Origin of the sequence: Polaribacter ponticola, from assembly GCF_026191475.2 — a bacterium.
Lineage (GTDB): Bacteria > Bacteroidota > Bacteroidia > Flavobacteriales > Flavobacteriaceae > Polaribacter > Polaribacter ponticola.
In genome coordinates, this window is the sequence record NZ_JAOSLC020000003.1 from 230,686 (window position 1) to 288,356 (window position 57,671).

Consider the following 57,671-nt stretch of genomic DNA (forward strand, 5'->3'; position numbering starts at 1 on the left):
TACACTCTGGTTGTATTATTGGTTCTGATGGATTTGGTTTTGCTCCAAATGAAAAAGGAGAATACAAAGCGATACCACAAATTGGTAATGTTATTATAGAAGATTATGTAGACATTGGTTCTGCCTCAACAATAGATAGAGCTACTTTAGGATCTACTATTATAAGGAAAGGTGTAAAATTAGATAATCAAATACAAATAGCACATAATGTAGAAGTAGGTAAAAACACCGTTATAGCAGCACAATCAGGTGTTGCAGGATCTACAAAAATTGGTGAAAATTGTATGATTGGTGGGCAAGTAGGTTTAGCGGGGCATTTAATAATTGGCAATAATGTTAAAATTCAAGGTCAATCAGGAATTACGAAAAGTCTAAAAGATGGAGAAAAAGTACAAGGAACTCCAGCTATAAATTACTCAGATTATAATAAATCATATGTATATTTTAGGAATTTGCCTAAAATAATGGCATCAATAGATAAAATGAAAAAAGACATTAATACTCAAAAAGTATAAAGATGAGTAAGAAACAAAAAACTATAAAATCAGAAATTACATTATCAGGTGTAGGTTTGCACACTGGTATTAATGTATCAATGACATTAAAACCTGCTCCCGTAAATCATGGATTTGCTTTTAGTAGAGTAGATTTAGAAGGTTCTCCTACAATAGAAGCAAAAGCTGAATACGTAGTAACTACACAAAGAGGTACAAATCTTGAAAAAAATGGGGTTCAAATTCAAACTTCAGAGCATGTATTAGCTGCAGCAGTAGGTTTAGATATCGATAATTTATTAATTGAAATTGATGCTTCAGAACCTCCAATTATGGATGGTTCTTCTAAGTATTTTGTTGAAGCTATAGAAAAAGCGGGTATACAAGAACAAGAAGCTTTAATTGAAGAGTATGTAGTAAAAGAAATTATTTCTTATAGAGATGAAATTACTGGTAGTGAAATAATTTTAATGCCTTCAGATGAGTATCAAATAACTACAATGGTAGATTTTGGTACTAAAATTTTAGGAACTCAAAATGCTACATTAGATCATATTTTAGATTTTAAAGAAGAAATTGCAGATGCAAGAACTTTCAGCTTTTTACATGAAATTGAAATGTTATTAGAAAACGACCTTATTAAAGGTGGTGATTTAAATAATGCAATTGTATATGTAGATAAAGAATTATCTGAAAGTACAATGCAGAAACTTAAAAAAGCTTTTAAGAAAGATGATATAGCTGTAAAGCCAAATGGAATTTTAGACAATTTAACTTTGCATTGGGCAAATGAGGCGGCACGTCATAAGTTACTTGATGTTATTGGAGATTTAGCACTTACAGGAATCCGTATAAAAGGAAAAGTGATTGCTAATAAACCAGGGCACCTTATTAATACTCAGTTTGCTAAAAAACTAGCTAAGATTATAAAAACTGAAAAGAGAAATAATGTTCCTCAATATGATTTAAATTTAGCTCCTTTAATGGATATTCATCAAATTATGGATATTCTTCCTCACAGACCTCCTTTTTTATTGGTTGATAGGGTTATTGAGTTATCTGATAAGCATGTTGTTGGTATGAAAAATGTTACAATGAATGAAAATTTCTTTGTAGGTCATTTTCCAGGGTCACCAGTTTTGCCAGGTGTTTTACAAGTTGAAGCTATGGCACAATGTGGAGGGATTTTAGTATTAAGTACGGTTCCAGATCCAGAAAATTATTTAACTTATTTTATGAAAATGGATAAGGTTAAGTTTAAACAAAAAGTTTTACCAGGAGATACTTTAATTTTTAAGTGTGAATTGATAACTCCAATTAGAAGAGGAATTTGTCATATGCAAGCATATGCTTATGCGAATGGTAAATTGGTTGCAGAAGCTGAATTAATGGCACAAATTGCTAGAAAAAAATAAAATATGAATCAACCATTAGCATATGTTCATCCTCAGGCTAAAATTGCAAGAAATGTTGTAATTGAACCTTTTACAACTATTCATAATAATGTAGTAATTGGTTCTGGTACTTGGATTGGCTCTAACGTTACTATAATGGAGGGCGCAAGAATTGGTAAAAATTGTAGAATTTTTCCTGGAGCTGTTATTTCTGCTATTCCGCAAGATCTAAAATTCGAAGATGAAGAAACTACAGTAGAAATAGGTGATAACGTTACTATAAGAGAATGTGTAACCATTAATAGAGGAACAAAAGATAGAATGAAAACAATTATTGGAGATAATTGTTTAATTATGGCTTATTGTCATATTGCTCATGATAGTTTTGTTGGAGATAATTGTATTTTTTCTAATAATACAACTTTAGCAGGTCATGTTACAATTGGAGATAATGTAGTTTTAGCAGGTATGGTGGCTGTACATCAGTTTGCATCGGTAGGTAAACATGCTTTTGTAACTGGTGGATCTTTAGTAAGAAAAGATGTACCTCCATATGTTAAAGCAGCAAGAGAGCCATTATCTTATGTTGGTATCAATTCTGTAGGGTTAAGAAGAAGAGGATACTCAACTGAAAAAATTAGAGAAATTCAGAATATATATAGAATATTATTTCAAAAAAATTATAACTATACGCAAGCTATAGATATTATTGAAGCAGAAATGGAAGCAACTCCTGAGCGTGATGAAATTATACAGTTTATAAAAGACTCACATAGAGGGATAATGAAAGGTTATTTTAATGTCAATTAAAAGATATTAATAAATAGAAATTTAAATTAAATAGTCTAACGTAAAAAAGCAAAAGACATAAAGTATTATATAACATGGCAACAACATCAGATATTAGAAACGGATTGTGTATTAAATACAATAACGATATTTATAAAATAGTTGAATTTTTACACGTAAAACCGGGTAAAGGACCAGCTTTTGTTAGAACAAAATTAAAAAGTGTTACAAACGGAAAAGTGGTAGATAATACTTTTCCTGCAGGGAGAAAAATTGAAGATATTAGAGTAGAAACACATAAATTTCAATACTTATATAGTGAAGGAGATACATATCACTTTATGAACGAAAAAGATTACTCTCAAATTCAATTACAAAAAAGCGCCTTGGATGCTCCAGATTTAATGAAAGAAGGAGAAATTGTAACTATTATTATTAATTCTGAAGATGATATGCCATTGTCTGTAGATTTACCAGCAAGTGTAGTTTTAGAAGTTACACATACAGAACCAGGTGTAAAAGGTAACACTGCTACAAATGCAACTAAACCTGCAACTGTAGAAAGCGGAGCAATTGTAAATGTACCTTTATTTATAAATGAAGGAGACAAAATAAAAGTTGAAACTACAAAAGGAACATACCAAGAGCGTATTAAAGAATAATTTTATTTTAAGTATTTAATATCATAAATTGGATTTTAAAAAAACACATACTTTAACTGATATAGCACAAATTTTAAATTGCGAATTTATTGGTGATGCTTCTTCTTTGGTTAAAGGAATGAATGAAATTCATGTTGTAGAAAAAGGTGATATTGTTTTTGTAGATCATCCAAAGTATTATGATAAAGCATTAAATTCTGCCGCTACTACTATTTTAATCAATAAAAGAGTAGAATGCCCAGAAGGAAAATCACTTTTAATATCAGATGATCCTTTTCGTGATTTTAATAAGCTAACAAAACATTTTAATCCATTTATTTCTTCACCTAAGAGTATTTCAGATTCTGCAATTGTTGGATTGGGTACTGTTATACAGCCCAATGTATTTATAGGTAACAATGTAATAATTGGTAAAAACAGTGTAATTCATCCTAATGTAGTAATTTATGATAATACTATTGTTGGAAATAATGTAGTTATACATGCCAATACTGTTTTAGGAGCAGATGCTTTTTATTACAAAAATAGAACAGAAGGGTATGATCAATTAATTTCTGGTGGTAGAGTTGTTTTAGAAGATAATGTACATTTAGGAGCTTCTTGTACTATTGATAAAGGTGTAACAGGAGATACCACAATAAAAAAAGGTTCTAAATTAGATAATCAGGTTCATGTAGGACACGATACTGTAATTGGAGAAAAATGCTTAATTGCCTCGCAAACCGGTATTGCTGGTTGTGTTATAATAGAAGATGAAGTAACTATTTGGGGGCAAGTTGGTACTAATAGCGGAATTACCATTGGAAAAGGTGCTGTAGTTCTAGGTCAATCTGGTGTTACAAAATCAATTGCTGGAGATAAAACTTATTTTGGAACTCCAATTTCAGAATCAAGAGAAAAATTAAAAGAATTAGCACAAATAAAAAGTTTTTTAAAAGAAAGAAAAAAATGTAAATAAATCATTTATTTTCTTTTTTAAAATCAATCAATAAACTATTTTTGCGTAACAAATTAAAATAACAAACCATGAGTGTTTTAGTAAATAAGGAATCAAAAATTATTGTACAAGGTTTTACTGGTAGTGAAGGAACTTTTCACGCAGGTCAAATGATAGACTACGGAACTAACGTTGTAGGTGGTGTTACTCCTGGAAAAGGAGGGCAAGAACACTTAGGTAAACCTGTTTTTAATACAGTTGTTGAAGCTGTTGAAAAAGTAGGAGCAGATACTTCAATTATTTTTGTACCACCAGCATTTGCTGCAGACGCTATTATGGAATCTGCAGATGCAGGAATTAAAGTAATCATTTGTATTACAGAAGGAATTCCTACTGCAGACATGGTAAAAGTAAAAGCATATATTGATAATAAAGATTGTAGATTAGTTGGTCCTAACTGCCCAGGAGTAATTACTCCAGATGAAGCTAAAGTTGGTATTATGCCAGGATTTATCTTTAAAAAAGGTAGAGTAGGTATTGTATCTAAATCTGGTACTTTAACTTATGAAGCTGCAGATCAGGTTGTAAAACAAGGTTTTGGTATAACTACAGCAATTGGTATTGGAGGAGATCCAATTATTGGAACTACTACTAAAGAAGCTGTTGAATTATTAATGAATGATCCAGAAACTGAAGCAATTGTTATGATTGGTGAAATAGGTGGTAATTTAGAAGCTGAAGCAGCACAATGGATTAAAGCAGATGGAAATAGAAAACCAGTAGTTGGTTTTATTGCAGGACAAACTGCACCAGCGGGTAGAACAATGGGACATGCTGGAGCAATTGTTGGTGGAGCTGATGATACTGCACAAGCAAAAATGAAAATTTTAGCAGAAAACGGTGTTCACGTTGTGAGTTCTCCTGCAAAAATTGGAGAAATGGTTGCGAATGTTTTAAAATAAATTTAAAAACATTAAATAACTGTTAAAGTTTTAAAATAAATCTTATATAAATCCGTTGAATTCGTAAATTCGACGGATTTTTTTATTCAACTCAACTCAAATAATTATGAAACATTTTAAATTACTTGCTTTAAGCTTGTTAGTAGTTTCAGCTATTAGTTGTACAACTAATACTGAAAAAAGTTATGAGGTAGCATCACAAAAAGATGCAAATGGAATTACTTATGAAACAGTAGAAAACGACCCAACAGGTTTGCGTTTATATACTTTAGATAACGGTTTAAAAGTTTACTTAAGTAAAAATTCTGATGAACCTAAAATTCAAACTTTTATAGCTGTTAGAGCTGGTTCTAATTATGACCCAAAAGAATCTACTGGTTTAGCTCATTATTTAGAGCATATGGTGTTTAAAGGAACTCATAAGATAGGTACTGCAGATTGGGAAAAAGAAAAAGTTTATTTAGATAAGATTTCTAAATTATATGAACAACATAGAGCAGAAAAAGATACAGCTAAAAAATTAGCTTTGTATAAAGAAATTGATAAAATATCTTTAGAAGCTTCTAATTTTTCTATAGCAAATGAATATGATAAAATGACTGCTTCTTTAGGTGCAACTGGTACAAATGCTCATACTTGGTTTGAAGAAACTGTTTATAAGAATAAAATTCCTGCAAATGAATTAAATAAATGGTTATCTGTAGAATCAGAACGTTTTAGTACTTTAGTATTACGTTTATTTCATACTGAATTAGAAGCTGTTTTTGAAGAGTTTAATAGAGGACAGGATAATGATTTTAGAAAACGATATGCTGCAATGTTAAAAGGTTTATTTCCTAAACATCCTTATGGTCAGCAATCTACTATTGGAACTGCAGAACATCTTAAAAACCCTTCTATGGTAGATATTCATAATTATTTTAATAAATATTATGTACCAAATAATATGGCGGTAGTTTTGGTTGGAGATTTTGAATTTGATACAACTATAAAACAAGTTAATGAAGCTTTCGGTAAGTTTAAGAGAAAAGAATTAACTCATCCTGTTTTACCAAAGGAAGAAGTAATTACTGCTCCAATAATAAATGAGGTTTTTGGACCAACTTCAGAAAGTATTTCAATCGCGTACCGTTCTGGTGGTGTTAATACTGTAGATGAAAAATTTGTTACTCTAGTAGATATGATTATGGCTAATGGTAATGCTGGTTTAATTGATTTAAATTTAAATCAAAAACAAGTAGTACAAAGAGCAAGTTGCTCTCCAACATTTTTAAATGACTATGGATATCATACATTTACAGGAAACCCAAAAACTGGTCAATCTTTAGATGAAGTAAAAGATTTGTTATTAGAACAAGTAGAAAAATTAAAAAAAGGTGAATTTGATGAATGGATGATAGAAGCTGTTGTAAATGATTTAAAATTAAGTCGAACTCGTCAATATGAAAACAACACTGCTTTAGCAAGTGCTTATTTTAATGCTTTTATTCACCATGAAAACTGGAATAATAAAGTTAAGTTTTTAGATGATTTAAAGAAAATTACGAAACAAGAATTAGCAGATTTTGCAAATGGATTTTATAAAGAAAACTACGTAATAACTTATAAAAGAAAAGGAGAAGATAAAAATATAGTTAAAGTGTCTAATCCAGGTATTACACCAGTAAACTTAAATAGAGGTAAAAGTTCTGATTTTATTACTGAATTTAATAAAATTGAGTCTGAGCCATTACAGCCTAAATTTGTAGATTATAAAACAGCTATTAAAGAAACTAAAACTAAAAATGGTATTAAAGTTTCTTATGTTTTAAATGAAAATAATGATTTGTTTGATATGAACATTATTTTTGATATGGGAAGTGATAATGATAAAAAATTATCTTTAGCTGCAGGTTATCTAGAATACATTGGTACAGAAAAATATACTAATGAAGCACTTAAAAAAGAATTTTATAAGTTAGGAATTTCTTATTATGTAAGTGCAGGTACAGATAAAACTTACTTTGGTTTAAATGGTTTAAAAGAAAATTTACCTAAAGGATTAGAATTATTAGAGCAACTTTGGGATAATGCAAAAGCAGATCAAGAAGCTTATGATAAATATGTAGAAAAAATTTATAAAGGTCGTCAGGATGGAAAACTTCAAAAAGGAAACATCCTTTTTACAGGTTTAATGAATTATGGTAAATATGGAGAGAATTCACGATTAAGAGACATCATGCAAATTGATGAACTTAAAGCCATTAATCCTGAAGAGTTAGTAGCTCTAATAAAGGATATGAAAAATTACAAGCACAGAATATTTTATTACGGTAAAGATGTTGAGAAGGCTGTTGCAGCTTTAGATGTAAATCATAAAGTTTATGGAGAATTAAAAGAATATCCAGTTGCAAAAGAATATAAAGAAACTGAAACAGGTGGGAATGTGTTTTTTACAGACTACGATATGGTTCAAACTGAGATGATGTTTTTAGCTAAAGGAGATCCTTTTAAAGCAGAAAATATGGCAGCGTCAACTTTATTTAACACTTATTTTGGAAGTGGTTTATCTTCAATTGTATTTCAAGAAATTAGAGAGTCTAAATCTTTAGCTTATTCTGCATTTGCTTCATATAGTAATGCAAATAAAAAAGATTCGCCTAATTATGTTATGGCTTATGTAGGTACACAAGCAAATAAATTAGAGCAAGCGGTAGATGCTATGATGGATTTAATGAATAATATGCCAGAAGCTGATAAGCAATTTCAGGCAGCAAAAGAATCTACATTAAAAAAATTAGCAGCACAAAGAATTACAAAATCTAGTATTTTCTGGAATTATGAAAGATTACAAGATTTAGGGATAGATAATGACAATAGAGAAGAAATGTACAATACTATTAAAAATATGACAATGAAAGATTTAAAGTCATTTTTTGATAAAAATGTTAAAGGTGAATCTTACAATGTTATGGTAATAGGAAATAAAAAAGATTTAAATGTAAAATCACTTAAAAAACTTGGTAAAATTAAAGAGTTAGAAGTAGATTATTTATTTAATTATATAGATAAAAAACCTGTAAAACAATAGAAATCAATACTATTAATTTAAAGAAACTCGTAAAGCTATAATTACTTTACGAGTTTTTTTATTTTAGTATCTTTGAAGCTTTAAAAAAAACAACTAAAAAATGAAATTATTAGAAAATAAATCAGCTATTATAACTGGTGCTACAAGAGGTATTGGACGTGGTATTGCAATAGAATTTGCAAAACAAGGAGCTAATATTGCATTTACATATAGCTCTTCTGTTGATGCCGCAAACGCTTTAGAAGCAGAGCTAAAAGCTTTTGGTGTTTCTGCTAAAGGATATCAATCTAATGCTGCAGATTTTGATGCTGCACAAGAGTTGGCTAAAGAAGTTTTAAAAGAATTTGGTTCTATAGATGTATTAATAAATAATGCAGGTATTACTAAAGATAATTTACTTATGCGAATATCTGAAGATGATTTCGATAAAGTAATAGAAGTTAATTTAAAGTCGGTTTTTAATTTAACAAAAGCTGTTATTAGACCTATGATGAAACAAAGAGCTGGTTCTATTATTAATATGAGTTCTGTAGTTGGATTAAAAGGTAATGCTGGTCAAACAAATTATGCAGCTTCAAAAGCTGGTATTGTTGGTTTTTCTAAATCTGTTGCTTTAGAATTGGGTTCAAGAAATATTAGATCTAACGTAGTTGCTCCAGGTTTTATAGAAACTGAAATGACAGCAAAATTAGACGAAAAAGTTGTTGAAGGATGGCGTAATGACATTCCTTTAAAACGAGGTGGAACTCCAGAAGATATTGCAAATGCTTGTGTGTTTTTAGCTTCAGATATGAGTGCATATATTACAGGGCAAACTCTATCTGTAGATGGAGGAATGTTAACTTAATAAATAACAGATTATTGTAGTTTAATATAGGTAGTTTTTATTCATCTGTACTTTTTTGTAAATCATCTAAAGCAAATTATTACTTGTCTAAAATTATATTTCTTCATTATATTGATCACTATTTTTGTAGTGTTAAATAGAAATATTATGGAAACTATACATTTATCTACAATGCAAAAAAAGTTTTAAAAGCAATAAATGAAGAGCATTTAACTAGCTTTCAAATTTTTAATAGAATTACAAGTGCTTCTTTAATAATTGCTGTTTATATTGTTATTGATGAACTTAAAAATATGGGTTTCTTAGATAGTTATATAAAAAAAGGACTTATGTATCATTTTGTAGTAAAAAAATGATATTCTAAAAATAAATAAATAAATAAATAAAACCTGCAATTTTAACGTTGCAGGTTTTTTGTTTAAATCTCTTTATTAAATAAAAAAATATAATCGATAATTTTACTTTTAGAGAACATTAATACTTTATTTTATGCTATTCTAAATGTAACAAACATTATTATATTAAAATAAAATAGCTTTTAATGCTTTATATTTTGTTCTACCAACTGGTAGAATTTCTCCACTCAGTAACTCAACTGCATATTGACTGCCTGTTTTTACAATTATTTCTTTAATTTTAATTGTTTTAACTAAATATGATTTATGAATACGTTCAAAAGATTTTGGCAATAATTGTGAAAGTTTTTCAAGCGATTTATCGTGCAATTCTTTTTGACCGTTATTTAAATAAAGTTCTGTATAAACTCCAGCTCCTTTTATATACTGTACATCATCAATATTTACTAGTTTAATTCCTCCACGTTTTTTAACCGCTAAAAATTGTAAATTTTCATTGCTTACTTCTTCTTTTTTTACAACTCTATTAAAAGCAATTTCAATACGTTCTTTATTAAAAGGTTTTGGTACAAAATCTAAAACTCCAAATTCAAATGCTTTTAGAGCTTCTTCTTTATTTGCAGAAATAATTATAGTGTGAAAAGAACCTGAAACAGTTTCACTAAGAACATCAAACCCATTTTCACCATTTAGATTTAAGTCTAATAGAACTAAATCTAATGCATTTTTTTATAAATTCCAACCCTTCAGATAAAGACTGTACTGAAGTAATGCTTTGTAAAGTGTTTAAAAAAACTCTTTGGTCATTCTTTCTACACGTTTTGCAATTCTAATCTCGTCTTCTATTATTAATATTTTCATATTTATTTCTGAATTGTAATTGTATTTTTCCAACCATAATTAGCCGTTTCTGAGGTAAAAGCCCAATTTTTGCCATAACTTTCTGTTAAACGAGCTTTTATATATTTAAAACCTGTTCCGTCTGATGTGTTTTTTTGTTTATTTCTAATTTTTCCAAAGGTTAAAAATGTATATTCTTGTTTTTCTTTTGTAGTATTGGCAATGAGTTTAAAACGAAGTATATTTTTATACGAAGGCAAACAATGTGTAATACTATTTTCTAGTAAAGTGTGAATAACTGCTGGCGGAATAACTTGTTTTACATTTTTATCAATCCCTTCATCTTCCCAAACATAATCGATTTCTTTTCTGTATTTCATAATACTAATATGGCTTTTGCATAATTCAATTTCTTGGGAAATCGGAATTAAAGTTTCATTTTCAAATTGATTTAACAAATCAAACTCAATCGCCAAAGCTTCAATAAAAAGAACGCCTTTATCTGGTGCTTCTTCAACCCAATCAATTAAAGAAGTTAATGTGTTCATTAAAAAATGTGGTTGAATGCTTTTTTTAAGAAGTTCTAATTTTAATCGAGTTGATTGAACTAAAGAATTTTCATAAGCAATTCGCTGTTCTTTTGTGCGTAAAGAAAGTATATAAAACATTCCTAAAAGAATAAAACTAAACCCAATGTGTATACTAATATCAAAGTTTATGTATTGATGAAAATACATACTTATAAGTAATGAAATTAATACAATTTTTGCTCCATTCATTTTTTTATCACACCAAAAATTACATTTGCTAAAGAAACAGACCACATAAATACGATCATGTTGTAAGCAGTAGAGTCATGGTTTTCGTGCTCTCTTATAAAAATAAAAGTAAGTATTGCTAAATATAAGAATAAGATCTTGGTTCTTTTTGGAAACTTAAATTGTAATGAAAAATAGACCGGTGTCAATATTGAAATTAAAAAAGTAATAATCCCGATAATTTCAAGTCTTGTATGATGATAACTGTAATGAATGTTAATATATGATCTCATATACTCAAATAGAATTAGTAGAAAGAATAAAAAACAGTTGACACTGAAAATTAAAGTTGCATAATTTTTACGATTACTTATAAAAAGTAAAAATAAATACAGAGCTGCCATTAAAAATGCACCAGCAAAAATGTGAATAAAAACCATTTCTTTAATTTCTCCTTGTAGAATTTGATCATAATTTGAAATATAGTAGTAAAAATGGAGATTGAAATCTAAGTGAAAATGAATGCTTTTTCTGATCACTAATTTATGATTTCCTTTAGTTGATAAAGTTCTTGGAATCATAAATGCGGAAACCATTCCACTTTTTTTATCTGAATTTAAGGAGTTTTTAGGATCTCCATTTTTACCAATCAATACACCATCCCAAAAAACTTCGTATTCACCATGTTGATTTATAACAATTCCATATAAACTTAATTCCTCTGGTTCTTTAAGAATTTCCACATCTGTTCTAGACCAAAAGATTTGATCTTCAATTATTTCAACTTCATCTTTCCACAAAGAATCATTTATTGTAGCATTTTTCCAAGACAGATTATCACCTAATCGATACATTGTTTTTCCTCGCTTAAATGAATTAGACTTTTCACCATTATCAAAATAGTTTCTTTCTGAACAAGAAATGAATAGAATACTAGCTAAAAAGACAATAAGTATTTGCGTGTGTATTGTTTTCATGTTGTAAAATTGATTTATAACAAAACTAAGATAAAATTAAGACAACAATGAGCAGTTCATAAAAGCATAGAGTCGTTCACATATAAAATAATTAACAAAGGATATATTTATTAGAGATTTGTTTCAAATTAAAATATATAATATGAAATCAATAATTGTTTATTTTGGAAGCTTGTTATTAAGCATCTCTGCTTTTTCTCAAAATTCACAAAAAATAGGAACTATACAAGGGAAAGTTGTAAGTTCAACTAATGAAACACTTCCTTTTGCGTCAGTAATTTTAAAAGATAGCAATCAAAAACTAGTTGAAGGTCTAGTAACAGATGAAAATGGAGCTTTTGTATTTTCTAAAGTTGCTATTGGATCTTACAATTTAGAAATCCAATATATTGGTTTTGTTTCTGACTTTAGAAAAGTATCAATTAGTAAAGTAAATAGAAAAATAAACTTAAATTCAATTCAATTAAAAGAAGATGCAACAGCTTTAGATGAAGTTGTAATTCAAGCAGAAAAATCTGAAGTAACTTTAAAATTAGGAAAAAAGGTATTTAATGTTGGTAAAGATTTAAGTTCACAGAATGGTTCTGCTATAGATGTTTTAGGAAATGTTCCTTCAGTAAATGTAAGTCCAACTGGTGTTATTAGTTTAAGAGGAAACTCTAATGTACAAGTTATGATAAACGGACGAAGATCTGCCTTAACACAATCGCAAGCTTTAGATCAAATTTCTTCTGATGCTATTGAAAGCATTGAAGTTATTACAAACCCTTCTGCAAAGTTTGACGCTTCAGGTTCTTCAGGTATTATCAATATCATTTTAAAGAAAAATAGAAAATCTGGTATGAATGGTCAAGTTAGATTAGTTGCTGGGATTCCAGATGATTATAGAGCTTTTGGAAACATAAATTATAAAGCGAATAAGTTTAATTTTTTTACAAATTTTGGAATTCGTTATACAGATTATGAAGGTACTTATACCAAACAACAATCAACAGAAAATAATGGAATAATCACTTTCTTAAATCAAAATGAAGATGAAAATAGGCACGATGATGGTAAAATGTATTATATAGGAACAGATTATTCTTTTAATGATAAAAACATGGTTACTGTTGCTTTTTATAGAAACGAAACTGAAGATACAGATGTAACATATTTAAATTATGATTTCTCAAATTCTGATACAAAAACACAATCATTATTTACAATAGGTAACTCTAAAGAAAAACGTAATTACAATCAAATTGAAGCAAATTACACAAAAACATTTGATAAAAAGGGGCGACTTTTTACAATGGATTTTCAGTATGATTTTTGGAACAGCGAAAAAAATGGGGTTTAATTACTAATGAAACATTTCCTACAAATACAAATGAAACGACTATACAAACAAAAGGAACAGGAGAAACAAACGATTTAGCTTTTCAAACAGATTATAAAACTCCAATAAATGAATCTATAAATTTAGAAGGTGGAGCAAAGTTTGAAAGTAGAAATATTTCTAATTATTTTTTGGCGGAACAGTTGGTAAATAATAAATTTGAAACGATTGATAATATAGACAATACGCTAAAGTATAATGAAAAAATTACTTCTAGTTATATACAATTAAACGGAAAAAAGAATAAAATAAGCTATCAATTTGGTTTGCGATTAGAAAATACAGATATTTCTATTGATGCCTCAGATAATTCTTTAAATTCTAAAAACACTTATATAAATTTATTTCCTTCAGCTACTTTTGGGTATGAGTTTAAAGAAAATTTGAGAGGACAACTAAGTTATAGCAAAAGAATTAGCAGACCATCTTTATGGTTTTTGAGTCCGTTTTATGAATTGAAAGATTTTACGGCTCGATTTACAGGAAACCCAAATTTAAAACCAACGTATTCAGATGCTTTTGAGGTTTCATTTGTTTATAATATAAATAAGCTAAGATTGAGCCCATCTGTATATTATTTAAACTCTAAAGATGTAATTCAGTTTGAAACAAGAAAAAACGGGAACGATGTTTTTATACAGTCTCCAATTAATTTAGATAAAGAAAAACGATATGGATTTGAGTTGTCTGCATCTTTTAGTCCTTTAAAATGGTTGCGTTTAAATAGTGATTTTAATTTATTTTCTTACAAGCAAAACGGAATTATTGATGAAAAAGATGCTGCTTTTTCTGATGAAACTTGGTTTGTAAATTTCACAACAAATATTAAAATATCTAATACAACTAGAATGCAAACTAGTTTTTATTATAGAGGAGAACAAAGTAATGCTCAAATTACTACAGAACCAATAAAAAGATTAAATTTTGGAATAAGTAAAAACATTTTAAAAAATAAAGGAAGTATTATTTTTAATGCATCAAATATTTTAAATTCTCAAATTGATAAACAACAAATTACAGGATTAAATTATAAAATCTATCAAGAAAGAAGCAGAAATGCACAACGTTTTTCTTTGAGTTTTGTATATAAATTTAATCAAAAATCATCTGATAAAAATAGAAGAGCAAATAGAAGTAACCGTAATTAAATATCGATACCTAAATTAGTTTTAAACCTACAGCAATTATGTTGTAGGTTTTCTTTTTTTAACATGAATTATAAAAAGATAATTATTAGATTTACGATTATAAAATTTATCCTTGCAAACAACCACAATTATATATTTTTTTGGAGCTATACTTTTTAGTCTAGGAGTATCTTGGTTATTATATTTTTATAAATCTAAAGAACTTAAGAAAATTGATTATTTTCTATTTAGTCTAAGAGCAATAAGTACATTTTTATTGTTACTACTATTAATAAACCCAAAGATAGAAAAGATTGAAACAGAAAACGAAAAACCAACTTTAGCACTCTTAATTGATAATTCTAAATCTATAAAATATTTTAAGGAAGTAGAAAATGTAGAGAAATTAGTTTCAGAAATACATAAAGACAATTCTTTAAACAAAAAATTTACTATAGATAATTTTACTTTTGGAGAACATTTAAAAGTCTTAGATAGTTTAACTTTTTTAGAAAACGAGACTAATATTTCAAAAACAATAAAAGACTTAAATGAGTTAAATAAAGATAAAATTGCACCAATATTTTTAATTACAGATGGCAATCAAACTATTGGGGAAGATTATGAATATTTAAATTCTAAACAACCAATTTATCCAATAGTAATTGGAGATACCGCAAAATATGTTGATGTAAAAATTACACAACTTAATGTAAATAAATATAGTTACATTAAAAATAAATTTCCAGTAGAAGCAATATTGAATTATGAAGGGATAAAAAAAGTTAACACACTATTTTCTATTTTCTATAAAGGAAAAGTGGTTTTTAAAAAGGAAATTTCTTTTTCTGCAGATAATAATTTTAAAACCGTAAATGCCAATTTAACATCTACTAAAGAAGGTTTGCAATATTATTCTGCAACTTTAAGAAAAATTGATAATGAAAAAAATATAACAAATAATAAAAGAAATTTTTCGGTAGAAGTTATAGATGAACAAACTAAGGTGCTAATTTTAAGTTCTATTTTACACCCAGATTTAGGTCTTTTAAAGAAATCTATTGAAAGCAATAAACAACGCTCTGTAGATGTTTTTTTAATAAATAAATTTAAAAAAAATATTAATGATTATCAGTTAGTTGTATTATATCAATTAAATAATAAATTTAATAAGATAGCAAGTGTTTTAAAACAAAACAACAGCAATTATTTGATAATTTCTGGCACAAATACTGACTGGAGTTTTACAAATAAACTAAAACTAGGATTTAGAAAAAATGCTATAAATCAAACAGAAAATTATGGAGCTATCTATAATGATAGGTTTTTAACTTTTTTACAAGAGGATATTGGGTTCTCTAATTATCCGCCATTAAAAGATAAATTTGGAGAAATCATTTTTTCAAAAAAACATGAAACATTATTATATCAAAATATTAATGGAGTTCAAACGAAACAACCTTTGTTATCAACTTTTGATATTAACAATCAAAAATCGGCAGTTTTATTTGGAGAAGGAATTTGGAAATGGAGATCTAATAGCTTCTTAAGTTCGAATTCTTTTGAAGAATTCGATAAATTTATTGGTAGTTTAGTACAGTTTTTAGCTTCAAACAAAAAAAGAGATAGATTAGAAGTAAATTCTGATAATATTTATCCAGCAAATTCAACAATAAATATTTCTGCTTTTTATACGGATAAGAATTATCAATTCGATTCTAGAGCTTCTTTAGAAATAGCAATTACCAACAAAGAATCTAAAGTTGTAACAAAATTTCCTTTTTCTTTAGTTAACAATTCTTATCAGGTAGAACTAGAGAATTTATTATCAGGAGAATATTCTTTTAGGGTAAGTGTATTAGATCAAAAAATAGAGAAGTTTGGGCGGTTTAAAATATCTAACGATCATATAGAAGAACATTTTACAAATGCAAATGTAGAGAAGCTACATAAATTAGCCATTAAAAGCGGAGGGAAGCTATTTTATATAAATCAGTTAAATGATTTAACTAAAGAACTTTTAGAAAATGAGACTTATTATACCATCCAAAAATCTAAATTAAAACAGCAAACGCTAATAGATTGGAAGTGGTTATTATTTATAATTATAATTTTATTTTCTTCTGAATGGTTTATTAGAAAATACTATGGTAAAATTTAGATTAGCAATAGAAATTGTTAGTTTTATTCTTTAAAAAAATAGAAATTTGATGAACTAAAAAATCAAATATGAAATTTCACACAAGAAAATGGGTAAAACCAGAAGATTTAAACCCAAACGGAACCTTATTTGGAGGTAGACTTTTGCAATGGATAGACGAAGAACTTGGTATTTATGCAATTATACAGTTAGAAATACCAAGAACAGTAACCAAATACATGTCTGAAATAGATTTTGTAAGTTCTGCTAAACAAGGAGATATTATAGAAATTGGAATGGAGGTTTTAGCTTTTGGAAATTCATCAATTACACTAAAATGTGAAGTTAGAAATAAATTAACTCATAAAGTAATTATAGTGTTAGATAAGATTGTTATGGTATCTTTAGATGAATATGGAATGCCCAAAAAACATGGAAAGACTAAGGTTGAATATGTTAAAGATAGACTAAAAGATAAATAATAATTGTAAATTTGATAAAATTTTAAAACAATATAAATGGCAAATAATCAAATGGAATTAAATTTTCCAAAAGGCGGTGTTTTTCTAGTAGTAATTGTAGTTGCAGTTATTATTTTATTTTCTAAAGCTACTGTTACAATAGGACCTGGAGAGGGAGGTGTTATATTTGAAACTCTTGGAGATGGTATAAATACTGATAAAACCTATGGAGAAGGCTTTCATATTGTATCTCCTTGGAATAAAATGATTGTGAGAAAAGTACGTCAGCAATCTGTTTCTGATGAAATGAATGTGCTTTCTGTAAATGGATTAGAAGTTAAAGTTAATGGTACAATTTGGTATGAGCCAGAATTTAGTAACCTTGGAAATCTTATAAAAACGAAAGGTGAAGATTATGAACGTGAATTATTAGACCCAGCTATTAATGCAGCTGCTAGAAGTGTTGTAGGACGTTATACTCCAGAACAACTATATTCTAGTAAAAGAGATGTAATTGAGCAAGAAATTTTAGAAGAAGTGCAAACTGTATTAAAAGATCAATTTTTAATCGTAAAAAGAGTTCTAGTAGAAGATGTAAAATTACCAACTACAATTAGAACTGCAATTGAAACTAAATTAAAACAAGAGCAAGAATCTTTAGAATATGAATTTAGATTAGCTAAAGCTAAAAAAGAAGCAGAAAGACAAAAAATTGATGCTGAAGGAAAAGCAGTTGCAAATAAAATATTAAGTGCATCTTTAACTGATAAAATTCTTCAAGAAAAAGGGATTGAAGCTACTTTAGAGTTATCAAAATCACCAAATAGTAAAGTGGTTTTAATTGGAGCAGGTAAATCTGGTATGCCAATTATTTTAGGAAATCAATAATAAATTTTCTCTTAAATAAATAAAAAAATCTAGCAAATAGCTAGATTTTTTTATTTACAAAATTTCTTCTAACTCCTTAAAATTAGAAATAACAGCATCGGCATATTTAAGAGTTTGATCTTCTGCCATCGGATTCCTATAACCAAAAACATAAATACCAGCATCATTTGCAGCTTTAATACCATTATCAGAATCTTCAATAACAATACAGTTTTCTTTTGCGGTTTTACCTAAAATAGCTGCTTTTTCAAAAATTTCTGGATGTGGCTTAGAAGCTGTTAAATCGGCACCACTTATTTTAGCAGAAAAATAAGAGTTTAAATTAAATCGATTAAAAACTCTATCTATATTTACCATTGCAGAAGATGATGCTAAAATTAAAGTATAGCCTTTGTTATAAGATGCTTTAATAAGGTTTTCGACACCATTAACTAGATGTAAAGTTGGGTCATTTTCGAAAAAACTAACATATCTCTTTCTTTTATTTAACACCAGATCTTCTGGTTTTAAATCTAAATTAAAATGCTTTACAAGTCTTTGAAATGCATTAATAGTTGAAGAACCTGTTAAGGTTTTGTAAAGTTCATCAGAAACTTTAACTCCAATTGAATTAAAAGTTTCATTATACGCTTTTTTATGAATTTCTTCTGAGTTCTATGATAACACCGTCCATATCAAAAATGATACATTTTACATCTTTAGGTAATTTCATTTTTAAATAAAATTATTAATTGCATTTAAAATATTTTCTATAATTAAGTATAAAAATAAACATGCAATTATAGCAATGAATATTAAATAAATTATTTTTTTTACCGATTTAGATTTACCAATTTTTTTAATAGACCTAATTAAACCTATCAAAGAAAATATCATAATAATTATTGTTAAAACACCGATTATTGTAGAAATAACATAAAAATTAGAGTCATTAAATTGATAGCTTAAAATACCAACTAAAATAAAAAGAGATAAAGTTATTATTGATAACTTTATTTTGAAGTCGGTTTTAAATTTAAATTTTTTCATTTGGGGGAATTTGAATTATTATAAAAATTTATTTTTTATTTCAATAGTTGGCAACATACAACTTTCTTTTTTACCAAACCATTTATAACGATTTTTTGCAATATAATCATAAAAAATATTTCTTACTTGTTCTGGAATTAACCAAAATATTTTGGTCAAATACCAAATACCACCAAAGTGTTCCATAATTTTTAAAGCAGCAGTAGCTTTTATTTCATAAGAAATACCGGGTTCGTAAAGAATTATAGAATCTATTTTGGTAAGATCTATTTTTAATTCTTTAGTAATTTTCTTTCCAATTTCAGATTGTAAAGAAGTAAAAATAAATAAATTTTTTTATCGTATTTAATAATTCTTAAAACAGAATTATTACAAAAATTACAGATACCATCAAATAAAATTAACTTCTTATGTTTAGGCAAATCAATCATTTAATTCATAATATTTTAAATTAAAACAAAAGTACTTTAAGTTTTTTTAAAATGTTTGTAACATTTTTTTATTTCGCACGTCTTATGTTTGTATTTGATTTTACACTTGCTTTTAACATAAAATTAGTAAATGTAAACGAAAGCTATCAGTAATTTTGTTAAAAATTAACTAACCAATGATAAAAATAGAAAAATTACATAAATCTTATCCAATAGGAAAAGATTCTCTTCATGTTTTAAAAGGAATTGATTTACATATAAAAGAAGGTGAATTTGTCTCTATTATGGGGTCTTCTGGTTCTGGTAAATCTACTCTTTTAAATATTGTTGGTTTATTAGATGTTCATGATGAAGGTGATTATTATTTAAATGGTCAGCTTATTAAAGATATGAATGAAAAGAAAGCTGCTTTATTAAGAAATAAATTTTTAGGATTTATTTTTCAATCATTCAATTTAATATCATACAAAACAGCTCTAGAAAACGTAGCATTACCATTATATTATAAAGGAATGGCTAGAAAAGAACGTTTAAAGATAGCTTTAGATTATTTAGAAAAAGTAGGTTTAAAAGATTGGGCAAATCATTTACCAAACGAACTTTCTGGAGGGCAAAAACAGCGTGTTGCTATTGCTAGAGCATTAGTTACAAAACCAAAAGTTGTTTTAGCAGATGAACCTACAGGAGCATTAGATTCTACTACTACAGATTCTGTAATGGATTTATTAAAAGACATTAATAATGAAGGAATGACTGTTTTTGTAATTACTCATGAAGAAGAAGTTGCAGAACAAACAAAAAGAATTGTACGTTTAAAAGATGGTCTAATTATTAGTGATGAATATACCAAAACGTCTAAAACTGTATAATTATGTTTGATTTAGATCGTTGGAGAGAAATTTTTCAAAGTATAAGTAAAAACAAATTACGTTCTGCGTTATCTGGTTTTACAGTAGCTTTTGCAATTTTACTTTTTACATTACTTTTTGGAATTGGAAATGGTCTTCAAAATACCTTTAAAAATGAGTTTGCTAAAGATGCTATGAACTCAATTTATATGTGGTCTAATAGAACAACAAAAGCATATAAAGGAAATCAAATTGGTAGAAGAATTCAATTTAAAAATGATGATTTCTCTTATTTAAAAGAAAAATTTGGAGATAAAATACAAACGATTAGTCCTAGAATTCAAAGAACATCAGAAGTTGTTTATAAGAGTGAAAAAGATGTTTACACCATTAGAGGTGTATATCCAGAATATTATATTTTAGAATCTGCAGAAGTAACAGAAGGAAGGTTTTTAAACTATAGAGATATTAATGAAAAATCGAAAGTTGTTGTAATTGGTAAAATGGTTGAAAAAGACCTTTTTGGACAATTAAGTGCTTTTGGTAAACAAATTAATATTGGAGGTATAATTTATAAAATTATTGGAGTTTTCTCAGATCCAGGAGGAGATAGTGATGAAAGATATATTTATACACCTTTTAGTACTATGCAAAAGCTTTATGGTAATAATGATTATATAGATGAATTTGGAATTACATATAACCCAGATTTAAGTATTGATGATGCTATTTCTTTTGGTTTTAAAATGCAGAGAGAACTTAAGAAAAAACATAATGTAGACCCAAATGACCAAAGAGCAATTGGCTTAAATAACTATGCATCTGATAATAAAGAAGTTTCAGGAATGATGGTAGGTTTAGGTATATTAATCCTAGTAATCGGGTTTGGAACACTTATAGCAGGTATAGTTGGTATTAGTAATATTATGGTATACATTGTAAAAGAAAGAACTAAAGAATTAGGAATAAGAAAAGCAGTAGGCGCTACACCAAAGGCAATTGTAGCTATGATTATGCAAGAATCAATTTTTATTACTGCAATTTCAGGTTATGCTGGTTTATTATTTGGTGTAGGAATTCTTAAAGTAGTAGGGCCAAGTTTAGAAAAGTTTTTCATCTTAAACCCTGGAGTATCACAACCAGTTGTAATTGGTGCAACTGTAGTATTAATATTAGCTGGTATGATTGCAGGTTATTTACCAGCTAAAAGAGCGGCAAATATTAAACCAGTTGTAGCATTAAGCGCAGATTAATTATGAAGTTTTTATTTGAGAAAGATACTTGGCAAGAAATTTACGGTAGTATACGTAAAAATAAAACCAGAACAGCAATTACCATTTTTGGAGCCTTTTGGGGTATTTTACTTCTTGTAGGTTTATTAGGAGCAGCTAAAGGAATTGAAAACAGCTTTAATAGTATGTTTGGTGATTTTGCTACTAATAGTGTTTTTATGTCTGGTAGTAGAACTTCGATGCCTTTTAAAGGTTTTCAAGAAGGAAGACAAATAAATTTACGTCTAAGTGATGTTGATAAAATCTATTCTGAGGTTGAAGGGATTAAATTTGTAGTTCCAAGAAACGCAACTGGTGGTCAAGTAGTACATGGTTTAAAAACAGGTAATTTTACAGTATTTGGAGATTTTCCTTTACTAGACCAAGTTGAGAAAAAAAGTTTAATAGAAGGGCGTTTTTTAAACCAGAACGATATAGACAACAATAAAAAAACTTGTGTAATTAGCGACGGGGTTTTTAAAGAATTGTACGACAAAAACGAAGAAGTAATTGGTACCTACATAAAAATAAGTAATATTAATTACAAGGTTGTTGGAGTATATAAAGCAGGTAGATTTGGTGGTCCTAACAATATCCATATTCCTTTTTCTACATTTAAACTTGTATACAATAGAGGAGATAAATTTAGTTGGATGGTAGTAACTGGAGATAAAGCATTTGATATTGTACAGGTAGAAGCAGATGTGAAATTATTACTTAAAAATTTACATAAAATTCATCCAAAAGATAATAGAGCTTTTAGAGGTTTTAATTTAGGAAAAGAGATATCTAAAGTAACTGGTTTTTTAACTGGAATGCAATTTTTAACCTGGTTTGTAGGTATTGCTACTTTAATTGCTGGGGTTTTTGCAATCGGAAATATTCTGTTAATTACGGTTAAAGAAAGAACAAAAGAAATTGGAATTAGAAGAGCCTTAGGCGCTACACCAAAAATTGTAAGACAACAAATAATATTAGAATCTCTTTTTCTAACATTATTAGCTGGTTCTTTAGGAATTATTGCAGGTGGTGGAGTATTAATGTTAATTGATAATTTTGATTTATTAGTTAACCCAACAGTAAACATACCAATTGTATTAATTGCGTATGCAGTATTAGTAGTTTTAGGAACATTAATAGGTTTTATACCTGCATATATGGCAACTATTGTGAAACCAATTGATGCTTTAAGAGAAGAATAAGATAATCAACAACAGAAAAACAAGTATAAATGAAAAAAGTAATCATTTTTGGAGGAATCGCTGTAGCTTTAATTGCAGTATTAATTTGGTTTGGTAAAAAAACCAAGCTTCACCAATAGAATATGAAACCGAAAAGGCTTTCAAAGCAACTATTATTAAAAAAAGTGTTGCTACAGGTAAAGTTATCCCTTTAGAAGAAATTGAAATAAAGCCTCAAATTACAGGTATTATAGATAAAGTAATGCTACTTGAAGGAGCAAAAGTTAAAAAAGGAGATTTAATTGCAACTGTAAGAGTTGTACCTAATGAGCAATCTTTAATAAGTGCAAAAGGAACTGTAGATAATGTTAAAATTAGATTAAGTAATGCAGAAGTTTCTTACAAAAGAAATAAAAACTTATTTGAAAAGGGTGTAATTTCTAGAGCTGAATATGAGGCTGTTGAATTAGCTTATAATCAAGGAAAACAGGATTTAAAAAATGCACAAAATAATTACCAAATTATTAAAAAAGGATCTTCTGGTTCTGGAGCATCTGCAAATACAAATATTATTGCTCAAATGTCTGGTACTATTTTAGAAATTCCTGTTAAAGAAGGAGATCAAGTAATACAGTCTAATAACTTTAATGCAGGAACTACTATTGCTTCTATTGCAGATATGAGTAAAATGATCTTTGAAGGGAAAGTTGATGAATCTGAGGTAGGGAAACTATTAAAGAACACCAAAATTGAAATATCTTTAGGTGCAATTGAGAATAAAAAGTTTCCTGCTGTATTAAATTTTATAGCTCCAAAAGGAACCGAAGAAGCTGGAGCTGTTCAATTTAAAATTAAAGCCGACGTTTCTTTAGATGATGAGTATTTTATTAGAGCTGGTTATAGTGCAAATGCAGAAATTGTTTTAGAAAGAAAAGATAGTGTATTATCTATAAAAGAGTCATTATTACAATTTGATAGAAAAACTGAAAAACCTTTTGTAGAAATAAAAAATGCTGAAGGTAAATTTGATAAAAAAGATGTAAAGTTAGGAACATCAGATGGTGTTAATGTAGAAATTTTAGAAGGCGTAACAAAAGAAGACGAAATTAAAATTTGGAATAAAACATCTAAAGAAGATGAAGAAGACAATATGAACTAAGCTTTGGTTTATATATAAAAAAAGGAACTCAAATTTGAGTTCCTTTTTTTGTTTAATAATCTACCACCAAATTAAAAAAACTTTTTTATTTCTCCGTTTGGTAACTTAAACCAACACATAGGAGAAAAATTTCTTACTAAATAATGATTAGAATCAATTTTAAATTGATCATAATTTAACCAAGTTATATTTTGATGAGGAATTATTAACCAATCTTTCTTATTTGGTATATAAAATTTACAATCTTTAAACTGTTCTAGTTCTTTTTTATTGATGTAAAAGCCAGCAATACAATTTGTATTTAATTTAGTTAATTGAATTCTTTCTAGAAATAAAGGAACAAACAACTGTGCTTTAAAATAGACTTGCTGTGTAATTTTTTCTACAGATAAATAAATGCTTTCTAAATAATCTTTACATTCATTAGAGTAGAGTAGTGGTAATTGTTTTTCTTTTAACTTTTTCAGTTTTTGAATTAAAGAATCTTTTCTATTCGGTCCAATAAAATGCTCTATATTGGTTTCTCCAACGTTTACATCATACAAGTAAAATTTATAAATAACCTCTAAATGAATTGGCTCTTTGTCTTTTAAAATAATACAATCTAATTCGCCAAGTGTAATTTTTTCTTTTTGAATTTGAATATTTTCTGAAATAATTTCTATAGATGAATTCTGTTTTAATTCAAAAGAAACAAAACGCTCTATGTACTTACCTAGTCTTAAATTATCATTAATTTCTAAATTAAATTTTGTGTGTTGTACTTCAATATCAAGTTGGTTAAGATTATAAACAGCATTTTTTTCCACAAACAGGGAGTTTGTAAATAACCTTCATATCTTTTCTGAATGTCTTTAGTTTTTTGATGCATTTCAAATTCGAAGTTACAAATCTATTTTGTAAATTTAACTTTTAAAACATCAATAAAATGCAATTCGAAAAATCAGCTTTTAAATTTCTTAAAGATTTACAAAAAAATAATGATAGAGATTGGTTTGCTGAACATAAACCAACTTTTGTTACAATTCAAAAGCAGATGAAAGAAGTATTTTTAGAAATGCAAGCAAATCTAGAAATGCATGATGAAATAGAAAAAATGAAAATCTATAGAGTTTATAGAGATGTTCGTTTTTCTAAAGATAAAACGCCCTATAACCCAAGGTTTGCAGTTTCTTTTTCTAGATTAGGTAAAGAATTACGTGGCGGCTATTTTTTACAAATTAAGCCAGGAGAAACTTTATTAGGTGGCGGATTTTGGCAACCTGAAAAAGAAGATTTATATAGAATAAGAAAAGAAATAGAACAAGATGCTTCAGAATTTAGAGAAATTTTAGAAGACAAAGAATTTGTAAAATATTTTGGTGAAAAGTTTAGCGGCGATGAATTAAAATCTGCTCCAAGAGGTTTCGATAAAGAACATAAAGACATTGATTTGTTGCGTAAGAAAGGATTTATTGCAATTAGAAATTTTACAGATGCAGAAGTTTTAGATCCTAATTTTTTATCTGAACTAGATGTTACATTTAAAGCTTTACGTCCGTTTTTTAATTTGTTTAGCGATGTGTTAACGACTAATTTAAATGGAGAAAGTATTATTTAATTTATAAAGTTAAAATAGCTTTTGGTTTTACAATTTGTTTCTTAATTTGTTTAGCCCTGATTGCAATGACATCCTTTTTGTTTTTCACAAAAAGATATAATGGAAAGCAGGAAATAGCTTCTAATTATTCCTTTTAAATAATTAGGTTAAATTCTTATCAACTTCTCGTTTTAAAACCCAAACAGTAATAATAGTGGAAAGTACATCTGCAATAGGGAAAGACCACCAAACACCATCTATTCCATAATATTTAGGTAAAATATTGCTAAGGGAATTAAGAAGATTCCTTGTTTTAAAAGCGTTAAAAATAATGCGGGCATTGCTTTTCCTGCTGCCTGAAAATATGCAGATCCAATTAATTGCATTGTTACAATAGGAGCTGCTAAAAAGGCAATTAGTGTTGCATTAGGTGTTTCTCTCAATAATGTAATATCATTTGTGAAAACACTAATAATTTCTTCCTTAAAAATTAAAACTATAATAAAAATAATAGTACCTAAAATAGAACCAAACCAAATAGATTTTTTAATTGTTTCTTTAACTCTCTTGTTATTTTTTGCACCAATATTAAAACCTGCAACTGGTAAAAAGCCTTGAGAAACACCTAAAACTGGCGAATAAGCAAACATCATAATCCTATTTACAATTCCAAAAATAGAAATAGAAATTTCTCCACCATAGGTAAAAAGAGAGTAATTTAAAACAATCATTAATACACTAACTGCTCCTTGTCTTACCACAGAAACACCACCTAGCTCTACAATTTCTCTAACTATTGTAAAATCTAAATTAAAGTTTTTAGGAATTATTTTTAATTCGCTTTTAGAAGATAAAAAGAAATATAAAATATAAAGACCGCAACTTGCATATGCAAATGAAGTTGCTAAACCAGCTCCCCAAATTCCCCAATCAAAATATTTTATAAAAATAATGTCTAAAACTATGTTTATTACAGATGGAACCATCATTGCATACATAGCAAATTTTGGTTTTCCTTCTGCTCTAATTACAGGATTTCCCATCATCGCAAAAGCTAAAAACGGAACTCCGTAAATAATTACATTAAAATATTCTGATGCTATTGGTAAAATAGCACCTTTTGCTCCAAATAAATTTAGAATAGGAACACTAAATAAGTTACCTAAAACAACAAAAATAATTGCTAAAATTACTGTTAAACAAATTTGATTTCCAAAAGTTAAAAAGGCTTTTTTTGTATTACCAGCTCCTAAAGCTCTAGATATTATTGAGCTTCCACCAATTCCAATTCCCATTCCAATTGATGAAATCAAAAAAGCAATTGGTAAAACAACTGTAATTGCTGCAATTGCTAAAACACCAATCCATTGTCCTACAAAAATGGTGTCTACAATCATATTTAAAGACATAACTAGAATTCCAATAGTTGCAGGAACTGCTTGTTTTATCAATAATTTACTAATTTTTTCGGTACCTAATTCGTTTGCTAGTTTGTTCATAATTATATTAACAAAGTACGGGTTTTTTTAATGTATATTATAAAATGAAACATCAATAATTGTTATAGAAGTATTAAAAATTTTATGCTTGTAAAAAGTCATAAAAATGGAAAATATTTTCAATCTTAAAATAATAGTATCAACCGAAGATATAGATAATTTGTAGCATGTAAATAATTTGGTTTATGTAAAATGGATGGATATTATAGCCGACAAGCATTGGTCTTTTTTAACAAAAGATACTCCTTTTCCTCAATTTGTATGGGTGGTAATGAGACATGAAATAGATTACTTAAAACAAGCAGGTTTAGGGGATGAAATTAGTGTAAAAACTTGGGTTGGAGAAACTAAAGGAGTTACATCAATACGTTTCATGGAATTTTATAAAAATGAAATTTTATTGGTAAAAGCAAAAACAACTTGGGCAATGTTAGATTCTAAAACATTTAAACCTATGAGAATAAGAGAAAATGTTTTAAAAGTATTACAACCAAGCAAATAAAAGTATCTTTGCATTTTTAAATTAAGATACAAATGTCAACTTTTTCAGCTTTAGGAATTCGTAAAGATTATATAAAATCAATTAAAGAAATAGGAATTTCTAAACCTTCAGAAATTCAAGAAAAAACAATCCCTATTTTATTAAAAGAGTCAACAGATTTCATTGGTCTTGCACAAACAGGAACAGGAAAAACAGCTGCTTTTGGTTTGCCTGTTTTACATCATATTGATGCAAAATCAGACCATATTCAGGCTTTAATTTTATCACCAACAAGAGAGTTAGTTCAACAAATAAAAAAGCAACTCTTTAAGTTTACTAAATATGTTGATGATCGAATTTTTTTAGAAGCTGTTTTTGGTGGCGAAAAAATAGATAGACAAATCAATAACTTAAAACGAACTACACATATTGTGATAGCAACTCCTGGAAGATTGATCGATTTAATTGAAAGAGGAGATATTGATATAAGTCATGTAACAACTGTAATTTTAGACGAAGCAGATGAAATGTTGAGTATGGGTTTTAAACAAGATTTAAATAGAATCTTGAAATTTACTACTAAAAATGATCGAAAAACTTGGTTGTTTTCTGCTACTATGCCAGAAGAAATTAAAAGAATAGTAAAAACTTATATGAATACGAATGCACCAAGAGTTGAAGTTAATCCTAATTCTTTGGTAAATGAAAACATTAGACATCAATTTGTTAAAACAACAATTAAAGAAAAAACAGATTTAATTACAAAATTTTTAGAAAAAGAGGAGCTCAAAGAGGTATTATATTTTGTAGAACAAAAGCAGGTGCGCAAAATTTAGCAACTCAATTAATTGAAGAAGGGTTTTCTACTGCTGCTTTAGAAGGAGATATGCAACAAAAAGAGCGAGATAAAGTAATGCGTGCTTTTAAGAATGAAAACTTACAATATTTAATTTCTACAGATGTTTCTGCTCGTGGAATTGATGTTAGAGATTTAGAATTTGTAATACATCATCAACTACCAGAACAAACTGATTATTACACTCACAGAAGTGGAAGAACTGCAAGAGCAGGGAAAACAGGAATTTCTTTAGCTTTAGTATTGCCTTATGAAATTGAAAGAGTTCATGAAATTCAAAAAGAATTAAATATTAAATTTACAGAAGTAACCGTGTAAAATGGAACTTATTTACGTTATAGATATTATAGGTACTTTCGCATTTGCTATTAGTGGAGCTTTGGTTGCTTCTGATAAAAAACTCGATTTATTTGGAGTAGCTATTATAGCATTTGTAACAGCTGTAGGTGGCGGTATGTTGCGTGATGTATTAATTAATGCGCATCCTATAAATTGGATAGGAGATTTAAACTATTTATACACCATTTTTGCTGCTGTTGTATTTACTTTTTTATTTAAAAGCAAAATTGCTCATCTAAGTAAAACTATGTTTCTTTTCGATACTATTGGAATAAGTGTATTTACGCTTTTGGGTTTAAAAAAAGGGTTATCTTTTAATTTACATCCTATCATAGCTTTGATTATGGGAATGATTTCAGCCGTTTTTGGTGGAGTATTAAGAGATGTGTTAACAAATAAAATTCCATTAATATTTGAAAAAGAAATTTATGCTTCTGCTTGTTTAGCAGGTGGAGTTACTTATTTAAGCCTCAATTATTTTAATGTTTCAGAAAACATTATTTTTGTTTTAGCTGCTTCTGTAATTGTAATTATTAGGGTTATTGCTGTTAAATTCCATTTACAGTTACCAAAAATAAAAGACGACTTATTTACCAAAAAATAAAATTATGAAACCATTAGAATTTGAAAATTTTGAAGAGTTTAAATTGATGATTGGAAAACAATTACCAACAGGAAATTGGTATACTGTAACTCAAGAAATGATTAACGATTTTGCAAATGCAACCCTAGATAAACAATGGATTCATGTAGATGAAGTAAGAGCAGAGAAGGAGAGTCCGTTTAAAAGTACAGTTGCTCATGGTTTTATGTCTGTAGCTATGATTTCTAGAATGTTAGAGGAAGCTTTTTTAATTAAAAGTGTAAAAATGGGTTTAAATTACGGGTTAAATAAAGTTCGTTTCCCAAATCCTGTGCCTGTAAATAGTGAATTAAGAATGGTTTCTAAAGTAAAGGAAATAGAAGAAATAGCTAATAACGGAATTAAAGTTACATTTTCTTGTATTATAGAAATTAAAGGACAAGAAAAACCAGCTTGTGTAGCAGAGTTTTTAGCTGCATTATTTCAATAAAAAAAAGCTGCAATTTGCAGCTTTTTTTATTGAAATAATTTCTTTTTTAATTTAAAATTCCCTCTTTGATATATTTTTTTGAGTATAAGATTAAGAAAATGCATATTATAATTATCATTATTGGCATAAAGTACATATTTAATTCAATATCCATTATAATATAGACTTGTTGAATTGTTGCACTTACTCCAGAAAGGATAAATAAATAATATGAAAATTTCTTTCGAGCTAAATAAAATACACATCCTAAAAAACCTCCAAAAACACCCAATGCAAATAATGCCGTTAACCATGATGGATGCTCTATCATCATTTCTGCTTGTTGTTCTGGCGGCATTTCTGCAATCATTTCTTCTGTTGCATAAGCTTGAAATAAATAAGCAGCAACTCCCATTAAATTCCAAAGAAGTGCAGAAACTCCAATAATCCAAAATAGAATACTTGGTTTGTTTGATTTAGATGTCATATTATAAAGTTTAATTAATTGATATTATAAATGTAGTAAAAATTATTGTTTTATAAATTAATGTAAAGTATATTTGTCATTATGTAAAATATATTTATTAATTTGTAAAGTGATATAAAATGTATAAACAAACAATATGTGAAAAAGAGAGAAATAATTTAGAAAAAATGAATAAATTTCAATTAGATAATAAATTTAAAAAAATAGGATATATAATTTCTATTGGTACTTTTATATTTATGATTATAAGAAAATTTATTGAAAACTCAGATGAAATAAAACCTGTTCTTCATGGAGTATTATTACTAGGTTTATTATTAGTGTCTTTATCTAAGGATAAGTTTGAAGATGAATTTTTAGATAGTTTAAGGTCTCAATCCTATAGAATAGCTTTTATATTAGTAATTATTTATTCTTTAATACAACCAATAATTAATTATACTGTAGGAATAATACTTAACCAAGATGAAGAAATGAAAGCATTTGGATACTTTCAAATATTATTTTTTATGTTGATAGTTCAATTAATGGTTTTTTGGCAATTAAAAAAAATGAATAATTGATATGAAAAACACTCTAAAAGTACAACGAGCAATCTTAGATCTTACTCAAGATGATTTAGCAAAAGCTATTGGTGTTTCTAGACAAACAATTAATTCTATCGAGAAGAATAGATATGTGCCATCTACAGTTTTAGCTTTAAAGCTATCAAATGTATTTAAAATTGCTGTAAATGATTTTTTTACCTTAGAAGAAGGAGATTAATTGATATTTTCTATCATAAAGTATTACTTAACCATTGACTTTATTATTTTTTCTGTTTTAATTAAGTTACCATTTTTTGAATAAACTTTAATAAAATAAACACCAGGGTTTAAATTAGAAAGTTCAATTGAATACTCATTAAATTTATTATTAGAAAATATTTTTTTTCCAAGAATATCAAATAATTCAATTTTTATTAACTCATTAGACTTTGATTTAATATATAATTTATTTTTAAATGGATTTGGGTAAATCGCTATAGTTTTATTTTTAACTAAATCATTTTTAGTACTTAAAACCCCATTAAAGAAGTTTTGAGCATAAGAAAAAGCTTCTTTCCCAATTTTGTCTCCAATAATACGTCCTTTAATATCATCTATTGGAGGATGAATTCCTCCCCAAATTCTAGACAAACTCGTTTGATCTGATGCATCTCTATAAGTAGCCCATTGTAAAGTTAAACTTTCAGAAGGGCCAACTTCAAAAGCTAAAAATTTATTTTTCTCTACATTAAAAGTACCCATTCCTCCAGGAAAAAATGTATTATTAGTAATAAGAGTTAATACTTCTGAAGCTGCTCTAGAAAAAGTTGAATGGCCAGATAAATACCCAGCAAACGGAGGAGAAACAAATGAAGGCCTTTGATATGGCCACCAATGAGTTCCTAAAATCCACCCGACTTTTGCAATATCTGTATCAACATTTGAAATTTCATCATGACCCAACCAAGATTTTACTTTAATCTGCCCAATAATCTCATTATCAAACCCAACTAATTCATCCCCTTCTTTTATTACTTCTATTAGCCCTTCAATTAAAGGTAAACCATGCGGACTATAATTTGGTAAATTAATATCTGAACTTTGACCTTTAGAAGCCATATATCTTATTGCAGAAATGGGTCTTATATAATCATAATAACCTTTAATTCCCCATATATTAACTGCAACATCATGCATAGCGCCGCCAAGAGTTAAATAACTTTTTACATCAAATTCTAAAGAACTCAATTCTTTTGAAGAATTACCAAAAGTTTTTTTTGATAAAGGGTGATCAATAACATAATTTAAGATTGTAAACCAATGTCCAGGAGGAGTTTCAGAATCAGGGCCATCTGCCCAAAACTCAGCTAAAACTCTAGTATAGTCTCCTTTCTTTACAATATTATCTTCATAAGGTTTATTCGTTATTGGGTTTATTGAATGTCCTTTACCGATATCTCCACCTTGTGTAAAATTATAAAAATTTTGGTATTCAGAAAAAGTAGTTGGAAAGGTAGAAATATTAACATTACCAATTGAATTAGGCGAAATGTTGATATAATCTTCTATAGATGGATCTAGATGAGCAGACCAAGCTATAACCAAAGCAAAATTCCATTTATAAGGATCTGTGATACCATTTTGATTAGATTCTTGAATGTAAACAGGGTTTCCTGGATTATTATAAATATATGAATTGAAGCCATTATTTAAAACTTCCAAATCTTCATCCTTAAGTGAAAAAGGAACAACTTCACCCCATTCTGGACCCAAAAATTCTGGAGTAGTAGCTTCAAATAAATTTCCACTTTGATCTATAAATGTGCTAAAAGCTAAAGGTTGCCATCTATTTGGATTTATATTTGAGTTATCTCTGTAAAACTCTAAGTACAAAGCATCATTTACTGGAGTATAGTATTTATTTTCATAATTATTTTCTTCATTAGCCCCGTCTTGTAAACCAAACTCAATCATTTTTTCTGCCATATAGTTACCTAAAGCAGCATAAGAGCCATCACTATAATCAATAGATAGATAATTTTTATCATAACCAAGTGAAGTGAAAAAAGTTTCAAATTCAGATAAAGTTTCACTTGAGTTTGGTGAATTTTTAAATCTATGATTTAATAGTTTAAATATAGCATAACTAATTATTTCTTTTGTTGCTTCTTCTTTGTTTGTAGGTGAAGAAATAGGGGTATAGTTGGTAGTGAAATTGCCAAGAGTATTACCTAAAAAAAATGGTTGAGCAGATTCATCAAAAATAGCCCAAGCATCATACATTAATACTGAAGAGTGAAACAAATTTCTTGCATGTACCGTTGGTCTTGCATAATCATTTCTAATAGCATTTAAAAGTTGTTCATTCCATTGTCTAGCTATCGAATGTTGACTTTTTATTGAAATTGGTAAGAAAAGAATAAATAAAAAAAATTAAGAGGTTATTTTTTTTAATCATATTAGTGGGGATATATAACAAATTTATTAAATTTACTTGAGTTTTTTAGTAAACTAATTTATATTTTTTTAGCACTAAAAATTCTTAAAAATTAAATGTCTATATATCAAATTGTCTTAGCTCTTTTATCTTATAGGTAGATTTTAAATTATGTTTATACTAAATATTTGTTTTGAAGAGTGTTAAATTAATACTATCTTTGCTGCTATAAGACAGAATACACTCCATTTATTGCACAAGTCATCTTTTAGTTTGATTTTTAATTTCTAGTATAGTATTTTATCTTTTCAGAAATATTAATTTAAAAACAGTTTTATATATTAATGGCAAAATCGCAACAAACATTTAGTAAAAGTGAAAAAGAGAAAAAACGTTTAAAAAAACGTCAAGACAAGCTTAAGAAAATGGAAGCTAGAAAAGCTGCTAAGGAAGAAAATGGTTCTGCAGGAATACAATTTGCATATGTAGATCATAATGGAAACTTAACAGATACACCACCTGATCCAGATTTAAAAGTTGAATATGAGCTTGAAGATATTCAGATTTCAGTTACTAAAAAAGAAGATTTACCAGAAGAAGATCCTGTAAGAAAAGGAAAAGTTAACTTTTTTGATTCTTCTAAAGGTTTCGGTTTTATTATTGATCATGAAAACGGTGAAAAATACTTTACACACGTTAGTGGTTTAATTGATGAAATTACTGAAAATGATAAAGTTTCTTTTGAACTTGAAAGAGGTATGCGAGGAATGAATGCAGTAAAAGTTAAAAAAATATAAAGAGTTTTAATTTCTCTTTAAACATAATAAAAGCCGATTACAATCTTGTAGTCGGCTTTTATTATGTTTAAAAGTTATGTTATATTCTTTACAAATTATAAAATTCCATACTTTCTATAATTAAACTTTCATCTACTTTACAATCAATTTTATAATCTTCATAGTCGTTTAATAAAACAAAATTAACTTGTCCGTTAACATTTTTCTTATCATGCTTTAGCAACTCTAAAATAGCCGAGAAATCAACTTTCAATAAATTAATTTTATTGTAAATAGTTAACACAACATTTTTAACTTCTATAACTTTTTCTTTAGGAAAGTTTAATAATTTAGAAGACATATAGCATTCACAAACCATACCAATTGCTATGGCTTCTCCATGAGTTAAATTTTCTTTATCTTCAGATTCTAAATAAAAAGATTCAATTGCATGCCCTAAAGTATGCCCAAAATTTAAAATTTTTCTTAGATTTTTCTCTTTAGGGTCTTGTAAAACAACTTCGTTTTTTATTTCTACAGATCTAAATATTAAATCATTGATATTTAGGTTTTTATTATCTTTTATTTCATTAAAAAGATTAACATCATAAGTTAAGCCATATTTAATAATTTCTGCTGTTCCAGATTTAATTTCTCTTTCTGTAACTGTAGTTAAATAATCAGTATCAATAATTACCATTTCTGGGTTTGCAAACAAACCTATTTGGTTTTTTAATACCCCTAAATCAACTCCAGTTTTTCCTCCTACTGAAGCATCAACCATAGACAATAATGTAGTTGGTATATTTACAAAATCAATTCCACGCTTAAAACATGAGGCCACAAAACCACCTAAGTCTGTAATTACACCACCTCCTAAAGTAATTAATAAACTCTTTCTATCACCACCTAATTCAGTTATTACATTCCAAACACCTATACAAGTTTCTAAATTTTTGTTGATTTCGCCAGAATCAATTTCTATAACTTCTATAGTTTTATCTGTTTCTAAATTAGGGATAAATTTAGGATAACAATACTCAATTGTATTTTCATCTACCAAAATAAAAATAGTAGAATAGTTTTTAATTTTTAATATATTAGAAAGTTCTTGGTAACTTTCTTTTTGAAAATGTACAGGATAAGTTACTGCTTGAATAGTTTTCATCAATAAAATTATTAAGCGTGCAATTTAAAGAGAAAATATTCAATTATTACTATTCAAATACTATATTTGTTCCTACTAAAACGATATAGTATGAAACTTTTTGACAATACAGAAGTTGCCTTTTCATTAAAATCAGATTCGCAATTAGAACGCGCTTATTTTTTATTCAGAATGATACAAAATCAACCAATGGTAAGAATTGGAAGTGCTGTAACAAATTTTGCTTTAAAAGCTCATTTACCTATTGAAGGACTTATACGCTCTACAGTATTCGACCATTTTTGTGGAGGCGTAACAGAAGATGATTGTTTACCAATTATAGATAATATGTATTCAAATGGTAATGTGCATAGTGTTTTAGATTATTCCGTAGAAGGTAAAGATGAAGAAATTAGTTTCGATGGCGCTTTAGAGAAAATTTTAAGAATTATAAATTTCTGTGAAGAAAAACAATCAATACCTTATGCCGTATTTAAACCTTCTGGTTTTGGACGTTTTGCATTATATCAAAAACTATCTGAAGGAGAAAAATTGAGTTCTAAAGAGCAAGAAGAATGGGATAGAGTAGAAGCTCGTTTTCATAAAGTATGTAAAATTGCTGTAGAAAAAGATGTACCTTTATTAATTGATGCCGAAGAAAGTTGGATGCAAAAATCTGCAGATGAGTTAATAGAAGGTTTAATGGAGACATATAATAAAGATAAATCTATAGTTTTTAACACATTACAAATGTACAGACACGATAGAATAGATTATCTTAAAAAGCTACATAACAAAGCTAAAAAGAAAGGTTTTCATATTGGGATGAAAGTAGTTAGAGGCGCTTATATGGAAAAAGAAAGAGAAAGAGCTATAGAAAAAGGGTATCCATCTCCTATATGTAAAGATAAACTAGCAACAGATAAAAATTATGATGAAGCTATTATGTATATGATGGAGCATCCTAAAATGGCACTTTTTGCTGGTACACATAATGAAGATAGTTCTTATTTAGTAATGGAGCTTGCTAAAAAATATGAAATACAAGAAAATGATAATCGATTATGGTTTGGCCAACTATTTGGTATGAGTGATCATATTAGTTATAATTTAGCGAATAAAGGTTATAATGTTGCTAAATATTTACCTTTTGGGCCAGTGAGAGATGTAATGCCATACCTTATTAGAAGAGCAGAAGAAAACACTTCTGTTGCCGGACAAACGAGTAGAGAGTTAAACTTATTAAAAACTGAACGTAAACGTAGAAAGTTATAATGCAAACTGTAGATGAAATAAAAGTATTATTGCAAAAAAATAAAGAACGCTTGTTACAAGAATTAAAACAAAGTAAGGAAGCGATATCTTTAATAAAAAAAGCAACACATACAAATTTATCTACAGAAGAAAAAGACAAAATAAAAGTTCAACTTTTAGATATTTGTAAATCTATACCTGCTTTAGCTGTTTTTTTATTACCTGGAGGAGCGCTTTTATTACCGCTTTTAATAAAATTAATTCCAGATATTTTACCCTCTGCATTTAGAGATAAAGAAAATTAATATCTTTTTTAATTATTTTTTAGAATAACTTATTTGCTTTTATTGTTAAATTTATTTTCATTTTATAACTTATTGTAGTTCAAAAAGTAAAGAAATTGAAGGATATAATATTTAAAAACAAAAATAATTAATTATAATACGTGTAATTAACGCCTAAACAACTACTTTTGCACGAAATTTAAGAAAGTACAAATGCAACCAATTAGAAATATCGCTATTATAGCCCACGTCGATCACGGAAAAACAACATTAGTTGATAAAATTATAGATCAAGCAAAAATCTTAGACGATCGTAAAGAACGTACGGATTTATTGTTAGATAACAATGATTTAGAGAGAGAAAGAGGAATTACGATTCTTTCTAAGAATGTTTCTGTAAATTATAAAAACACAAAAATTAACGTAATTGATACTCCTGGTCACGCCGATTTTGGTGGAGAAGTAGAACGTGTATTAAAAATGGCAGATGGTGTTTTATTATTAGTTGATGCATTTGAAGGGCCAATGCCACAAACTCGTTTTGTATTAGGTAAAGCCTTAGAATTAGGATTAACGCCTATAGTTGTTGTTAATAAAGTAGATAAAGAAAACTGTACTCCTGATTTAGTTCATGAAAAAGTTTTTGATTTAATGTTTGCTTTAGAAGCTACTGAGGAGCAATTAGATTTTACAACTGTTTACGGTTCTGCTAAGAACAATTGGATGTCTACAGATTGGAAAAACGAAACCGACAACATTGTTCCTTTATTAGATGCTGTTTTAGAATCTATTCCAGAAACAAAGTACAATGAAGGTACTCCACAAATGCAAATTACTTCTTTAGATTTTTCTTCTTTTACAGGTAGAATTGCAATAGGTCGTATTTTTAGAGGAGACTTAGAAGCTGGTAAAGACTATATGTTATGTAAAGCTGATGGTTCTACTAAAAAAGTGAGAATTAAAGAATTACATGTATTTGAAGGAATGGGTAAAGTTCAGGTAGATAAAGTTCCTTGTGGGGATATTTGTGCAATTACAGGTATTGACGGATTTGAAATTGGAGATACAATTGCAGATTTAGAAAATCCAGAAGCATTACCAAGAACAGAAATTGATCAGCCTACAATGAGTATGTTGTTTACAATTAACAATTCTCCTTTCTTTGGTAAAGAAGGTAAATATGTAACTTCTCGTCATTTAAGAGATCGTTTATTTAAAGAATTAGAAAAAAATTTAGCATTAAAAGTAGAAACTACTGATAGTGAAGATAAATTTAACGTTTTCGGTCGTGGAGTTCTACACTTATCTGTATTAATTGAAACAATGCGTAGAGAAGGATATGAATTACAAGTGGGAAGACCACAAGTAATTTTAAAAGAAATTGATGGTAAGAAACATGAGCCAATGGAAACATTGTCTATAGATGTTCCAGAAGATGTAGCTTCTAAAGCAATTAATTTAGTATCTCTTAGAAAAGGAGATTTATTAATTATGGAACCTAAAGGAGATTTACAACATTTAGAATTTTCTATTCCATCTCGTGGATTAATAGGTTTAAGAAATAGAATTTTAACTGCTACTGCAGGTGCAGCAATTATTAACCATAGATTTAGTGAGTACGGACCTTATAAAGGAGATTTTACTGAAGATGTAAAAGGAGCTATCGTTTCTTCTGCTGCAGGTAAAGCTACTGCATATGCTCTAAACCGTTTACAAGATAGAGGTCGTTTCTTTATTGATATTAACCAAGAAATCTATATTGGGCAAGTAATTGGTGAAAATTCTAAATCTGATGATTTAGCTGTTAATTTAATTAAAGGAAAACAATTAACTAACATGCGTAAATCGGGTACTGATGATGCAATGAAAATTGCACCAAAAGTAGATTTTTCTTTAGAAGAAAACATGGAGTATATAAAAGCAGATGAGTACTTAGAAGTAACACCTGAAAGTTTACGTATGCGTAAGATAGTTTTTAAAGCATAATTTAAACAGTATAAAATACATATTAAAAAAGCTCAAGATTATTTCTTGAGCTTTTTTTTACAAAAGTTAATAGGTTACAGTTACACCGACAGAAACATATATTTGCCCAATATCTGTAATAACATTAAAACCAATTGTTTTATTACCTATAGATATGGGAGAAATTACAACTTTAAAAGGTAGTTTTTTAGATTCTATCTTTGTGTTTTTAGATAATCCTTCAATTCTTACGTTCTTTATTTCACTAGAAATAGTGTAGTCAATTATAGTATAATTGCTATTACATTCATTTAAAATTTCAAACTCAAATTCTTGAGTTTCCCAAATTTTTAATTTAGTTTCATAATCAGAAGATTTATCTACAGAAACACAAACAGGAGTTTCAATTTCATACTCATTTTCATCATTAAAACATGAATCAAAAGTTAATAATAACAGCATAAAGCTTATTGTAAAAATTTTATATTTCATAGTATTTAAAACTGATTATAATTTGCTAAAACATCAAAAATTAGACCAATTTAAAATTTAAAAGTAGAAGTTTAAAACTTAAGCTTTATTTATATTTGTAGTATGAGTGATTTTAAAATATTTTTTGAAGCATTAAAAGGAAGCCTTATAAACGATGAGTTTGTAAAATTAACTTTTAGTAAACCAATTAAAAAAAGCGAAGGTCTGTTAAATGTATATATGCGTCAGTTTGATGTTGATAAGAAGCAAGTTTTTCAACTTAAATATCGTTTTACAAGCGAAGAAAAATACAAGCAATTTTCTTTAAAAGAAATAATTAGCGAAATAGAAATATTACTATTAAATTCTTTTAGAACAGCAACACTTTTTACTCTTAATAAAGACTTACTTATACGAGTTTCTAAAAAGAAAATGATTTCTTATATAGAAAATGCTCCTAGCTTTAAAAATAAATTACCAGAAATACCATTACAATCTTAGAATATAATTAAGGCAAAAAAAGAGGAAAACTATTTAGTTTTCCTCTTTTTTAATTTATTAATTAAATTAAGATTATAATCTATAAGATAATCCAATTATAATTTGATTAATTCTAGTATCATAATTTACATTTGATGCACCAGCAGCTCCACCAATAAAACTAGATTCTATATTAGAAAATGCTCTTTCCCAACGAACATCAATCCCTAGTTTTCCAAATTCTACACCACCTCCAAATTGAAGTCCCATAGTAAAACCTTCAGCATCTACACTTTTAATGTCGTTAATGCTAAAATCAGAATCTAAAACATATTGAAATGAAGGACCAATATATACATTTCCAATTCCAAAAATCTTTTTTCCTAATAAAACGGGAATATCTATTTTTTGAAATGTATGTGTTGTTGTTTTAGCTGTAGTTTTATAAAATACTTCATTTTCAAGATTAGTATAAACTAATTCTGGTCTTAAGTACAAACCTAAAACTGGTATTTTAGCTCTTAACCAAATACCTGCATGATAACCAGTTTTACTTTTTGCTCCAGAAAAAACATCTTGACTAGATTCTTTAATAGATTCAGAATTATAGTTAACTCCACCTTTAATACCAAATGCAATTTGAGCATTTGAAACTTGGCTAATTCCTATAGCCAAAAATAACATTACAATTACTTTTTTCATTTTCTTTTATTATTTATTTAAACTTAAAACGAATTTACTTTCTAGAAATTACTTTCTTAACTGCTTTTATAACTGCATTTGCATCTAAACCGTATTTAGCCATAAGTTGCTCTGGTGTTCCAGATTCTCCAAAAGTATCGTTAGTAGCTACAAATTCTTGTGGAGTGGGAGCGTTTAATGCTAAAGTTCTAGCAACACTTTCTCCTAAACCTCCTAATTTATTATGTTCTTCTGCAGTTACAATACAACCAGTTTTTGCAACAGATTTTAAGATAATCTCTTCATCTAAAGGTTTAATAGTATGAATATTAATAACATCTACAGAGATACCTTCTGCTTCTAACTTTTCCGCAGCTTGTAAAGATTCCCATACTAAATGTCCTGTAGCTACAATTGTTACGTCTGTACCTTCAGTTAATTGAATACCTTTACCAATTACAAATTCTTCATCAGTAGGCATAAATACAGGTACCTTTGGGCGTCCAAAACGTAAGTAAACAGGACCATCTAAATCAGCAATAGCTATTGTAGCAGCTTTTGTTTGGTTATAATCACAAGGGTTAATTACCGTCATTCCAGGTAACATTTTCATTAATCCAATGTCTTCTAAAATTTGGTGAGTTGCTCCATCTTCTCCAAGAGTTACACCAGCATGAGATGCACAAACTTTTACATTTTTACCAGAATATGCAACAGATTGACGAATTTGATCGTAAACTCTTCCTGTAGAAAAATTTGCAAAAGTTCCTGTAAAAGGAATTTTACCACCAACAGTTAAACCTGCAGCTATACCAATCATATTTGCTTCAGCGATTCCTATTTGGAAAAATCTTTCAGGATTTTCTTTAATAAATTGATCCATTTTTAAAGAACCAATTAAATCTGCACATAAAGCTACAACATTTGGATTTGTTCTTCCTAATTCTGTTAAACCATCACCAAAACCTGAACGTGTATCTTTTTTTCTGTGTACGTGTATTTTTTCATTATATAATTGTGTTGTGTTGTAAAATTTGCGTAAAAATAACCTTTTATTTGAGACTTAGTTTAATCTATTATAAATTAATTACTATTATAAATTCATTAATTCTTTGTAAAGTTTGTGAACAGGCAATCCAACTACATTAAAATAACTTCCTTCTATGTTTTCTATAGCTATATAGCCAATCCATTCTTGAATACCATAAGCTCCGGCTTTGTCTAATGGTTTGTAATTTTCTATGTAATAATTAATTTCTTCATCTGTAAGTTTTTTAAAAGAAACTGTAGTAATATCATGTATAACTTTATTAAAGTGCTTACTTTTAATGCATATTGATGTAATTACTTCATGCTTTTTATTAGATAAAGAACGTAACATTTTAAAAGCTTCAGCGTTATTTTTAGGTTTTCCTAACGCTTTATTTTCTAACCAAACAATGGTGTCTGAAGTAATTAGTAAATCTTTTTCTGTTAAGTTTTTAAATGCTTTTGATTTTAAAACGGATAAATAATCTGTTATTTCTCTTCCTTTTAATTCTGGTGGAAAAATTTCATCTATTTCTTTTAATTGAATAGAAAAGTTAATATCTAAATCTTTGAAAAATTGTTGTCTTCTTGGAGAACCAGAAGCTAAAATTACATTATAGTCTTTTAATTTTTCTCTTAACATTAAAAACTGAATTAGTTAAAATTCTTTTTTATTCTGGCTAAATCACGCTTATTATCTCGATCTTTCATGGTTTCACGTTTATCATGATTTTGCTTTCCTTTTGCTAAAGCAATTTCAAGTTTAGCGAAACCATTATCATTTATAAACAAACGTAAAGGAACAATCGTATTTCCTTTTGCCTCAACATCTTTTCTTAAACTCTTAAGCTCTCTTTTATTTAAAAGTAACCTACGTTCACTTTTAGGTTTATGATTAAAATGATGACCAAACATATATTCTTGTATATACATGTTTACAATAAATAATTCTCCACGATCATTAAATTCGCAAAAACTTTCAGTAATTCGAGCTTGACTTAATCTAATCGATTTTATTTCTGTACCAGTTAATTGAATTCCGGCAACAAGTTTATCAATAATTTCAAACTCAAAACGAGCTTTTTTATTTTGTATATTTATTTTTTTCTGAACAGCCATTGTAATCAATAATTACCATCTTAAATATAAATATATTTAAGAAAGTTTATGAATTTTTTAGCAAAGATACATTTTTGAATAAGATAAAGTAATGTAAATTTACACTTCTAAAAATCAATTTATAGAACACTATTCATGAAATATATTTATCTACTTTCTTTAGTATTATTTGTTTCAATTAATTTAACTGAAAAAGAGCTTACGGCTCAAGAAATAATTGATAAGTCAATTTTAGCATCTGGAGCAGACAAAATTTCTAACTCTCAAATAATGTTTAATTTTAGAGGTAATAAGTATTGGGCAGTTAGAAATAAGGGAGAATATAAACTTGGAAAACAAATTAATAACAAATCTGGAGTATTGTCTCAAATAGTTTCTAACTATGGTTTTAATGAGTTATTAAATGGTAGTCCAATAAAATCTATAGATACTTTAATAAATAAGTATACTAATTCTATTAATTCTGTTCATTATTTTTCGGTTTTGCCTTATGGATTAAATGATAATGCGGTTCATAAAAAACTTTTAAAGTCGACAACTATTAATGGCAAAGAATATTATAAAGTAGAAATAACATTTTCTAAAGAAGGTGGAGGAGAAGACTTTGAAGATGTTTTTATTTATTGGATTGATAAAAAAGATTTCTTTATCGATTATTTAGCTTATTCATACCATACTAATGGTGGAGGGAAACGTTTTAGAGTATTAAAAGAGCAATGTAACAAAAATGGAATTCGGTTTGTTGATTATCATAATTACAAACCTTTGAATAAAAATATTTCTTTATTAAATATTGATAAAGCTTTTGAAAACAAACAATTAAAAAAGGTTTCAGAAATTGTTTTAGAAGATATTGAGGTTAAATTAATAGATTAATTGACTTTTTCTATTTTACCTGTTTTTTTATTTCCTTTAACAGAAATAATAAAGAGACTAGCATTATCCTTATCATCCATATCGTTATACTTATTTTCTTCTAAAATAGCATTTGCAAATGCAGGTGTAGTATTACTGTGCCCTACAATTAAAACTACCTTACCTTTTGTGTTTTCTTTAAATACAGAGTCATATAAATTATTAGGATTGTAAAATTGTATTTCTATTTTTTTATCTTGAGAAGTTGGAGTAGCTGTTTGAATAGTTCTGTTATATTTTGTAGAATACACAGCATCTAAACTAATTTCTTTAAAAAAATTAGACCAATTTTGTGCTCTTTTTTCTCCATCAAAATTTAAATTCGGATTTCTGTTTGTTATATCAGATCTATCTTTTTCTGCATGTCTAATTAAATAGTAAGTAGTTGTTTTTTCTGAAGTACATGAATTTAAAATACTAAAGGTAAAAATAAAAAGAAAGAAATATTTTTTCATATTGGTTATTTAAAATTCAAATATAATTAAAAAAAGAAAAGCGTTGTTCTTTAAAACAACGCTTTTTCTAAACTAGCTAAACTATTTTTTATGAGCTTTCTACTAAATCAGATTGATTTCTAAATACTAATTTATCATCAAAAGAGTCTAATAAAATAATACTATCCGTTGTAATTTTACCAGATAAAATCTCTTTAGAAAGTTGATTTAGTACTTCTTTTTGAATAACTCTTTTTACAGGTCTTGCACCAAACTCTGGCTGATATCCTTTTTTAGCTAAATACTTTATAGCTTCATCTGTTGCATCTAAAGTAATTTCTTGTTTACTAATCATTTTCTTTAAGTGCTCTATCTGTAGTTTTACAATTTCAAAAATATTAGACTGATTTAAAGGTGTAAACATAATTACATCATCTATTCTATTTAAAAATTCTGGTCTTACAGATTGTTTTAACAAACTTAATACTTCAATTTTAGCTAATTCGGTTACAGCTTCTAAGCCTGCTTTTGGATCACTAAATTTTTCTTGAATTATATGGCTTCCAATATTTGAAGTCATTATAATTATTGTGTTTTTAAAATCTGCTACACGTCCTTTATTATCTGTCAATCTTCCTTCATCTAAAACTTGTAATAAAATATTAAAAGTATCTGGATGCGCTTTTTCAATTTCATCTAACAATACAACAGAATAAGGTCTTCTTCTTACAGCTTCTGTTAATTGACCACCTTCATCATAACCAACATAACCTGGAGGTGCACCAACTAATCTACTTACAGCGTGTTTTTCTTGATATTCGCTCATATCAATTCTAGTCATTGCATTTTCATCATCAAATAAATATTCTGCTAATGCTTTAGCCAATTCTGTTTTTCCAACACCAGTTGTTCCTAAAAACAAGAAAGATCCAATTGGTTTATTTGGGTTTTGTAAACCTGCTCTAGAACGTCTAACAGCATCAGAAACAGCAACGATTGCTTCTTCTTGCCCAACAACTCTTTTGTGTAATTGATGTTCTAACTTTAAAAGTTTTTCTCGCTCAGATTGTATCATTTTAGTAACAGGAACACCTGTCCATTTTGCTACTACTTCTGCAATATCATCATAAGTAACTTCTTCTTTAATTAATGAACTTTCAGATTTGTTTGCTTCTAAAGTTTTTTGAAGGACTTCTAAATCTTCTTGGGCTTTTTTAATTTTACCATACCTTAATTCTGCAACTAACCCATAATTTCCTTCACGTTCTGCTTTTTCTGCTTCTAATTTAAAGTTTTCAATAGCTAATTTCGCATTTTGAATGTTATCTACTACTTCTTTTTCAGATTTCCATTTTGCATTAATTTCGTTTCTTTCTTCTTTTAAATTAGCTAAATCCGATCGTAAATATTTTAATTTAGTTTCATCTTTTTCACGTTTAATAGCTTCAATTTCAATCTCTAACTGCATTACTTTCCTGTCTAAAACATCTAATTCTTCTGGTTTAGAGTTTATTTCCATTCTAAGTTTAGAAGCAGCTTCATCCATTAAATCTATAGCTTTATCTGGTAGAAATCTATTTGTAATATAACGTTGAGATAATTCTACAGCACCAATAATAGCTTCATCTTTAATTCGAACTTTATGATGAGTTTCATATTTTTCTTTTATTCCTCTTAAAATAGAAATAGCACTTTCTGTATCTGGCTCATTAACTTGAACTTTTTGAAAACGTCTTTCTAATGCTTTATCTTTTTCAAAATATTTTTGATATTCATCTAAAGTCGTTGCTCCAATTGCACGTAATTCTCCACGAGCTAAAGCTGGCTTTAAAATGTTAGCAGCATCCATAGCTCCATTTCCTCCACCAGCACCAACTAGGGTGTGAATTTCATCAATAAAAAGTACAATATCTCCATTAGAGTTTGTTACTTCTTTTACTACAGCTTTTAAACGTTCTTCGAATTCTCCTTTATATTTAGCACCTGCAATTAAAGCTCCCATATCTAAAGAAAAAATGAGTTTGTCTTTTAGGTTTTCTGGCACATCTCCATCTACAATTCTATGTGCTAAACCTTCTGCAATAGCAGTTTTACCTGTTCCTGGTTCACCAACTAATATTGGATTATTCTTTGTTCTACGTGATAAAATCTGTAATAATCTTCTAATTTCTTCATCTCTTCCAATAACAGGATCTAATTTGCCGTCTTCTGCTAATTTGTTTAAATTATTAGCAAATTTGTTTAACGAATTATAAGTTTCTTCTTGACTTTGAGAGGTTACTCTTTCTCCTTTCCTTAATTCCTCTATTGCAGATTTTAAATATTTTTCTGTAACTCCTTGATCTTTTAAAACTTGTGCAATATTACTTTTAGATTTAAAAATAGCTAAGATTAAATGTTCTATAGAAACATAGTCGTCCTTCATTTTTTTAGCAATAACAGAAGCTTCTGTTAATGTTTTACTAGCTTCTCTAGAAAGCATTAATTCTGCTCCAGAAACTTTTGGAAAATTATCTAATTGTTTATCTAAAATTTGTTCTATTATAGTATTGTTTATATTTAATTTCTTTAATATAAAAGGCAAAACATTTTCATCAACTTGTGATAAGGCTTTAAAAATATGCTCATTTTCTATTTGATTATGACCAAAACCTTGCGCAATTTGTTGCGCCATTTGTATGGTCTCTTGCGATTTTGTAGTATAATTATTAAAGTTCATTTTTCTTTTTTTTAACAAATGGATAATCTCATCTGTTCTGTTTACGATCAAATAAAGTCAATTATAGTACCAATTGATTTTTAATGTGTAAACAAGTCAAATTGTCTTATTTAATCGTATTTACACTGCCTTTTTGACTGATGAAAGTTTCTTATATTTACATCGACAAAGAATAAAAAACAACATGGGCGTATTAAACAACATATTTGGAAGCAAGGAACCTAAAAAAGAGAAAGTATCTTACTTAAAATGGATACCTTTAACATCAATAGAAGAATTAACTACAATAAAAGAACAATCTAACTCAGAAGTAATATTAATTTTTAAGCACTCTACAAGATGTGGTATTAGTAGAATGGTTATAAAACAATTTGAAGCTTTGTTTAAAGAGGAACATCAACATTTAAAAATCTTTTATTTAGACCTCTTAAATTATAGAAATGTTTCTGATGAAGTAGGATATTCTTTTCAAGTTATGCATCAATCTCCACAGTTATTAGCTGTTAAAAATGGAGTTTCAATCTATAATGCGTCACATTATGACATAACTCAAGTAGATTTATCAAGATTTATGTAGTTTAAATTTGTGTTAAACATTAATTAAGTCTTATTTTTGTAGCTCAAATTTATATTCCTTTGGCAGAATTAGACACTTCAATAAAAAAAGTAGGTAAAGAATTATACGGATATCAAAAAGATGCATTGCAAGAAATCTTTAGAAGATTTGAAGATGCGCCTCAAGATTATCACCTTTTATACCAGTTACCTACAGGTGGTGGAAAAACCGTAATTTTTTCTGAAATTGTTAGACGTTATTTAGAAACTTTTAAAAAGAAAGTTTTGGTTTTAACTCATAGGATTGAGTTAAGCAAACAAACTTCTAAAATGTTGAATGAGTTTGGTGTTAAAAACAAAATTATAAATAGTACCGCAAAATTAGACGATCAAGATGAATATAGTTGCTTCGTAGCAATGGTTGAAACTTTAAAAAATCGTTTAAATGATGAAAAACTTGATATTTCTGATATAGGTTTAGTAATTGTGGATGAGGCTCACTATAACTCTTTTACTAAAATATTTAAATTTTTTGATAAATCTTTTATTTTAGGTGTTACGGCAACTCCTTTGAGTTCTAACGTAAAGTTACCAATGTATGAGAATTATCAAGAACTATTTGTTGGTGAAACTATACAACATTTAATAGATAATCATTATTTATCTACAGCTAATTTATATTCTTATAATGTTGGGTTAACTTCTTTAGAGGTTGGAGCTAACGGAGATTATACCGTTAAGTCTTCTGAAGATTTGTATACTAATACAGATATGCTTTCTAAATTAGTTTCTGCTTATGAAGAAACTGCAAAAGGAAAAAAACGTTAATTTTTAATAACGGAATTAATACTTCAATACAAGTATATCATGCTTTTAAAAAAGCAGGTTATCCAATTGCTCATTTAGATAATACTAACACTAAAAAAGAACGTGATTTTATATTAAAATGGTTTCACAAAACACCTAATGCTATTATTACTTCTGTTAGTATTTTAACAACAGGTTTCGATGAACCTAGTATTGAAGCAATTATTTTAAACAGAGCAACAAAATCTTTAACATTATACTATCAAATGATAGGTCGTGGTTCTCGTATTCATAATAATACAGATACTTTTGATGTGATAGATTTAGGAAACAATTTCCATAGATTTGGACCTTGGGGAGCAGATTTAGATTGGCAAAAAATGTTTAGAGCTCCAGATTATTATTTAAATGCTATTCTTTCTGATGAAGAAATAGAGAGTACATTTAGATATGAATTACCAGCGGATGTTAAAAAAGAGTTTGCAAAATCTAAAGATACTTATTTCGATATGAAAAAGGTATATATAGATACAATTAGGCAAGGTGAGTCTTCTAAAAGGGTTTTAGAAAAATCTATTGAACACCATGCAATAATGTGCATAGAAAACAGTGAAGACGTCTTTGATGCTTTAATATTAGCAAAGAAACTAGGCGAGGAGATAGATGATAGAATTAATAGATATGCAAAGTGTATTTCTAAAAGCACACATAACTTTGTAACTTGGCTAAAAGATGATTATCGTAAAAAACTAAATGCTTTTTTACGTACAAATTTCGACGAAATTTATGAAGAAATTTTTGGTCATCCACCAATTGAAGAATAATATTTTATTTTTACTTTAAAACGCTCGCAAATTAATTTGCGAGCGTTTTCTGTTTTAAATCATTATAGAAAGTTTAATACTCATTCATTAATATCACTTTTAAACTAGGGTAGTTTTCTTTAAATTCTTTTTCTAAACCTATTACATGGGCAGCCCCAATTATTACAACATTTCTATGCTTTTTAGAATTAACAATATGTTGAGCTATATTTTTAGTAATTCTCATATTTCTTTCATCAAAATACTTCTTTCCATCATTACAACCTTTCGTTTTTTTAACAACATAAGAAAATGAAGCCATATCATGTAGTTGTTGTAAAGATTTTCTTTTATTTGTATGTTTCCCTAAACCTCTAAAAATTGCAGGAAATATAGCTCCATTATAGTTTTTCTTATACAATTTAGAGTTTGCTAAGTTATTTCCATTTTTAGTTCCTTCTTTTCTACATTTATCCCAAGCATTATGATATTCTTTATTTGTTTGCTGATCGTCTATATTAATAACTCTTTTATGATTCATAAACAAGGCTAATTTATAAGTTAAATCTCCATCCTCATGTCTCGTTGCTTTTTTAGCTCCTTTAATTCCATGTTTTTTAAGATAAGAATACAGTTCAAAATTCCCATTATCTCTTTTATATATAAATGATTTTATTAAATATTTTAAATCTTCATCATTCATGTCTTTAAAATGTTTATTAATAATTCTATTAAATTTAGATTCATTAAAATTAAAACTATTTTGTAATGAACTAGACTTCTTATAAAAATTTTGATACCCTTTAGACCAACCATTTTTTAAATATTCCCAAGAAATCGAATCTTTTGCCATTGGAGCTTCTACAAATATTGCTTCTGGTTTATAATTCTTAGCAAACCTTAACATTGGTTTGTAACTGTTTTTCACAATTTTTGGCACCGTATGCATTGTACCAATAATTAAAACTTCTTGCTGTTTATTTTGTGCTGATAAGATAAAAATTGATAAAAATAATGCTGTAATTAAAGTGATTTGAGATTTCATAATGATCTATTTTTTGATTAAACTTTCTGAGACAAAGTTAGAAAGTAATCAGTATTAAAATCAATATACAAAGGTGTTTGGGGTAAAATACAGCTATTCTGTGGCAGAATTCAAAATAATTTTCACGTTATTTTGATAGGTTCTAGAAACTGGCACTTCTATGTGGTGAAATAAAATTACAAAAAGTTTACTATTCTCTGTTTTCCATTGTAAAAAGTGATATGGATTAATAATATGTGAACGATGAGTTCTTAAAAATTCTGGAAATTCATCAGCAATAACAGATAACTTATTTCTAATTAAACTTTTTTTAATTTCATTATTAGAAACATAAAAAACTTCTATATAATTATCTGAAGATTGAATACAGATAATATCATTTAAAAACAATCGTAAACCTTCATAATTACCTTCTCCTTTAATTTCAATTTTCTGTGCCTCAGTTTTTTTATTAGCATATTTACCAAAAGCAAATCGACCAAAAATAATAATTGGCAAAATAGTTAGTAAAGCTGGTAAGAAAATATTCTGTAACATATACCAGAATTCATAAGGATTTCTATCATTAGCCATAATTACATGTAAATAATAAATACGCGCAATAGCAATTGAGCAAAATGAAAATATAAAAAGGAATAGAGCCTCACTTTTTAAAAACCATTTACCATCATTTCTTTTAAGAAGTATATATTGAATTGGTAAAAATAATAAGTAACAAAAACCACCTATAAGTCCATAACCAATTAAAAACAATGGTTTTTGATTATTGTTTAATGTATTAACATCTAAAGGTTCCGTAAAAAAAGAAATATAAATATCCAAATAACTAAGCTTAATGCTATTAATAAATGATGCTTAATAGAAGGGTCAAAAGGATATTTCTTATTCAATTATTAAAGTTTATATAAGTTCAATTCCAAATATAAACAAATATAAATGACTTAAAACGGAAAATATAAATGGTACTTTTGCTGTAAATTATAGATAAATTGAAAAACTCTAAAGCACTAATTATTTTATCCTTTATAGCTATTTATGTTATTTGGGGATCTACTTATCTTTTTAATAAGGTTGCTGTTACAGAATTACCTCCATTTTTTTTAGCTTCTATTCGCTTTTTTATAGCTGGTGTAATAATGATTTTCATAGCTTTTCTTTTAAAGCAAAATTTAAAAATTTCTCGAAAGCAATTTTTAAATTCTGCTATAGCATCATTCTTTTTTTAGTCTATGGTAATGGTGTTTTTGTTTGGGCTTTAAAATTTGTAGATAGTGGTTTTGGAGCGTTAATAGCTTCTACTCAACCATTATTTGTTTTGTTTTTATTAAGATTGATAGATAGAAAACTGTTACAAAGAAAATCTCTAATTGGTGTAGCTTTAGGTATGATTGGTATGTATTTACTTGTAAGTCAGCAAGAATTAACTACTTCAGAAGGTAGTTTATTAGGGGTTTTTATGATTTTAACTTGCGTTTTAAGCTGGAGTTATGGAAGTGTTTTTGTGTCTAAAGCAGATTTGCCAAAGAGTTTTCTAGTTACAACTGGTTATCAAATGCTAGTAGCTGGTTTAGTACTTTCTATTGCTAGTATTAGTTTTAATGAAACCTGGTCTTCTCCTTTAAGTTGGAGTTATAATGTTCAAATTTCTATGTTTTTACTAATTACTTTTGGAGGTATTGTTGCTTTTACTGCTTTTAATTATCTACTAAAAGTAGTTTCTCCAGAAAAAGTATCTACTTCTGCTTATGTAAATCCGGTAATTGCATTAATTATGGGGTGGTATTTTTTAGATGAAAACCTAACATTACAATCTATAATTGCCTCTTTTATTTTATTAACGGGAGTATATTTTATAACTTCAAGAAAAAGAAAATAAGCCGTTTTATTGTAATTATTAAGTTCATTGTAGCTATTATTAATAGAAATATGAAAGGAAAAATATATTTTTCCTTTCAATTCAACTAGTATTTACTACCATTCACGTACTATATCTAGTATTTTATCAAAAAAATTTATTAACAAGTTATAAACATTTGTATATTTATCAAAAATTAAAATAATTAGATATGAATAATACATTATTAACTACAAATGAAAAATCTGTTTTATCAGCTTTAAATAAAGAACATTTAACTAGTTTTCAAATTTTAAATAAAGTAGAAAATATTTCTATGATTTTATCTTTATATACAATAATTGATAAACTTAAAATTAAAGGTGCTTTAAAAAGCTATATGAAAGAAAATAAAAAATACCATTACGCTGCATAATTAAGCAAAGTAATATTTATATAAAACAAAAGGTTGTAACATTAAAAAGTTACAACCTTTTGTTTTTATTTAAGAAAAAAGGATTAAGAATACTCCTAACATTATGCCTATAAGAGGAACTAACTTTTTTCTTTTATTCTTTTCTTTAAAAATAAGCCCTCCAATTACTACAGCAATTATTATTTGGCTTCTTTTAATAGCAGACAAAAGCATTATAAGGGCATCAGGATCTTGTAAAGCTTTAAAATAAAAATAATCTGCAGTTTGTAATAAAATTCCAACAGCAGGAATAGACCATCTCCATTTAAAAGCTTTTCTTTTTTCTCAATAAGGAAACCACGTAATTCCTAGAATGATTAATAAAATGATTATTGTATAAAAACAAAACCAAAATTGTAATGTTTGTGGGTTTAATGTTATATTCTGAATTAGAAATTTATCGTATAAACCACTAGATGCACCTAAAAATGTAGCTCCAATAATAGCAAATATCCATTTATTTCTTTTAAAAATGATTCCTTCTTTTTTTCCAATTCTAGAATATAATAATACTGAAATAATTATTAGAAAAAAACCAATCCATTGTAAAGAAGTAGGTTTCTCTTGATAAATAAAAATTGCTCCAATAAATGTAAAGAATGGTCCAGCAGAACGTATAGGAGTAACAATAGTTATGGGCAAATGTTTTAATGCTTGATAAGCCAATACCCAAGAAGAAGCCATAATAGCAGATTTAATTAGAATAAAACCATGTATTTTCCAAGAAATAGAGGTTATATAAAACCCTATTTTATGCATATATTCAGGATAAAATAAAGAGCCAAAATAGAATGGAAGAATTAATAAAAAACCTGCAGAAATTGTACCTAAAAGAACAGGAAAAACCTCGTTGCCTTGTACAGCATGTTTTTTACATAAATTGTGTAATCCTAAAAATAAAGCAGCTAAAAGTCCTAAATACATCCACATAATGCGCGCGAAGATACTAGAATGATATAAAATATTTAATTAAATAAACAAGAATTCAAATTGATGATATTCCTTAAGAAAGTGTACCTATCTTTGCAAAAAACATATTTGATGTCGAAAACATTTTCTGAATTAGGAATTCACAAAGATTTAGAAACACAATTAGCTGAATTGGATATTAGAATACCAACTGCTGTTCAAGAAAAAACCATTCCTTTTATCTTACATAAAAAGAAAGATTTGGTAGTTTTGGCAAAAACAGGAACTGGTAAAACAGCTGCTTTTGGATTGCCTTTGTTGCAAAAAATTAAATTTGATCTAAAACAAATTCAAATTTTAATTTTAGCACCTACAAGAGAATTAGGAAATCAAATTTTTGAAAATTTACATTCATTTTCCACAGAACTACTAAAAGAAAAGATTATTTCTATTTGTGGTGGTACACCTATAAAACCTCAAATTGAAGCTATTAAAAATCAGCCTAGTATTGTAATTGCTACTCCTGGTCGTTTAGTCGATTTAATGAAAAGACAAGCTATAGATATAACAAAAATAACTTACTTAGTTTTAGATGAAGCAGATGAAATGGTTAGTGCTTTAAAAGAGGAAGTAGATACAATAATTAAAGAAATACCTAAAAATAGAAGAACTTTGCTGTTTACAGCTACTATGCCTGGTTATATAAAACAATTGGTACAAAATTATATGTCTAAACATGTAGAGCATATAGAAACCGATATGGATTCTTTAGGACATAAAGGAATAGACCATCAATATGTTGTTGTAGAACCAATTGAAAAATTGAATGTTTTAATGCATTTTTTATCTACTAAAGATGGAGTACGAGGTATTATTTTTTGTAAAACAAAAGCAGCAGTAAATAAATTAGCTAAAAACTTAGCAATTAACAAATTTTCTTCAGGTGCAATTCATGGTAGTTTATCTCAAGGAATTAGAGATCGTGTAATGGGGCAATTTAGAGATGGTAATATAGATATACTTGTAGCTACAGATTTAGCTGCCCGTGGTATAGATGTTAAAGAAGTTTCTTATGTTGTTAATTATCATTTACCAGATAGATATGATACTTATGTTCATAGAAGTGGACGTACGGCTAGAGCAGGAGCTACAGGTCTTTCTTTAAGCGTAATACAACCAGAAGAATTAGAAGAAATTCCAGAATTTGAAGAAGATTTAGGATTAGTTTTTAAAGCATATAAAAAAGCTGATGCACAAAGTATTGAGGATAACAATACAGTTTTATGGGCTAAAAAAGTGTTTAAAACAAAACCTAATCGTAGTATTTCAGAAAATTTAAAAGCAGAAATTAAAACCATTTTTCATCATCTAACAAAAGAAGAATTAGTAGATAAAATTTTAGCAGATTACCTTGCTAAAAATTCATCAGTTAAAAAAACAAAAACTACTTCTAATAAGAAGAAAAGAAATTAAAGATGGCAAATAACATAAAGAATCAAGCAGACATATTAGCGAAATTAAAAATTGATGCTTTAAACCCAATGCAAATAGAAGCATTAGAGGTAATTGAAAGTAGTGCAAATACAATTTTATTGTCTCCTACAGGTACAGGAAAAACATTAGCATTTTCATTACCGCTTTTAAAAACTTTAGATCCAGAAAGTAAAGAAGTTCAAGCTTTAATTTTAGTTCCATCTAGAGAGTTAGCTATTCAAATAGAACAAGTAATTCGTTCTATGGGCTCTGGTTATAAAGTAAATGCTGTTTATGGTGGTAGACCAATGTCTAAAGATAAAATAGAACTTAAACATACTCCAGCAATTTTAATTGGAACTCCAGGTAGAATTTCAGATCATTTTTCGAACGATCGTTTTTCAAAAAAATATATTAAGACCTTAGTTTTAGATGAGTTTGATAAGTCTTTAGAAGTTGGTTTTGAGTATGAAATGAGAGGAATAATCAATCAATTACCTGCTTTAAGTAAACGTATTTTAACGTCTGCAACACAAGGAGTTGAGATACCTGGTTTCGTAAATTTAAACAAACCTAAAATAGTAAATTATTTAAAAGCAAAAAGAACTTCTCAATTAGCCTTTAAATCGGTAGTATCTCCAAGTAAAAATAAATTAAAAACACTATTAAATTTAATTCAGCATATTGGAAATGAACCAGGAATTATATTCTGTAACTTAAAAGATAGTATTTTAGAAGTTAGTGATTTCTTAGAAAGAAATAAAATAAGTCATGCTTGCTTTTCTGGAGGTATGGAGCAAAAAGATAGGGAACGCGCTTTAATTAAATTTAGAAATGGAACTTGTCAGTTATTAATTGCAACGGATTTAGCAGCAAGAGGTATTGACATTCCAGAAATGAAATACATTATTCATTTTGAATTACCTAAACATGAAGAGGAATTTATACACCGAAACGGCAGAACAGCCAGAGTTAATGAAAAAGGTACTGCTTATATTTTAAGATGGAGTAACGAAAGGTTACCTGAATTTATCAAAGATTCTAAACCTGCAGATATTTCTAAGAAAGCACATCATATTCCTCAATATTGGGAAACATTATTTATTTCTGGAGGAAGAAAAGATAAGATTTCTAAAGGGGATATTGCAGGTTTATTTTTTAAACAAGGTGGTATTAATAAAGATCAATTAGGTACTATTGAGTTAAAACCAGATTGTGCTTTTGTTGCTGTACCATTATCAATTGCAAATGACTTGGTAGAAAAATTAAACAATACCCGTTTAAAAAAGAAGAAAGTAAGAGTTACCCTTTTATAATTATTATGAGTGGAAAAAGTCAACATTTAGAAATTGAATCTTGTATTCATACACTTCAAAAATTATTGGAGAACACAAATCAGCTTTTTGAATTACCAGAAGCCCAAAGAGTAGCTCTTTTTAAAGCTGCAGGTGAATTATCTAGACCAAATCGTGATGAATTTCAGCGAAGAAGAAAAGATGCTAAAAAAGCAGCAAAACGTAAAATGATTGCCAAAGATACTCATGCAAGAAAATCTACAGGTATAAGATCTGCTCGTGAATCTGCTTTATTTGTTGCACCTAAATTATTAACAGCAGCAGCAATACCCGAAGATACACCAGAATTAGAATCACCAAGAAACTGTTACGTTTGTAAAACTGTTTTTACCAAATTACACCATTTTTATGATACAATGTGTACAGAATGTGGCGATTTAAATTATGCAAAGCGTTTTCAAACTACCGATTTAAAAGATCAAGTTGCTGTAATAACGGGTTCTCGTTTAAAAATTGGATATCATATTACGTTAATGTGTTTGCGTTCTGGCGCAACAGTTGTAGCTACAACACGTTTTCCTGCAGATTCTGCTATTCGTTTTGCCAAAGAAGAAGATTATAAAGACTGGAGTCATCGTTTACATATTCACGGCTTAGATTTAAGACATATACCAAGTGTAGAAATTTTCTGTAATTATATAGAACAAAAATACGATCGATTAGATATTTTAATTAATAATGCTGCACAAACGGTAAGAAGACCATCTGGTTTTTATTTTCATTTAATGGAGAATGAAAAAAAACCGATCAATAAATTACCAAAATTAGCTCAAAGATTATTAAAAGATCATGAAGGGTGTTTAAAAGAGCTATCTAGTTTAAGTGTTTCTACATCTAAAACGGATAAAAACAATGTTTTACCAGTTACTTGGCACGGTCCAGAACCAGGAATAGGTTTGCGTAATTCGGCAGAATTATCTCAAATTCCTTATAGTTTTGATAATTCTTTGCAAAATTCAGAAGTTTTTCCAGAAGGAGAATTAGATGCAGATTTACAACAAGTAGATTTAAGAAAAACAAATAGTTGGCGTTTAAGATTAGGTGAAATTGAAACTACAGAAATGGTAGAAGTACAGTTGGTAAATGCTGTTGCTCCTTTTGTTTTGTGTAATCGTTTATCTAATTTAATGATGAAAGAGAATACAGGTAAAAAGCATATTATAAACGTTACTGCAATGGAAGGTAAGTTTCATCGTTTTAAAAAAGTTGATAGACATCCACATACAAATATGGCAAAAGCTGCTTTAAATATGTTAACGCATACTTCTGCATCTACTTTTGCTAAATCGGGTATATATATGAATGCAGTTGATACTGGTTGGGTAACAGACGAAGATCCTGTAGAATTATCAAAAAAGAAAGTTGAAATTCACGATTTTCAACCACCTTTAGATATTGTAGACGGAGCTGCTAGAGTTATGGATCCGTTAATTGATGGTATTAATACTGGTAAACATTGGTGCGGTAAATTTTTAAAAGATTATTTTCCAATAGACTGGTAAAATAGAGTTACAATTGGTTTATAATCTTATAGTAATTTATTAAAAAATTAAAGCTACTCTTTAGTAGCAATAATTTCAGCTAAATATTTAGCATCTTTAGAAACACCTCCTAAAGTAGCAGAACCTCTAGTAAACATCCAAGGTAAACCAATAAAATAAAGCCCTTCAATATTACTAACTCCTCTATAATTTTTAGGGTAATTATTTTCATCTAATTCTAAACCTTCTATCCAATTAAAATTAGGTCTATAGCCTGTTGCCCAAATAATATTTTTAATGGAAGAAACTTTACCTGTTTCAAAAAATATATCTTTATTTAGTGCATCTTTGGTTCTACCAGTAGAAATTACATTAGCTCTCGAAAGAATTTCTTTAACATT

53 protein-coding genes and 8 pseudogenes (2 of these 61 only partly in view) are annotated in these 57,671 nt (G+C 27.8%); 38 read left to right on the forward strand and 23 right to left on the reverse strand.

Annotated elements, in window-relative coordinates:
• The 8 genes from lpxD to fabG all read left to right on the forward strand — a co-directional run.
• Positions 1 to 515, forward strand: the 3' end of a protein-coding gene (gene lpxD / locus N5A56_RS05815) for a UDP-3-O-(3-hydroxymyristoyl)glucosamine N-acyltransferase (RefSeq protein WP_265724641.1). 517 nt of this gene lie to the left of the window's left edge; 515 of the gene's 1,032 nt are visible here — the last part of the coding sequence; its start codon lies beyond the left edge, outside the window; its stop codon occupies positions 513 to 515.
• Between the two features lie 2 nt (positions 516 to 517).
• Positions 518 to 1,909, forward strand: a complete 1,392-nt coding sequence (locus N5A56_RS05820) for a bifunctional UDP-3-O-[3-hydroxymyristoyl] N-acetylglucosamine deacetylase/3-hydroxyacyl-ACP dehydratase (protein ID WP_265724642.1) — start codon at positions 518 to 520, stop codon at positions 1,907 to 1,909.
• A gap of 3 nt (positions 1,910 to 1,912) precedes the next feature.
• Positions 1,913 to 2,698, forward strand: coding sequence for an acyl-ACP--UDP-N-acetylglucosamine O-acyltransferase (lpxA, locus tag N5A56_RS05825; RefSeq protein WP_265724643.1), 786 nt, complete (start codon positions 1,913 to 1,915; stop codon positions 2,696 to 2,698).
• Positions 2,699 to 2,772: 74 nt separating this feature from the next.
• Positions 2,773 to 3,339: an elongation factor P gene (gene efp, locus N5A56_RS05830; protein WP_265724644.1), complete on the forward strand. Its 567-nt coding sequence runs from the start codon at positions 2,773 to 2,775 to the stop codon at positions 3,337 to 3,339.
• A 28-nt stretch (positions 3,340 to 3,367) separates the two neighbouring features.
• On the forward strand, positions 3,368 to 4,297 hold the full coding sequence (locus N5A56_RS05835) for a UDP-3-O-(3-hydroxymyristoyl)glucosamine N-acyltransferase (protein WP_265724645.1): 930 nt from the start codon (positions 3,368 to 3,370) through the stop codon (positions 4,295 to 4,297).
• Positions 4,298 to 4,365: 68 nt separating this feature from the next.
• Positions 4,366 to 5,238 (forward strand): succinate--CoA ligase subunit alpha, encoded by an 873-nt coding sequence (gene sucD, locus N5A56_RS05840; protein ID WP_265724646.1) that lies wholly within the window; start codon positions 4,366 to 4,368, stop codon positions 5,236 to 5,238.
• A 106-nt stretch (positions 5,239 to 5,344) separates the two neighbouring features.
• A complete protein-coding gene (locus N5A56_RS05845) occupies positions 5,345 to 8,308 on the forward strand; it encodes a M16 family metallopeptidase (RefSeq protein WP_265724647.1) in 2,964 nt (987 codons plus the stop codon).
• Positions 8,309 to 8,408: 100 nt separating this feature from the next.
• Positions 8,409 to 9,155 (forward strand): 3-oxoacyl-[acyl-carrier-protein] reductase, encoded by a 747-nt coding sequence (gene fabG / locus N5A56_RS05850; RefSeq protein WP_265724648.1) that lies wholly within the window; start codon positions 8,409 to 8,411, stop codon positions 9,153 to 9,155.
• A 521-nt stretch (positions 9,156 to 9,676) separates the two neighbouring features.
• Here fabG and N5A56_RS05855 read toward each other — a convergent pair.
• The 4 genes and pseudogenes from N5A56_RS05855 to N5A56_RS05870 all read right to left on the reverse strand — a co-directional run bounded on the left by N5A56_RS05855 (position 9,677) and on the right by N5A56_RS05870 (position 12,086).
• Positions 9,677 to 10,054, reverse strand: a complete 378-nt coding sequence (locus N5A56_RS05855; RefSeq protein WP_337994824.1) for a LytR/AlgR family response regulator transcription factor — start codon at positions 10,052 to 10,054, stop codon at positions 9,677 to 9,679.
• A 51-nt stretch (positions 10,055 to 10,105) separates the two neighbouring features.
• A pseudogene (locus N5A56_RS05860) lies at positions 10,106 to 10,177 on the reverse strand (hypothetical protein); the annotation flags it as partial.
• Between the two features lie 197 nt (positions 10,178 to 10,374).
• Complete coding sequence (locus N5A56_RS05865) at positions 10,375 to 11,130, reverse strand: histidine kinase (RefSeq protein WP_274270265.1); 756 nt, start codon at positions 11,128 to 11,130, stop codon at positions 10,375 to 10,377.
• A complete protein-coding gene (locus tag N5A56_RS05870; RefSeq protein ID WP_274270266.1) occupies positions 11,127 to 12,086 on the reverse strand; it encodes a hypothetical protein in 960 nt (319 codons plus the stop codon). The genes N5A56_RS05865 and N5A56_RS05870 overlap by 4 nt, the downstream gene beginning before the upstream one ends.
• Before the next feature lie 142 nt (positions 12,087 to 12,228).
• Here N5A56_RS05870 and N5A56_RS05875 point away from each other — a divergent pair, with 142 nt between their 5' ends.
• From N5A56_RS05875 to N5A56_RS05895, 5 genes are all read left to right on the forward strand, one after another.
• Positions 12,229 to 13,428 (forward strand): TonB-dependent receptor, encoded by a 1,200-nt coding sequence (locus tag N5A56_RS05875; protein ID WP_265724651.1) that lies wholly within the window; start codon positions 12,229 to 12,231, stop codon positions 13,426 to 13,428.
• On the forward strand, positions 13,401 to 14,615 hold the full coding sequence (locus N5A56_RS05880; RefSeq protein WP_265724652.1) for an outer membrane beta-barrel family protein: 1,215 nt from the start codon (positions 13,401 to 13,403) through the stop codon (positions 14,613 to 14,615). The genes N5A56_RS05875 and N5A56_RS05880 overlap by 28 nt, the downstream gene beginning before the upstream one ends.
• 112 nt (positions 14,616 to 14,727) lie before the next feature.
• A complete protein-coding gene (locus N5A56_RS05885; protein WP_265724653.1) occupies positions 14,728 to 16,755 on the forward strand; it encodes a VWA domain-containing protein in 2,028 nt (675 codons plus the stop codon).
• A 68-nt stretch (positions 16,756 to 16,823) separates the two neighbouring features.
• On the forward strand, positions 16,824 to 17,216 hold the full coding sequence (locus N5A56_RS05890; protein WP_265724654.1) for an acyl-CoA thioesterase: 393 nt from the start codon (positions 16,824 to 16,826) through the stop codon (positions 17,214 to 17,216).
• Positions 17,217 to 17,252: 36 nt separating this feature from the next.
• The gene (locus tag N5A56_RS05895) at positions 17,253 to 18,083 is read left to right on the forward strand and encodes a prohibitin family protein (protein ID WP_265724655.1); all 831 of its coding nucleotides are present in this window, start codon (positions 17,253 to 17,255) and stop codon (positions 18,081 to 18,083) included.
• 54 nt (positions 18,084 to 18,137) lie between these two features.
• Here the strand turns inward: N5A56_RS05895 and N5A56_RS05900 are convergent, their stop codons facing one another.
• The 3 genes from N5A56_RS05900 to N5A56_RS05910 all read right to left on the reverse strand — a co-directional run bounded on the left by N5A56_RS05900 (position 18,138) and on the right by N5A56_RS05910 (position 19,436).
• On the reverse strand, positions 18,138 to 18,725 hold the full coding sequence (locus N5A56_RS05900; RefSeq protein WP_337994825.1) for an HAD family hydrolase: 588 nt from the start codon (positions 18,723 to 18,725) through the stop codon (positions 18,138 to 18,140).
• A gap of 72 nt (positions 18,726 to 18,797) precedes the next feature.
• Positions 18,798 to 19,112 (reverse strand): hypothetical protein, encoded by a 315-nt coding sequence (locus N5A56_RS05905; RefSeq protein ID WP_265724657.1) that lies wholly within the window; start codon positions 19,110 to 19,112, stop codon positions 18,798 to 18,800.
• Between the two features lie 18 nt (positions 19,113 to 19,130).
• Positions 19,131 to 19,436 carry a thiol-disulfide oxidoreductase DCC family protein gene (locus N5A56_RS05910; RefSeq protein WP_337994826.1) on the reverse strand — a complete coding sequence of 102 codons (306 nt, stop codon included), beginning with the start codon at positions 19,434 to 19,436 and terminating at the stop codon, positions 19,131 to 19,133.
• Between the two features lie 283 nt (positions 19,437 to 19,719).
• Here N5A56_RS05910 and N5A56_RS05915 point away from each other — a divergent pair, with 283 nt between their 5' ends.
• From N5A56_RS05915 to N5A56_RS05930, 4 genes and pseudogenes are all read left to right on the forward strand, one after another.
• Positions 19,720 to 20,412: an ABC transporter ATP-binding protein gene (locus N5A56_RS05915; protein ID WP_265724658.1), complete on the forward strand. Its 693-nt coding sequence runs from the start codon at positions 19,720 to 19,722 to the stop codon at positions 20,410 to 20,412.
• A 2-nt stretch (positions 20,413 to 20,414) separates the two neighbouring features.
• Complete coding sequence (locus N5A56_RS05920) at positions 20,415 to 21,644, forward strand: ABC transporter permease (protein WP_265724659.1); 1,230 nt, start codon at positions 20,415 to 20,417, stop codon at positions 21,642 to 21,644.
• Positions 21,645 to 21,646: 2 nt separating this feature from the next.
• Positions 21,647 to 22,864: an ABC transporter permease gene (locus tag N5A56_RS05925; protein ID WP_265724660.1), complete on the forward strand. Its 1,218-nt coding sequence runs from the start codon at positions 21,647 to 21,649 to the stop codon at positions 22,862 to 22,864.
• Between the two features lie 29 nt (positions 22,865 to 22,893).
• Positions 22,894 to 24,002: pseudogene (locus tag N5A56_RS05930) on the forward strand (efflux RND transporter periplasmic adaptor subunit).
• 71 nt (positions 24,003 to 24,073) lie between these two features.
• Here N5A56_RS05930 and N5A56_RS05935 read toward each other — a convergent pair.
• Positions 24,074 to 24,811: a DUF1853 family protein gene (locus tag N5A56_RS05935; protein WP_274270267.1), complete on the reverse strand. Its 738-nt coding sequence runs from the start codon at positions 24,809 to 24,811 to the stop codon at positions 24,074 to 24,076.
• Between the two features lie 119 nt (positions 24,812 to 24,930).
• Between N5A56_RS05935 and N5A56_RS05940 the strand changes: the two genes are divergently transcribed.
• A complete protein-coding gene (locus tag N5A56_RS05940; protein WP_265724663.1) occupies positions 24,931 to 25,602 on the forward strand; it encodes a DUF2461 domain-containing protein in 672 nt (223 codons plus the stop codon).
• 141 nt (positions 25,603 to 25,743) lie between these two features.
• Here the strand turns inward: N5A56_RS05940 and N5A56_RS05945 are convergent.
• Positions 25,744 to 27,080, reverse strand: a pseudogene (locus N5A56_RS05945) (MATE family efflux transporter).
• Between the two features lie 178 nt (positions 27,081 to 27,258).
• Here N5A56_RS05945 and N5A56_RS05950 point away from each other — a divergent pair.
• The 4 genes and pseudogenes from N5A56_RS05950 (at position 27,259) to N5A56_RS05965 (ending at position 29,829) form a co-directional block, all read left to right on the forward strand.
• A complete protein-coding gene (locus tag N5A56_RS05950; RefSeq protein ID WP_265724664.1) occupies positions 27,259 to 27,582 on the forward strand; it encodes an acyl-CoA thioesterase in 324 nt (107 codons plus the stop codon).
• 32 nt (positions 27,583 to 27,614) lie between these two features.
• Positions 27,615 to 28,735, forward strand: a pseudogene (locus N5A56_RS05955) (DEAD/DEAH box helicase).
• Position 28,736: 1 nt separating this feature from the next.
• Positions 28,737 to 29,360 (forward strand): trimeric intracellular cation channel family protein, encoded by a 624-nt coding sequence (locus tag N5A56_RS05960; RefSeq protein WP_265724665.1) that lies wholly within the window; start codon positions 28,737 to 28,739, stop codon positions 29,358 to 29,360.
• Positions 29,361 to 29,364: 4 nt separating this feature from the next.
• Positions 29,365 to 29,829 (forward strand): MaoC family dehydratase, encoded by a 465-nt coding sequence (locus N5A56_RS05965; protein WP_265724666.1) that lies wholly within the window; start codon positions 29,365 to 29,367, stop codon positions 29,827 to 29,829.
• A gap of 46 nt (positions 29,830 to 29,875) precedes the next feature.
• Here the strand turns inward: N5A56_RS05965 and N5A56_RS05970 are convergent, their stop codons facing one another.
• Positions 29,876 to 30,295 carry a YciI family protein gene (locus N5A56_RS05970; RefSeq protein ID WP_265724667.1) on the reverse strand — a complete coding sequence of 140 codons (420 nt, stop codon included), beginning with the start codon at positions 30,293 to 30,295 and terminating at the stop codon, positions 29,876 to 29,878.
• A gap of 167 nt (positions 30,296 to 30,462) precedes the next feature.
• Here N5A56_RS05970 and N5A56_RS05975 point away from each other — a divergent pair, with 167 nt between their 5' ends.
• Together N5A56_RS05975 and N5A56_RS05980 are read left to right on the forward strand one after the other, a co-directional pair.
• Positions 30,463 to 30,858: a hypothetical protein gene (locus N5A56_RS05975; protein WP_274270268.1), complete on the forward strand. Its 396-nt coding sequence runs from the start codon at positions 30,463 to 30,465 to the stop codon at positions 30,856 to 30,858.
• Between the two features lies 1 nt (position 30,859).
• On the forward strand, positions 30,860 to 31,060 hold the full coding sequence (locus tag N5A56_RS05980; RefSeq protein ID WP_265724669.1) for a helix-turn-helix transcriptional regulator: 201 nt from the start codon (positions 30,860 to 30,862) through the stop codon (positions 31,058 to 31,060).
• 23 nt (positions 31,061 to 31,083) lie between these two features.
• On the opposite strand, the gene N5A56_RS05985 is transcribed toward N5A56_RS05980, so the two are convergent.
• Complete coding sequence (locus N5A56_RS05985) at positions 31,084 to 33,126, reverse strand: T9SS type A sorting domain-containing protein (protein WP_265724670.1); 2,043 nt, start codon at positions 33,124 to 33,126, stop codon at positions 31,084 to 31,086.
• Positions 33,127 to 33,603: 477 nt separating this feature from the next.
• Here N5A56_RS05985 and N5A56_RS05990 point away from each other — a divergent pair, with 477 nt between their 5' ends.
• A complete protein-coding gene (locus tag N5A56_RS05990; RefSeq protein ID WP_265724671.1) occupies positions 33,604 to 34,056 on the forward strand; it encodes a cold-shock protein in 453 nt (150 codons plus the stop codon).
• A gap of 88 nt (positions 34,057 to 34,144) precedes the next feature.
• On the opposite strand, the gene aroB is transcribed toward N5A56_RS05990, so the two are convergent.
• Positions 34,145 to 35,203: a 3-dehydroquinate synthase gene (gene aroB, locus N5A56_RS05995; RefSeq protein WP_265724672.1), complete on the reverse strand. Its 1,059-nt coding sequence runs from the start codon at positions 35,201 to 35,203 to the stop codon at positions 34,145 to 34,147.
• Positions 35,204 to 35,293: 90 nt separating this feature from the next.
• Here aroB and N5A56_RS06000 point away from each other — a divergent pair, with 90 nt between their 5' ends.
• The 3 genes from N5A56_RS06000 to typA all read left to right on the forward strand — a co-directional run bounded on the left by N5A56_RS06000 (position 35,294) and on the right by typA (position 38,706).
• Complete coding sequence (locus N5A56_RS06000) at positions 35,294 to 36,457, forward strand: proline dehydrogenase family protein (RefSeq protein WP_265724673.1); 1,164 nt, start codon at positions 35,294 to 35,296, stop codon at positions 36,455 to 36,457.
• Positions 36,457 to 36,741: an LETM1 domain-containing protein gene (locus N5A56_RS06005; RefSeq protein ID WP_265724674.1), complete on the forward strand. Its 285-nt coding sequence runs from the start codon at positions 36,457 to 36,459 to the stop codon at positions 36,739 to 36,741. The genes N5A56_RS06000 and N5A56_RS06005 overlap by 1 nt, the downstream gene beginning before the upstream one ends.
• A gap of 192 nt (positions 36,742 to 36,933) precedes the next feature.
• On the forward strand, positions 36,934 to 38,706 hold the full coding sequence (typA, locus tag N5A56_RS06010; protein WP_265724675.1) for a translational GTPase TypA: 1,773 nt from the start codon (positions 36,934 to 36,936) through the stop codon (positions 38,704 to 38,706).
• 66 nt (positions 38,707 to 38,772) lie between these two features.
• Here the strand turns inward: typA and N5A56_RS06015 are convergent, their stop codons facing one another.
• Positions 38,773 to 39,147 carry a hypothetical protein gene (locus N5A56_RS06015; RefSeq protein WP_274270269.1) on the reverse strand — a complete coding sequence of 125 codons (375 nt, stop codon included), beginning with the start codon at positions 39,145 to 39,147 and terminating at the stop codon, positions 38,773 to 38,775.
• 132 nt (positions 39,148 to 39,279) lie between these two features.
• Here N5A56_RS06015 and N5A56_RS06020 point away from each other — a divergent pair, with 132 nt between their 5' ends.
• On the forward strand, positions 39,280 to 39,657 hold the full coding sequence (locus N5A56_RS06020; protein ID WP_265724677.1) for a hypothetical protein: 378 nt from the start codon (positions 39,280 to 39,282) through the stop codon (positions 39,655 to 39,657).
• Positions 39,658 to 39,729: 72 nt separating this feature from the next.
• On the opposite strand, the gene N5A56_RS06025 is transcribed toward N5A56_RS06020, so the two are convergent.
• The 4 genes and pseudogenes from N5A56_RS06025 to smpB all read right to left on the reverse strand — a co-directional run bounded on the left by N5A56_RS06025 (position 39,730) and on the right by smpB (position 42,465).
• The gene (locus N5A56_RS06025; protein ID WP_265724678.1) at positions 39,730 to 40,338 is read right to left on the reverse strand and encodes an outer membrane beta-barrel protein; all 609 of its coding nucleotides are present in this window, start codon (positions 40,336 to 40,338) and stop codon (positions 39,730 to 39,732) included.
• A gap of 34 nt (positions 40,339 to 40,372) precedes the next feature.
• A pseudogene (locus tag N5A56_RS06030) lies at positions 40,373 to 41,325 on the reverse strand (transketolase family protein).
• An 85-nt stretch (positions 41,326 to 41,410) separates the two neighbouring features.
• Complete coding sequence (locus tag N5A56_RS06035) at positions 41,411 to 41,989, reverse strand: Maf-like protein (protein ID WP_265724680.1); 579 nt, start codon at positions 41,987 to 41,989, stop codon at positions 41,411 to 41,413.
• Between the two features lie 11 nt (positions 41,990 to 42,000).
• A complete protein-coding gene (smpB, locus tag N5A56_RS06040; protein ID WP_274270270.1) occupies positions 42,001 to 42,465 on the reverse strand; it encodes an SsrA-binding protein SmpB in 465 nt (154 codons plus the stop codon).
• Positions 42,466 to 42,600: 135 nt separating this feature from the next.
• On the opposite strand from smpB, the gene N5A56_RS06045 reads away from it, so the two are divergent.
• Complete coding sequence (locus N5A56_RS06045) at positions 42,601 to 43,341, forward strand: DUF6503 family protein (protein WP_265724682.1); 741 nt, start codon at positions 42,601 to 42,603, stop codon at positions 43,339 to 43,341.
• On the opposite strand, the gene N5A56_RS06050 is transcribed toward N5A56_RS06045, so the two are convergent.
• Positions 43,338 to 43,835 carry a SixA phosphatase family protein gene (locus N5A56_RS06050; RefSeq protein ID WP_265724683.1) on the reverse strand — a complete coding sequence of 166 codons (498 nt, stop codon included), beginning with the start codon at positions 43,833 to 43,835 and terminating at the stop codon, positions 43,338 to 43,340. The two genes, N5A56_RS06045 and N5A56_RS06050, sit on opposite strands and share 4 nt — an antisense overlap.
• Positions 43,836 to 43,923: 88 nt before the next feature.
• Positions 43,924 to 46,533: an ATP-dependent chaperone ClpB gene (gene clpB / locus N5A56_RS06055; protein ID WP_265724684.1), complete on the reverse strand. Its 2,610-nt coding sequence runs from the start codon at positions 46,531 to 46,533 to the stop codon at positions 43,924 to 43,926.
• A gap of 184 nt (positions 46,534 to 46,717) precedes the next feature.
• On the opposite strand from clpB, the gene ytxJ reads away from it, so the two are divergent.
• Positions 46,718 to 47,110 carry a bacillithiol system redox-active protein YtxJ gene (gene ytxJ / locus N5A56_RS06060; RefSeq protein WP_265724685.1) on the forward strand — a complete coding sequence of 131 codons (393 nt, stop codon included), beginning with the start codon at positions 46,718 to 46,720 and terminating at the stop codon, positions 47,108 to 47,110.
• A 59-nt stretch (positions 47,111 to 47,169) separates the two neighbouring features.
• A pseudogene (locus N5A56_RS06065) lies at positions 47,170 to 48,719 on the forward strand (DEAD/DEAH box helicase).
• A gap of 73 nt (positions 48,720 to 48,792) precedes the next feature.
• Here the strand turns inward: N5A56_RS06065 and N5A56_RS06070 are convergent.
• Positions 48,793 to 49,743 (reverse strand): DUF5694 domain-containing protein, encoded by a 951-nt coding sequence (locus N5A56_RS06070; protein ID WP_265724687.1) that lies wholly within the window; start codon positions 49,741 to 49,743, stop codon positions 48,793 to 48,795.
• 93 nt (positions 49,744 to 49,836) lie between these two features.
• The gene (locus N5A56_RS06075; protein ID WP_274270271.1) at positions 49,837 to 50,565 is read right to left on the reverse strand and encodes a LytTR family DNA-binding domain-containing protein; all 729 of its coding nucleotides are present in this window, start codon (positions 50,563 to 50,565) and stop codon (positions 49,837 to 49,839) included.
• A 167-nt stretch (positions 50,566 to 50,732) separates the two neighbouring features.
• Between N5A56_RS06075 and N5A56_RS06080 the strand changes: the two genes are divergently transcribed.
• The 3 genes from N5A56_RS06080 (at position 50,733) to N5A56_RS06090 (ending at position 52,013) form a co-directional block, all read left to right on the forward strand.
• Positions 50,733 to 50,969 (forward strand): EamA family transporter, encoded by a 237-nt coding sequence (locus tag N5A56_RS06080; protein ID WP_265724689.1) that lies wholly within the window; start codon positions 50,733 to 50,735, stop codon positions 50,967 to 50,969.
• Positions 50,954 to 51,619, forward strand: coding sequence for an EamA family transporter (locus tag N5A56_RS17815; RefSeq protein ID WP_476445309.1), 666 nt, complete (start codon positions 50,954 to 50,956; stop codon positions 51,617 to 51,619). Before N5A56_RS06080 ends, N5A56_RS17815 begins: the two co-directional genes overlap by 16 nt.
• Positions 51,620 to 51,809: 190 nt before the next feature.
• Positions 51,810 to 52,013 (forward strand): hypothetical protein, encoded by a 204-nt coding sequence (locus N5A56_RS06090; protein WP_265724690.1) that lies wholly within the window; start codon positions 51,810 to 51,812, stop codon positions 52,011 to 52,013.
• 69 nt (positions 52,014 to 52,082) lie between these two features.
• Here the strand turns inward: N5A56_RS06090 and N5A56_RS06095 are convergent.
• Positions 52,083 to 52,982, reverse strand: a pseudogene (locus N5A56_RS06095) (EamA family transporter).
• Positions 52,983 to 53,093: 111 nt separating this feature from the next.
• Here N5A56_RS06095 and N5A56_RS06100 point away from each other — a divergent pair.
• The 3 genes from N5A56_RS06100 to N5A56_RS06110 are packed head-to-tail and all read left to right on the forward strand — an operon-like array spanning position 53,094 to position 57,291.
• Positions 53,094 to 54,434, forward strand: a complete 1,341-nt coding sequence (locus tag N5A56_RS06100) for a DEAD/DEAH box helicase (protein ID WP_265724691.1) — start codon at positions 53,094 to 53,096, stop codon at positions 54,432 to 54,434.
• Between the two features lie 2 nt (positions 54,435 to 54,436).
• On the forward strand, positions 54,437 to 55,750 hold the full coding sequence (locus tag N5A56_RS06105) for a DEAD/DEAH box helicase (RefSeq protein WP_265724692.1): 1,314 nt from the start codon (positions 54,437 to 54,439) through the stop codon (positions 55,748 to 55,750).
• Positions 55,751 to 55,755: 5 nt separating this feature from the next.
• A complete protein-coding gene (locus tag N5A56_RS06110) occupies positions 55,756 to 57,291 on the forward strand; it encodes an SDR family NAD(P)-dependent oxidoreductase (protein WP_265724693.1) in 1,536 nt (511 codons plus the stop codon).
• 53 nt (positions 57,292 to 57,344) lie between these two features.
• On the opposite strand, the pseudogene N5A56_RS06115 reads toward N5A56_RS06110, so the two are convergent.
• A pseudogene (locus tag N5A56_RS06115) lies at positions 57,345 to 57,671 on the reverse strand (flavin-containing monooxygenase); it runs 716 nt beyond the window's last position.

What these genes read in the sequence shown, in the direction of transcription:
- N5A56_RS05820 (WP_265724642.1), top strand. Translation starts at nt 518, where the DNA reads ATGAGTAAGAAACAAAAAACTATAAAATCAGAAATTACATTATCAGGT.
- lpxA (WP_265724643.1), top strand. Translation starts at nt 1,913, where the DNA reads ATGAATCAACCATTAGCATATGTTCATCCTCAGGCTAAAATTGCAAGA.
- efp (WP_265724644.1), top strand. Translation starts at nt 2,773, where the DNA reads ATGGCAACAACATCAGATATTAGAAACGGATTGTGTATTAAATACAAT.
- sucD (WP_265724646.1), top strand. Translation starts at nt 4,366, where the DNA reads ATGAGTGTTTTAGTAAATAAGGAATCAAAAATTATTGTACAAGGTTTT.
- N5A56_RS05845 (WP_265724647.1), top strand. Translation starts at nt 5,345, where the DNA reads ATGAAACATTTTAAATTACTTGCTTTAAGCTTGTTAGTAGTTTCAGCT.
- fabG (WP_265724648.1), top strand. Translation starts at nt 8,409, where the DNA reads ATGAAATTATTAGAAAATAAATCAGCTATTATAACTGGTGCTACAAGA.
- N5A56_RS05865 (WP_274270265.1), bottom strand. Translation starts at nt 11,130, where the DNA reads ATGAATGGAGCAAAAATTGTATTAATTTCATTACTTATAAGTATGTAT.
- N5A56_RS05870 (WP_274270266.1), bottom strand. Translation starts at nt 12,086, where the DNA reads ATGAAAACAATACACACGCAAATACTTATTGTCTTTTTAGCTAGTATT.
- N5A56_RS05875 (WP_265724651.1), top strand. Translation starts at nt 12,229, where the DNA reads ATGAAATCAATAATTGTTTATTTTGGAAGCTTGTTATTAAGCATCTCT.
- N5A56_RS05890 (WP_265724654.1), top strand. Translation starts at nt 16,824, where the DNA reads ATGAAATTTCACACAAGAAAATGGGTAAAACCAGAAGATTTAAACCCA.
- N5A56_RS05895 (WP_265724655.1), top strand. Translation starts at nt 17,253, where the DNA reads ATGGCAAATAATCAAATGGAATTAAATTTTCCAAAAGGCGGTGTTTTT.
- N5A56_RS05905 (WP_265724657.1), bottom strand. Translation starts at nt 19,112, where the DNA reads ATGAAAAAATTTAAATTTAAAACCGACTTCAAAATAAAGTTATCAATA.
- N5A56_RS05915 (WP_265724658.1), top strand. Translation starts at nt 19,720, where the DNA reads ATGATAAAAATAGAAAAATTACATAAATCTTATCCAATAGGAAAAGAT.
- N5A56_RS05920 (WP_265724659.1), top strand. Translation starts at nt 20,415, where the DNA reads ATGTTTGATTTAGATCGTTGGAGAGAAATTTTTCAAAGTATAAGTAAA.
- N5A56_RS05925 (WP_265724660.1), top strand. Translation starts at nt 21,647, where the DNA reads ATGAAGTTTTTATTTGAGAAAGATACTTGGCAAGAAATTTACGGTAGT.
- N5A56_RS05940 (WP_265724663.1), top strand. Translation starts at nt 24,931, where the DNA reads ATGCAATTCGAAAAATCAGCTTTTAAATTTCTTAAAGATTTACAAAAA.
- N5A56_RS05960 (WP_265724665.1), top strand. Translation starts at nt 28,737, where the DNA reads ATGGAACTTATTTACGTTATAGATATTATAGGTACTTTCGCATTTGCT.
- N5A56_RS05965 (WP_265724666.1), top strand. Translation starts at nt 29,365, where the DNA reads ATGAAACCATTAGAATTTGAAAATTTTGAAGAGTTTAAATTGATGATT.
- N5A56_RS05970 (WP_265724667.1), bottom strand. Translation starts at nt 30,295, where the DNA reads ATGACATCTAAATCAAACAAACCAAGTATTCTATTTTGGATTATTGGA.
- N5A56_RS05975 (WP_274270268.1), top strand. Translation starts at nt 30,463, where the DNA reads ATGAATAAATTTCAATTAGATAATAAATTTAAAAAAATAGGATATATA.
- N5A56_RS05980 (WP_265724669.1), top strand. Translation starts at nt 30,860, where the DNA reads ATGAAAAACACTCTAAAAGTACAACGAGCAATCTTAGATCTTACTCAA.
- N5A56_RS05990 (WP_265724671.1), top strand. Translation starts at nt 33,604, where the DNA reads ATGGCAAAATCGCAACAAACATTTAGTAAAAGTGAAAAAGAGAAAAAA.
- aroB (WP_265724672.1), bottom strand. Translation starts at nt 35,203, where the DNA reads ATGAAAACTATTCAAGCAGTAACTTATCCTGTACATTTTCAAAAAGAA.
- N5A56_RS06000 (WP_265724673.1), top strand. Translation starts at nt 35,294, where the DNA reads ATGAAACTTTTTGACAATACAGAAGTTGCCTTTTCATTAAAATCAGAT.
- N5A56_RS06005 (WP_265724674.1), top strand. Translation starts at nt 36,457, where the DNA reads ATGCAAACTGTAGATGAAATAAAAGTATTATTGCAAAAAAATAAAGAA.
- typA (WP_265724675.1), top strand. Translation starts at nt 36,934, where the DNA reads ATGCAACCAATTAGAAATATCGCTATTATAGCCCACGTCGATCACGGA.
- N5A56_RS06015 (WP_274270269.1), bottom strand. Translation starts at nt 39,147, where the DNA reads ATGCTGTTATTATTAACTTTTGATTCATGTTTTAATGATGAAAATGAG.
- N5A56_RS06020 (WP_265724677.1), top strand. Translation starts at nt 39,280, where the DNA reads ATGAGTGATTTTAAAATATTTTTTGAAGCATTAAAAGGAAGCCTTATA.
- N5A56_RS06025 (WP_265724678.1), bottom strand. Translation starts at nt 40,338, where the DNA reads ATGAAAAAAGTAATTGTAATGTTATTTTTGGCTATAGGAATTAGCCAA.
- N5A56_RS06035 (WP_265724680.1), bottom strand. Translation starts at nt 41,989, where the DNA reads ATGTTAAGAGAAAAATTAAAAGACTATAATGTAATTTTAGCTTCTGGT.
- smpB (WP_274270270.1), bottom strand. Translation starts at nt 42,465, where the DNA reads ATGGCTGTTCAGAAAAAAATAAATATACAAAATAAAAAAGCTCGTTTT.
- N5A56_RS06045 (WP_265724682.1), top strand. Translation starts at nt 42,601, where the DNA reads ATGAAATATATTTATCTACTTTCTTTAGTATTATTTGTTTCAATTAAT.
- N5A56_RS06050 (WP_265724683.1), bottom strand. Translation starts at nt 43,835, where the DNA reads ATGAAAAAATATTTCTTTCTTTTTATTTTTACCTTTAGTATTTTAAAT.
- clpB (WP_265724684.1), bottom strand. Translation starts at nt 46,533, where the DNA reads ATGAACTTTAATAATTATACTACAAAATCGCAAGAGACCATACAAATG.
- ytxJ (WP_265724685.1), top strand. Translation starts at nt 46,718, where the DNA reads ATGGGCGTATTAAACAACATATTTGGAAGCAAGGAACCTAAAAAAGAG.
- N5A56_RS06070 (WP_265724687.1), bottom strand. Translation starts at nt 49,743, where the DNA reads ATGAAATCTCAAATCACTTTAATTACAGCATTATTTTTATCAATTTTT.
- N5A56_RS06090 (WP_265724690.1), top strand. Translation starts at nt 51,810, where the DNA reads ATGAATAATACATTATTAACTACAAATGAAAAATCTGTTTTATCAGCT.
- N5A56_RS06100 (WP_265724691.1), top strand. Translation starts at nt 53,094, where the DNA reads ATGTCGAAAACATTTTCTGAATTAGGAATTCACAAAGATTTAGAAACA.
- N5A56_RS06105 (WP_265724692.1), top strand. Translation starts at nt 54,437, where the DNA reads ATGGCAAATAACATAAAGAATCAAGCAGACATATTAGCGAAATTAAAA.
- N5A56_RS06110 (WP_265724693.1), top strand. Translation starts at nt 55,756, where the DNA reads ATGAGTGGAAAAAGTCAACATTTAGAAATTGAATCTTGTATTCATACA.